Raw genomic sequence first — 55,025 nt, 5'->3', positions numbered from 1 at the left:
ACCCGGCCTTCACCCAGCTGTACGTGGCCGAGCTGTGGCGCACCAACCGCGCCTGGCAGTCCACCTTGATGGTGGTCCGGCAGGAGGCCGTGGCCGTGGTCGAGGGGGTGCTGCGCGAGGGCGTGGCGGCCGGGGAGTTCAGCGAGGAGATCGACGTCCAGCTGACCGCGGCCGCGCTGGTCGGCATGGTCCTGGTGGCCGCCCTGGACTGGAAGTCCTTCCAGCCGGAGCGCTCCCTGGACGACGTCCACGCGGCGCTGTCCCGGCTGCTCCAGGGCCGTGTGAGCGGCAGGGCCTGAGCACACGGGAAACACCCGCGGGAAGCACGGGAAAGGCGCCGGTCCCTGGTCGGACCGGCGCCTTCCTGTTCCCCCGTACTTCCCGTACTTCCCCGTACGGATCTTCCCCACTGGTCCCCCGTGGTGGTCTGCCCCGGGTCCCCCGTGCCTCGCTTCCGCCGCCTCGGCGGCGGAAGGAGCGGCCAGGACGCGGGCGCCGTTCCGCCGCCCCGTGCCGGCGGTGCCGGTCCGCGCCCCTTGCCGTGTCTCCACTCTCCCGTCCACGCGGGGTGCGGCCCATCCGTGCGCGTACTCATCTCTCCGTCTGAGTACGGATACTCAGGCGTGTGTGCGCGTGCCCGCGACGCGGGACCGCCGCCTGGTTACGATCGCATCCGTGTCGGTACTCCCCCTGGTCTTCACCAGCGGCTGGGCCAGCGGCATCAACGCCTACGCGGCGGTGCTGCTGCTCGGCCTCTTCGGCCTGACGGGGGTGAGCGACGAGGTCCCGCAGACGCTGCAGCGCCCCGAGGTGCTGATCGTGGCGGGCGTGCTGTTCCTGTGCGAGGCGGTCGCCGACAAGATCCCGTACGTCGACTCCGCGTGGGACTCGGTGCACACCGTCGTCCGGCCGCTCGCGGGCGCCTGGGTCGGGGCGCTGCTGGCCGGGCACAGCGGCTCCCTCTCGGACGTGGCCGCCGGGCTGGTCGGCGGTTCGACCGCGCTGGCCAGTCACACCGTGAAGGCCGGGACGCGGATGGCGGTCAACACCTCGCCGGAGCCGGTCAGCAACATCGTCCTGAGCTTCGCCGAGGATCTCGGGGTGGCCGGCATCGTCACGTTCGCGATGTTCCACCCCGAGGCGGCGGCGGTCGTCGCGGCAGTGCTGCTCGTCTCCGGTCTGGTGGTGCTGGTGTTCCTCCTCTCCCGCATCCGGCGGTTCCTGCGGCGCCGGGCCCAGCGCCGGGAGGAGCGGCGGCTCGCCTCGCACTTGTCCGGGCCGCCGGACTGACCGGGACGCCGGACTGACCGGGACGCGGGGCCGACCGGGACGCGGGGCCGACCGGAGGGCCGGGCCGGCCGGGACGCCCGCGGACCGCGATGTCGGTGGCGGTCGATAAAGTCGCAGGCATGGCACGGATTGCGGTGATCGGCGCCGGGATGGGCGCGATGGCGGCTGCTGCCCGGCTGGCCGTCGCGGGCCACCGGGTGACGGTGTACGAGCGTACTCAGACGTACGGCGGTGCGGTGCGCCGCTTCGAGCGGGACGGGTTCGGCTTCGACACCGGCCCCGGACTGCTGACGCTGCCCGCGGTCTACCGCGACCTGTTCATCAAGACCGGCAAGGAGCCGCTGGAGGACCGCGTCGAGCTGGTCCAGGTCGACCCCGCCGCGCGGCACGTCTTCGCGGACGGCACACGGGTCTCCCTGCCGAACGCCTCCCGCGCGGGTGTCGTCACGGCCCTGGACGAGGCCCTGGGCGCCGGGGCCGGGCAGCGCTGGGGCGACTTCCTGGTGCGGGCCCGCGAGGCCTGGGACCGCACGCGCCGGCCGCTGCTGGAGGAGCCCCTGTGGCCGAACTGGCAGGTGCTGGCCGACCGCGAGCCGTACCCGGCCGTCCCGCACAAGCGCCTGCTGCGCACGCGCCGGGCGGCCACACCGGCCGAGATCGGCGCCTGGGAGCTGCGCGACGAGCGCCTGGCGGCCCTCCTGGAGAGCCAGGTGCTCGCCTACGGCCTCGATCCCCGGACCGCTCCGGCGAGCGCCGCCGTGCTGCCCTACATGGAGCACGCCTTCGGCACCTGGTATGTGCGCGGCGGCATCCGGGAGTTGGCGCGGGCGGTGTACGAGCGGTGCGTGCAGCGCAGGGTCGAGTTCGTCTTCGGCGCCGAGGTCACGGGGATCGTGGAGAAGGACGGCCGGGCGGCCGGTGTGGAGCTGGCCGACCGGACGGTGGCCGGGGCGGACCATGTCGTGGCGGACCTGGACCCGGCGCTGCTGCGGGCCCTGACGGAGCACCGGCTGGACGAGGAAGGCGACGTGCGGGCCGACCCGGTCTCACCCGTGCCGGGACGGTTCACCCTTCTGCTCGCCCTGCGGGAGGGACGCGAGGAGCAGGCCGTCCACCGTACGGTCGTCCACGCTCCGGACGCCGGGGCCGAGCTGGACTTCCTGGTCTCTCCCGGCGGCGGCGAACCCGTGTGCCCGACGGTGACCGTGCTGCGCCCCGACGACCCCGCCCTGAGGCCGGACGACGCACACGAGTCCGTCGTGGTGTCCGCCGTCGTGCCGGGCGAGGCCGGCCGGCAGGACGCGGGCACGGTCCGGCGCTACACGGACTTCCTGCTGGAAGCAGCCGGATCCGCGGTGCCCGGGCTGCGGGAGCGCCTGCTGTGGCACGAGGTGCGCGCACCCGGGCACACGGAGCAGGAGACGGGCACCCGCTTCGGGGCCGTGCCCGCTCCCGCACTTGCCGCCGGCCGGGGTCGTTTCCTGCATCCGGCGAACAGCACGCGCCTGCCCGGTCTGTACCGCGTGGGCGGCTGGTCGCACCCCGGCGGCGGGCTCCCCCATGCCGGGATGTCGGGTGCGCTGGTGGCCGGGCTGATCGTGGAGGGCCCGGACTTCCGCGGCTCGCAGTGAGCGCGGCCGGGCTTCAGAAACGGTACTGCTCGTCGTAGCCGGTGCCCGGCTGCGGCTGCTGCCCGTGCCCCTCGTACGGGTAGGGCTGCTCCTGCGGGAGTTCGGCGCCGTAGGTCTCGTCGGTGCGCTGCTGCGGGACCCACACCCCGCCGGCCGGCGTCTGGCCGTAGCCGCCGGTGGCGTACGGGTCCTGGGCGTAGCCCTGCTGGCCGTACTGCTGCTCGTACCCGGTGTTGTACGAGGCTCCGCCGTAGGACTGGGAGCCGATGTACGGGTCGGAGTAGTTGGCGTACTGCTGCTGGCCGCCGGCCTCGTAGCCGTAACCCTGCTGGCCGTAGCCCGAGTAGTCGTAGGCGTAGTTCTGGTCGGCCCCCGGGGTGGCGGAGGCGTAGCCCGGGTTCTGGGCCTGGGCGGCGTCCGGCTGGGGGGCGCCGCCGTAGACGCCGTAGGAGCCGGTGTCGTCCGGGAGGGGCTGGGGCTCGTAGACGGCGGTGGTCTCGGCGGCGGGCTCGGGCGGACGGGGGGTGAAGACGTCGTCGCGGTCGTAGTCGTCGTCGCCGTAGGCGAGCTGCTCGTGGCCGTAGGCGCCGTCCCGGTCGTCCCCGTCCTCCAGGTCGGAGACCTCCAGGGTCGGGTCCTGGCGGTCGGCCCTGCCACGGCGGCGCTTGCTGCCGCCGCCCTCGGCCTCGGGGTCCGGCCGCTTGACCGCCCAGCCGGCGGCGAAGCCGCGGCGGAAGGACAGCGTGACGTAGGTCTGGCCGAGCGCGAAGGCGATCGCGCCCACGCCGATGACGATGACGGACGGCATCAACACGCCCACCACGACACCGAGGAAGCCCGCGAACGCGAGCAGGCGCCAGCGCAGTCGCGCCTTGTACTGCAGCAGTACCTCGCCGAGCAGCCACAGTGCGACGACGCCGAACGCGATGTAGAGGACCGTCCAGCCCATGTACGCCCCTCTCCCAGTAACCGCTACGCAGTGTGTCGTACGGCGGTGCGGCCGGTCTAGGCCTGCGGGTGGTGGTGCAGGCCCAGGTTCTCGTAGATCTCCAGGGTCGCCGTGGAGTTGTTGAGCGTGATGAAGTGCAGCCCTGGCACTCCCTCTGCCAGCAACCGCGCGCAGAACTCCGTGGCGAACTCGATGCCAATGGAGCGTACCGCCGCCGGATCGTCCTTCGCTGTGAGGATCCGCTCTTTCAGGACGTCCGGGAACTGTGCGGTGCTGAGCTTGGGCAGTCGTTCCAGCATCTTCACGCTGGTGACCGGCAGGACCTCGGGGATGACGGGGGTGTCGCAGCCCGCGGCCTCGACGCGGTCGCGCAGCCGCAGATACGACTCCGGCTGGAAGAACATCTGCGTGATGGCGTAGTCGGCGCCCGCACGGCACTTGTCGACGAAGTGTGCGACGTCGGTGTCCCAGTCGCTGGAGCGCGGGTGCATCTCCGGGAAGGCGGCCACGCCGACGCAGAAGTCGCCCGACTCCTTGATGAGCCGGACGAGCTCTGCCGCGTAGGTCAGGCCGCTCGGGTGCGCCACCCACTCGCCCATCGGGTCGCCGGGCGGGTCGCCGCGCACGGCGAGCATGTTGCGGATCCCCGCGTCCGCGTACTGGCCGATGATGTTGCGCAGTTCGGCGATGGAGTGGTCGACCGCGGTGAGGTGGGCGACCGGCGTGAGCGTCGTGTCCACGACGATCTGCTGGGTCTCCTTGACCGTCGTCGTGCGCGTGGAGCCGCCGGCGCCGTAGGTGACGGAGACGAAGTCGGGGGCCACCGCCTCGACCCTGCGCAGCGCGTTCCACAGGTTCCGCTCACCCTTGGGGGTCTTCGGCGCATAGAACTCGAACGAGTACGTCGACTTGCCGGTACCGAGGATGTCGCGCACGGTGCGTGCACGATCAGTCCTGGTGGATGCGGTTCCGAGGGCCATACCCGCAGGTTAGCCAGGGTCGAGCGGTCCCCCAACCGAATGCCGGAAATTTGCCTGATTTGCCGGGTTCCTGTCCACCCCTTGGACAGAAATCCGGACACCGGTCAGGACGGGACCCCCGGTGGCCCCGCGATCCCGTGGTCCCTACACCTGCCGCAGACGCTTCGCGAACTCCGCGGCGGCGGCTCCGGGGTCGTCCGCCTCGGTGATCGCACGGACCACGACCACGCGGCGGGCACCGGCGTCCAGCACCTCGTCCAGATTGCCGAGGTCGATGCCGCCGATCGCGAACCAGGGACGGTCGGTGCCCAGCGCGGCGGTGTGCCGGACCAGGTCGAGGCCGGGCGCGTGACGGCCGGGCTTGGTGGGGGTGGGCCAGCAGGGGCCGGTGCAGAAGTAGTCCACGCCCTCCTGGACGGCGGCCGCGGCCGCCTCGGACCCGGCGTGCGTGGACCGGCCGATCAGGACGTCGTCGCCGAGAATCGCCCGGGCCGCGGGGACCGGGAGGTCGCCCTGGCCCAGGTGGAGGACGTCGGCGCGGGCGGCGTGGGCGACGTCGGCCCGGTCGTTGACCGCGAGGAGCTTGCCGTGCCGGGCGCAGGCGTCGGCGAAGACCGACAGGTGCTCCAGCTCCTCGGCCGCCTCCATGCCCTTGTCGCGCAGCTGCACGATGTCGACACCGCCGGCCAGGGCCGCGTCCAGGAACTCGGCGAGGTCGCCCTGCCGTCTGCGGGCGTCCGTGCAGAGGTAGAGACGGGCGCCGGCGAACCTGCTGCGGGCGGTGTCGGACATGGGTGATCCCCCCGTGGTCGGTGTTCCATGGGTCGCGAGGGGGTGGCGTACGGGCCGTGGCCGGTACGCCACCCGGGGTAAGAGTCGGCTCAGACGGCGAGCGCCTGGGCGCGGCGCTTCACCTCCGTGCCGCGATTCTCGCTCAGGGCCTGCGCGGGGGTGCCGGGCAGGGTCGGGTCGGGGGTGAAGAGCCACTCGATCATCTCTTCGACCGTGAAGCCGTCGTCCCTCAGGAGCGTCAGGGTCCCGGACAGGCCCTTGACGACCTTGTCCCCGTCGATGAAGGCGGCGGGGACGTGCAGCGCCTTGTTCTCGCCTCGGCGTACGGCGACGAGCTGGCCCTCCTTGACCAGCTGCCGCACACGCGTCACCTCGACACCGAGCTGTTCGGCGATGTCGGGGAGGGTGAGCCAGGCGGGGACGAGAACATCAATCTTTGCGTCAATCTCGGTCACGGGACCTAGCCTGCCATCCACCACCGACAGTCGGAAGTCAGGCCCGGTCCACGTTGCGCTGCGCGGGGTGCGGTGCGGGGTGCCGTGCGCGCGGCGAACGTGCCGGAAGGAGGCCGTCGAGCGGCTGCGGCACCGCTGCGGCCGCTCGCGCCCACGCGGGGGGCAGGTCGGCACGGCCCCGCGCCCCTCCCGGGCGCTCAGCGGTCGGCGGTGGCGTCCTTCAAGGGCCGCGCCGGGTCGGTCAGCGCCTGCGGATCCATACGGCGGCCCGCCTCGATCAGCCGCCGCCCCTGGGCCAGATCGCGCGGCCTGCCCACGGCCAGCAGGGCCACCAGGCGGTCCTCGCGCAGCCAGCAGACGGTCCAGGCCGGGCCGGCCGGGTCGCCGCGCCACACCAGGCGGTCGGCCGCCGGATGGTGGCCGGCGTACTGGACGAACCGGCCGAACTGCTCGGACCAGAAGTACGGCACCGGGTCGTAGACCGCCGGGATCGCGCCCATGATGTTCGCGGCGACCGTGCGCGGCCCCTGCAGGGCGTTGTCCCAGTGGTGGACCAGCAGCCGGGCGCCGTACCGGGCGGAGGGGAAGGAGGCGCAGTCGCCGACCGCGTACACGTCCTCGGCCGAGGTGCGCAGGTGGGCGTCGGCCACGACCTCGCCGTGCGCGCCCAGCTCGACACCGGAGCCGGCCAGCCATGCGGTGGCCGGACGCGCACCGATGCCGACCACGACGGCGCCCGCGGGCAGCCGGGTGCCGTCGGCGAGCACCACCGTGCCGGGCTCGACGCGCTCCACGCGCGCGTGGGTGCGCAGCTCGGCGCCGCTGTCGGCGTACCAGGCGGTCATGGGGGCGGCGACCTCGGCGGGCAGCGCGCCCGCCAGCGGCCGGTCGGCGGCCTCGACGACGGTCACCGCGCAGCCCGCCTCCCGGGCCGCCGTGGCGAACTCGGCGCCGATCCAGCCGGCGCCGACCACCACGATGTCGTGCTGCCGGGCGAGCACCGGCTTGAGCCGTTCGGCGTCGTCCAGGGTGCGCAGCAGGTGCACGCCGGGCACGCCCTCGGTGCCGGGCAGCCGCATCGGTTCGGCGCCGGTGGCGAGGACCAGGACGTCGTAGGGCACGGGCCCCGCCTCGGTGTCCAGCTCGTGGTCGGCGGGACGCACGCCCAGCGCCTCACAGCCGAGCCGCAGTTCGATGCCGAGCGACTCGAAGTCGACGTCGAAGGCAGACCCCTCGGACGTGCCGAGGAGCACGGCCTTGGACAGCGGCGGCCGGTCGTAGGGCTGGTGCGGCTCGGCGCCGATCAGGGTCACGGTGCCCGTGCAGCCCTGTTCCCGCAGGGCCACCGCCGTCTGCACCCCGGCCATGCCGGCGCCGACGACGACCACGCGCCGCCCCTGTGCAGTGTCCTGCTGTGGTGTCTGCTCGCTCACCCGATCACCATAGACAACTGACGAATGGTCAGTCAGCGGGCGTGCTCAGTGACCTGTTCCACAGCACTCGTGCGCAGCCGGCCGCACCGCCGCAGGCCTGCGACCTGCGGCGTGGTCCGCCACGGGGCCCGGACCGGTCCGCCCGGCGCACGGGGCACGGGCCGGGGCTCTCTTACGGGCGGCGAGCGCCGCGGGCTAGGGTGGCCACCGTACAAGCACTCGCGGGAGCCCGGACGCACCGGGCTGAGAGGGAGGCTGGCGGCCTCCGACCGTACGAACCTGATCCGGGTCATGCCGGCGAAGGGAGGGGCTGGACGCCCATGTCGTCACGTACGTCCGACGTCCTCGTCATCGGGGGCGGGATCATCGGCCTGGTCACGGCCTGGCGTGCCGCGCAGCGCGGGCTCGCCACGGCCGTGGTGGACCCCGAGCCCGGCGGCGGGGCCGCGCGGGTCGCGGCGGGAATGCTGGCCGCGGTCACCGAACTGCACTACGGCGAGGAGACACTGCTCGCCCTCAATCTGGAGTCGGCCCGCCGCTATCCGGACTTCGCGGCCGAGCTGACCGAGCTGACCGGCCACGACCTCGGGTACCGCCGCTGCGGCACGCTCGCCGTGGCGCTGGACGCCGACGACCGCGCCCACCTGCGTGAGCTGCACGAACTGCAGCGGCGCTCGGGCCTGGAGTCGGAGTGGCTGTCCGGGCGGGAGTGCCGGCGCCTGGAGCCGATGCTGGCGCCCGGGGTCCGCGGCGGGCTGCGGGTCGACGGCGACCACCAGATCGATCCGCGGCGGCTGGCATCGGCCCTGGTGGCCGCGTGCGAGCGGGCCGGGGTGGTGTTCCACCGGTCGTGGGCCGAGCGGCTCGATGTGGCAGGGGGCCGCGCCACCGGCGTCACCACGTCTGAGGGCACCGGGCTCGGCGCGGGGCAGGTCGTGCTCGCGGGCGGGAGCCTGAGCGGGCGCCTGGCGGGCGTCCCCCGGGCCGTGCTGCCGCCGGTGCGGCCGGTGAAGGGGCAGGTGCTGCGGCTGACCGTGCCCGCGCGGTACGCGCCGTTCCTGAGCCGCACCGTGCGGGCCGTGGTGCGCGGCAGCCATGTCTACCTGGTGCCCCGGGAGAACGGCGAGCTGGTCGTCGGCGCCACCAGCGAGGAGCTGGGCTGGGACACGACGGTGACCGCGGGGGGCGTGTACGAGCTGCTGCGCGACGCCCATGAACTGGTGCCGGGCATCACCGAGCTGCCCCTGACGGAGACCCGCGCGGGACTGCGCCCGGGCTCCCCCGACAACGCGCCGCTGCTCGGCCCGTCCGGTCTGGACGGGCTGCTGCTGGCCACGGGGCACTATCGCAACGGTGTGCTGCTCACGCCGGTCACCGGGCACGTCATGGCCGAGCTGCTGGCCGGCGGTGAGCTGCCGGAGGAAGCCCGTCCGTTCACGCCGGGGCGCTTCGGCGCCGCACCCGAGGACCGGCCCGCGCCCGAGGACCGGCCCGCACTCATGGAGCAGCCCGTATGACCGTCTCCGTCACGATCTCCGTCAACGGGGAGCACCGGCAGGTCGCCCCGGGCACCGCGCTGGACGTCCTCGTCGGGACCCTCACCGCCGCGCCCTCAGGCGTCGCCGCCGCCGTCAACGAAACCGTCGTCCCGCGCGGTCGGTGGCCGCTCACCTCCCTGTGCGAGGGAGACCGCGTGGAGATCCTCACCGCAGTGCAAGGAGGCTGACCCATGGCCGACGATCCCTTCGTCCTCGGCGGTGTGCCCCTCGGCTCCCGGCTGATCATGGGCACGGGTGGTGCGCCGAGCCTGGACGTCCTGGAGCGGGCACTGGTCGCCTCGGGCACCGCGCTGACCACCGTGGCGATGCGGCGGGTCAATCCCGAGGTGCAGGGCTCGGTGCTGTCGGTGCTGGAGAAGCTGGGCATCGGGGTGCTGCCGAACACGGCGGGCTGTTTCACCGCCGGTGAGGCCGTGCTGACCGCCCGGCTGGCCCGGGAGGCGCTGGGTACGGACCTGATCAAGCTGGAGGTCATCGCCGACGAGCGGACGCTGCTGCCGGATCCGGTGGAGCTGCTGGATGCGGCGGAGACGCTGGTCGACGACGGGTTCACGGTGCTGCCGTACACCAACGACGATCCCGTGGTCGCCCGGAAGCTGGAGGACGTGGGCTGCGCGGCGGTGATGCCGCTGGGCTCGCCGATCGGCTCCGGGCTGGGCATCCGCAATCCGCACAACTTCCAGCTGATCGTGGAGCACGCGCGCGTACCGGTGATCCTGGACGCGGGCGCCGGTACGGCCTCGGACGTGGCCCTCGCGATGGAGCTGGGGTGCGCGGGGGTCATGCTCGCCTCCGCCGTCACGCGCGCGCAGGAGCCCGAGACGATGGCCGCCGCGATGAAGCACGCGGTGGAGGCGGGACGGCTGGCCCGGCTCGCCGGGCGGATCCCGCGCCGTCACTTCGCCCAGGCGTCCTCCCCGGCGGAGGGACGCGCGCACCTGGATCCGGAACGCCCTGCCTTCTAGGGTCCTTCCTTCGGACCGGGCCGGCTTCGGATCACGGCACCTCACGGCGGAAACCGGCACGCTCCGAAGGAGAGGCCCTGGGGGCGTACCACGAGGGTCACAGCTCTGCTGCATTCCGTCCCCGGAACGGCCCAACGGACGGGAGTGTCGGTCGCCCCTCGTACACTCGCCTGCGTGGATACGACCCTTCAGGACCCCCTCGTCGGGCAGGTGCTCGACGGCCGGTACCGCGTCGATGCGCGGATCGCGGTCGGTGGGATGGCCACGGTCTACCGGGCCCTGGACACCCGCCTGGACCGGGTTCTCGCGCTCAAGGTGATGCACCCGACGCTCGCGGCCGACGGGTCTTTCGTGGAGCGGTTCATCCGGGAGGCCAAGTCGGTCGCCCGGCTGGCCCACCCCAACGTGGTGCAGGTCTTCGACCAGGGCACCGACGGGTCGTACGTGTACCTGGCGATGGAGTACATCGCCGGGTGCACCCTGCGGGACGTGCTGCGAGAGCGGGGCGCGCTGCAGGTGCGGGCCGCGCTGGACATCCTGGAGCCCGTGCTGGCCGCGCTCGGCGCCGCGCACCGGGCCGGGTTCGTGCACCGGGACATGAAGCCCGAGAACGTGCTGATAGGGGACGACGGACGGGTCAAGGTCGCCGACTTCGGGCTGGTGCGGTCCGTGGACACCGTGACCAGCACGACCGGCTCCGTGCTCGGGACCGTGTCGTATCTCGCGCCCGAGCAGATCGAGCAGGGCACCGCCGACCCGCGCGTCGACGTGTACGCCTGCGGTGTCGTGCTCTACGAGATGCTGACCGGCGGCAAGCCGCACTCCGGGGACTCCCCCGCCCAGGTGCTCTACAAGCACATCCACGAGGACGTGCCGCCGCCCTCCGCACTCGTGCCGGGGCTGCCGTACGAGCTGGACGAACTGGTCGCCTCGGCCACCGCGCGCACCCCCGACCTGCGGCCGCACGACGCGGCGGCACTGCTCGGCCAGGTGCTGCGCGCGCGTGCCGAGCTGACCGCCGAGCAGTTGGACGCCCTGCCGCCGCAGGCGCTGTCCGCCGAGCACGACAACGCCGGGGACCGCACGAGCGTGATTCCGCGCTCGCTGACCGTGCCCCGGCCGCTGCCCGTCAACGAGGACGACGAGGCTCCCGCGGCGGACGTCCAGCACACCAGCCGGCTGGACAGCCCTCCGGTGCCCCGGCGCCGCCCGGCGCGGCCCCGGCGCGGGCTCGTCACGGTCATCGCCGCGATCCTGGTGGTCCTCGGCGTGGGTGCCGGGGTCTGGTACATCAGCTCGGGGCAGTTCACCAAGGTCCCGCAGGTGCTGGCCAAGACCGAGGACCAGGCGAGGACGCGGCTGAAGGCGGCCGGGCTCGACGTCGGGCGGGTCAGACTGGAGTACAACGACACGGTCGCGCGCGGCACGGTCATCAGCACCGACCCGGCGGTCGGGGCCCGGATCCGGAGCAACGACTCCGTGACCCTGGTCGTCTCCCGGGGACCCGAGATCGTGAAGGTGCCGGACCTGGCGGGCGTCCCGCTGGGGAAGGCGCAGGCGAAACTGAAGGCGGCCGGCCTGGAGCCGGGCATGGTCAACCGGGCGTTCAGCGACAGCGTCGCCAAGGGCTCGGTGATCGGCACCGACCCGCAGGCGGGTATCAAGCGGCACGCGGGCTCGGCGATCGCGCTCCTGGTCAGCAAGGGCAACCCGATCGACGTGCCGGACGTCACCGGCGACGACCTCGACGAGGCCAAGCAGGAGCTGGAGGACGCCGGCCTGAAGGTGACCATCTCCGCGCAGCAGGTCAACTCCGAGTACGACAAGGGGCAGGTGGCCCAGCAGTCCCCGGCCGGCGACAGCCAGGCCGCCGAGGGCGACACGGTGACGCTGAAGCTGTCCAAGGGCCCGGAGATGATCGAGGTTCCGGACGTGGTCGGGGACAGCGTGGACGACGCGAAGAAGGCACTGGGGGACGCCGGCTTCGAGGTGAAGGAGGACCGGGGGCTGCTCGGGATCTTCGGTGACACCGTGAAGAAGCAGTCGGTTCAGGGCGGCGAGACGGCCCCCAAGGGGTCGGCGATAACGATCACCATCCGGTGAACGGGGACGGCACGCCGCGTGACACCCTGAACGGGTGAGCATCGAGCAGTCCCCCGCCCCTGCCGGCAGCCCCGGAACCGGTCCTTCGCGCAACGCCGTCGGCGGCCCCGGAACCGGTCCTTCCCGCAACCCCGTCGGCGGTCACGTCCCCGTGGCCGGCGGTCTGAACTCCGTCGGCCTGTCCTACGCCCGTGACCTGAAGGCCGAGACCGTGCAGGTCTTCGTGGCCAATCCGCGGGGCTGGGCGACGCCGGCCGGCAATCCGCGCCAGGACGAGGCGTTCCGGGCGGCCTGCGCTCAGGAGTCGATCCCGGCGTATGTGCACGCCCCCTATCTGATCAACTTCGGTTCCCACACCGGGGCGACCGTGGAGAGGTCGGTCGAGTCGCTGCGGCACTCGCTGCGGCGCGGGCGGGAGATCGGTGCGCTGGGTGTCGTCGTCCACACCGGCAGCGCGACGGGCGGACGGGAGCGGGCCGTGGCGCTGCAGCAGGTGCGGGAGCAGCTGCTGCCGCTGCTGGACGAGCTGACCCACGACGACGACCCGTTCCTGCTGCTGGAGTCGACCGCCGGGCAGGGCTCCTCGCTGTGCTCGCGCACCTGGGACTTCGGGCCGTACTTCGAGGCGCTGGACGCCCATCCGAAGCTGGGCGTGTGCCTGGACACCTGCCACATCTTCGCCGCCGGTCACGACCTGACCGGGCCGGACGGCATGCACCGGACCCTCGATCTGCTGGTGGACACCGTCGGCGAGGGGCGGCTGAAGCTGATCCACGCCAACGACTCCAAGGACGTGGTCGGCGCGCACAAGGACCGGCACGAGAACATCGGCGCCGGCCACATCGGCGAGGACCCGTTCCGGGCGCTGATGACCCACCCCGCGACCGAGGGCGTCCCGCTGATCATCGAGACGCCCGGCGGCAAGGAAGGACACGCGGCGGACGTGGAGCGGCTGAAGAAACTGCGCGACGGATAACCCGTCCAGGAATACCCCAGGGGGTATACGGTTCCCCGCTGGATGCAGGAACCGTCACCTGGCATCGGGAGCACTCCTGCAGCACGAGGCACACGCAGCGCACGAGAAACATCGGGCTCATGCGCCACACACAGCGCACGAGGAACATCGGGCTCACACGCGGTGGTGCACCGGTACCACCACCGAGCGGCGCGCCGGGAGACGTCAGAGCTCGGGGCCGTCCCCGAGCTCCTCCTGGTAGGAGTAGCGCTGTTCCTTCCAGGGGTCGCCGATGTTGTGGTAGCCGCGTTCCTCCCAGAAGCCGCGGCGGTCGGCGGTCATGTACTCCACGCCCCGCACCCACTTGGGGCCCTTCCAGGCGTACAGATGGGGGACGATCAGGCGCACCGGGAAGCCGTGCTCGGCGGTGAGCAGCTCGCCGTCCTTGTGGGTGGCGAAGACGGTGCGGTCGGAGTCGAAGTCCCCGAGGCGCAGGTTCGAGCTGAAGCCGTACTCCGCCCACACCATCACATGGGTGACGTCGGGTGCCGGCGGGACCAGGTCGAGGATCGTCCGGGCCGGGACGCCGCCCCACTCGGCGCCGACCATGCTGAACTTCGTCACGCAGTGCAGATCGGCCACCACGGTGGTGTACGGCAGGGCCGTGAACTCCTCGTGGTTCCAGGTGCGCTTGTCGCCGTCGGCGGTGGCACCGAAGACCCGGAACTCCCAGCGTTCGGACCGGAACTTCGGCACCGGCCCGTAGTGCGTGACCGGCCAGCCCCGCTGCAGTCGCTGTCCCGGCGGAAGCTCGGACCCTGCCGCTGCCCCAGACTCTCGCTCCACCGGATGACCCATGTATCCATCCTGACAGACCTGGGGCGATGCCCTTGACCACCCGTTCACAAAGCGGACAAACAACTTCAAGTCAGGGCTTACTCACTAAGTACGCACTTACTGGACGATCTTCGCCGCCGATGCAATCATGCCGCCGCACCCCTCACCCGTCCCCCGTATGGAAGGAGCCGCCGCGATGCAGGGCGACCCCGAGGTCATCGAGTTCCTCAACGAGCAGCTCACCGGCGAGCTGACCGCGATCAACCAGTACTTCCTGCACGCGAAGATGCAGGAGAACTTCGGCTGGCCGAAGCTCGCCAAGTACACGCGGCACGAGTCGTTCGACGAGATGAAGCACGCCGAGGTGCTCACCGACCGGATCCTGTTCCTGGAAGGGCTGCCCAACTACCAGCGGCTGTTCCATGTACGGGTGGGGCAGACCGTCAAGGAGATGTTCGAGGCCGACCGGCAGATCGAGGTGGAGGCGATCGACCGGCTCAAGCGGGGCATCAAGGTGATGCGCGAGAAGGGCGACATCACGTCCGCGAACATCTTCGAGGACATCCTCGCCGACGAGGAGCACCACATCGACTACCTCGACACCCAGCTGGAGCTGCTGGAGAAGCTCGGCGAGGCGCTGTACATCTCCCAGCTGGTCGAACAGCCGGAGAGCTAGGCGGCCTCGTCCAGGCCCACGGAACCGGACAGCTCGGCCAGGACCGGCCTGCCCTGCTCGGCCAGCTCACGGCGCGGGCAGGCGCCACGGCCGAGAATCGCCTGGATCCGGCGGACGCACGAACCGCAGTCCGTGCCCGCCTTGGAGGCGGAGGCGATCTGGCGGGGGGTGCAGGCGCCGTCCTCCGCATGCTTCTTGACCTGGGCCTCGGTGATGCCGAAGCAGCTACAGACGTACATGCGGTTCACCTCCCGACGGGATCGTTCGCTCGACTGCCATCCCCTTGATCGGTGAGGCAAACCTAACCTTACCCATCGCTCGCGTGGCGCAAAAGTGCTGTGGGGCGCGGATCGTATGTGATCCGCGCCCCACTTCATGTTCCGGTAACGGGCGAAACCGTCACTGGTCCCTGTACATCTCCGCGACCAGGAACGCCAGGTCCAGCGACTGGCTGCGGTTCAGCCGCGGGTCGCAGGCCGTCTCGTAGCGCTGGTGCAGGTCGTCGACGAAGATCTCGTCGCCGCCGCCCACGCATTCGGTGACGTCGTCGCCGGTCAGTTCCACGTGGATGCCGCCCGGGTGGGTGCCGAGCCCCTTGTGGACCTCGAAGAAGCCCTTGACCTCGTCCAGCACGTCATCGAAGCGGCGGGTCTTGTGCCCGGAGGCCGCCTCGAAGGTGTTGCCGTGCATCGGGTCGGTCACCCAGGCCACCGTCGCGCCGGACGCCGTGACCTTCTCCACCAGCTCGGGGAGCTTGTCGCGGATCTTGTCGGCGCCCATGCGGACGATGAAGGTCAGCCGGCCCGGCTCGCGCTCGGGGTCGAGGCGGTCGATGTACTGCAGCGCCTCCTCGACCGTGGTCGTCGGGCCGAGCTTGATGCCGATCGGGTTGCGGATCTGGGACGCGAACTCGATGTGCGCCCCGTCCAGCTGCCGGGTGCGCTCACCGATCCACACCATGTGCCCGGAGACGTCGTACAGCTTGCCGGTGCGCGAGTCGACCCGGGTCAGGGCGGACTCGTAGTCGAGCAGCAGCGCCTCGTGCGAGGAGAAGAACTCGACGGTCTTGAACTCCTCCGGGTCGGTGCCGCAGGCCCGCATGAAGTTCAGCGCGCTGTCGATCTCCCGCGCGAGCTGCTCGTAGCGCTGCCCGGAGGGGGAGGACTTCACGAAGTCCTGGTTCCAGGCGTGCACCTGGCGCAGGTCGGCGTAGCCGCCGGTGGTGAAGGCACGTACCAGGTTCAGCGTGGACGCCGAGGCGTGGTACATCCGCTTGAGCCGCTCCGGGTCCGGGATGCGGGTCGCCTCGGTGAAGTCGAAGCCGTTGACGGAGTCGCCCCGGTAGACCGGGAGCGTGACCCCGTCACGGGTCTCGGTCGGCTTGGAACGCGGCTTGGAGTACTGCCCCGCGATGCGGCCCACCTTCACCACGGGCACGGAGGCCGCGTAGGTCAGGACGGCACCCATCTGGAGCAGCGTCTTGAGCTTGTTGCGGATGTGATCGGCGGACACGGCGTCGAAGGCTTCGGCGCAGTCGCCGCCCTGGAGGAGGAACGCCTCTCCCTTGGCGACGGCCGCCATCCGGGCGCGCAGCTGGTCGCACTCGCCCGCGAAGACGAGCGGCGGATACGACTCGAGGTCCGCGATCACTGCGCGCAGAGCCTCGGCGTCGGGGTACTCGGGCTGCTGCGCCGCGGGCAGGTTTCGCCAGGTGTTGCCAGCGCTCGGGCTGGTCTTAGCGTTCACGGTCACCTCGTAAACATTACGGGGTCGTGTGCCGTGTTCCGCGTCTGGCCCGAAACGTGAGACGAAGTGTTTTCTCCATGGACAGCAAGCCGGTGCGATAGGGTTCGTCGCATGTTCGCGCTTTCGATCCAGAACTGGTGGTGGACCGCTCATCCGGCGGCCCACTGACTGCGCGTACCACTTCGCGAAGGCCGCCCGAGGGGCGGCCTTCGGCGTTTCCGGGGTCGTTCCTCACCGCCGTCGATCACACCGTCGACGGACATCACGGACATCGAGGAAGAGAAGCCATGGACCTGGCACAGCTGCTGCACGACCCCCGCCCCTTCGCCCTGCTGCGCCGTCGCACCCCGGGCCGCGACGAGCACACGGTGGAGCTGCTGATCGGCCCCGTCACTCCCCGTGAGCGCCTCGCCGACCTGCCCGAGGAGGGCCTCGCGCTGGTCCCGTTCCGGCAGATCCGCGAGCGCGGCTTCGGTGTCCGCGACGACGGCACCCCGCTGCTGGTGCTGACCCCCGAGGAGTCGTACGAGATCCCGCTCGCCGACGCCCTGCGGACGCTGCCCGCCCACCGGGTGCGGGTCGAGGGCGGCGGCTTCGACGTCGGCGACGAGGAGTACGGCGAGATCGTCGGGCGCGTGCTGCGCGAGGAGATCGGCCGGGGCGAGGGCGCGAACTTCGTGATCCGGCGGACGTACGAGGGCCGGATCCCGGGTTTCTCCCGCGCCGACGCGCTGGCTCTGTTCCGGCGGCTGCTGGAGGGCGAGCGGGGCGCGTACTGGACGTTCGTGGTGCACACCGGGGACCGGACGCTGGTCGGCGCCAGTCCCGAGGTGCACGTCCGGATGTCCGGCGGCACGGTCGTCATGAACCCGATCAGCGGGACGTACCGCTATCCGGCCGGGGGGCCGTCCCCGGACCACCTGCTGGACTTCCTCGCCGACGGCAAGGAGATCGAGGAGCTGTCCATGGTCGTCGACGAGGAACTGAAGATGATGTGCACCGTCGGCGACCGGGGCGGAGTGGTCGTCGGCCCGCGCCTGAAGGAGATGGCGCACCTCGCGCACACCGAGTACGAGCTGCGCGGGAAGTCCTCCCTGGACGTGCGGGAGGTGCTGAGGGAGACCATGTTCGCGGCCACCGTCACCGGGTCGCCCGTGCAGAACGCCTGCCGGGTGATCGAGCGGCACGAAGTCGGCGGGCGCGGCTACTACGCCGGGGCACTGGCCCTGCTCGGGCGGTACACGGGCGGCGGGAGGGAAGGATCCGCGGGCGGGAAGGAAGGATCCGGGGGCGGGCAGACCCTCGACTCCCCCATCCTGATCCGCACCGCCGACATCTCGGCCGACGGCCGGCTGCGCGTCCCGGTCGGGGCGACGCTCGTGCGCGGCTCGGACCCGGCGGGCGAGGTCGCGGAGACCCACGCGAAGGCGGCCGGGGTCCTGGCGGCCCTCGGGGTACGCCCGTCCCGGCCGCGCGAGGAGGAGGCGCGGCCCCGGCTGGCCGACGACCCGCGGGTGCGGGCCGCGCTGGACGGACGCCGTGCGTCGCTCGCGCCGTTCTGGCTGCGGATGCAGGAGCGGTCCGCGGCCCTTGAGGGCCATGCCCTCGTCGTCGACGGCGAGGACACCTTCACGGCGATGCTGGCGCATGTGCTGCGCTCGGCCGGCCTGGAGGTGAGCGTCAGGCGGTACGACGAGCCGGGGCTGCGTGAGGCCGTGCTCGCGCACCAGGGGCCGGTGGTGCTCGGGCCGGGTCCGGGCGACCCCTCGGATCTCGCCGACCCGAAGATGCGGTTCCTGCGGTCGCTCGCCGCCGAGCTGGTCCGGGAGCACCGGTACGGCGTGCTGGGAGTCTGTCTCGGGCACGAGCTGATCGCGGCGGAGCTGGGCCTGGAGATCGTCCGCAAGCAGGTGCCGTACCAGGGAGCGCAGACCACGATCGACCTGTTCGGACGGCCGGAGACCGTCGGCTTCTACAACAGCTTCGTGGCCCGGTGCGACGAGGACGCGGAGCGGGAGCTGACCGCGCACGGCATCGAGGTGAGCCGGGCGGAGAACGGGGAGGTGCACGCACTGCGGGGCCCCGGGTTCAGCGGGGTGCAGTTCCACCCGGAGTCGGTGCTGAGCCTGAACGGGGCCGCGGTGGTGCAGGAGCTGGTCGGCCGGCTGGCCGGGGGCTGCCGCCCCCAGGCCCCCGCTTCGGCCTGAGCGGTCCCGTCCTGCGGCGCCGGTCGGCCGATGGCCGGGCCGGCGCCGGGAGCGGGTCTGTCGAGCCGGGCGTAGCCCGGCTCCGCTCAGCCGAAGAACACCCCGACCTCCTCGTACAGCTGCGGGTCCACCGTCTTCAGCCTGGCCGTGGCCTCCGCGATCGGGACGCGGACGATGTCCGTGCCGCGCAGGGCGACCATCTTGCCGAAGTCGCGGTCCCGGACGCAGTCGATGGCGTGCAGGCCGAAGCGGGTGGCGAGCCAGCGGTCGAAGGCGCTGGGGGTGCCGCCGCGCTGGATGTGCCCGAGGACGGTGGTGCGGGCCTCCTTGCCGGTGCGCCTCTCGATCTCCTTGGCCAGCCATTCGCCGACCCCGGACAGCCGGACGTGCCCGAACGAGTCGAGGGACTGGTCCTTGAGGACCACGTCGCCGTCCTTCGGCATGGCGCCCTCGGCGACGACGACGATGGGGGCGTACGACGCCTTGAAGCGGGAGGTGATCCAGGCGCACACCTGGTCGAGGTCGAAGCGCTGTTCGGGGATGAGGATGACGTTGGCGCCGCCGGCCAGGCCGGAGTGGAGGGCGATCCAGCCGGCGTGGCGGCCCATCACCTCGCAGACGAGGACCCGCATGTGGGACTCGGCGGTGGTGTGCAGCCGGTCGATGGCCTCGGTGGCGATGTTGACGGCCGTGTCGAAGCCGAAGGTGTAGTCGGTGGCGGACAGGTCGTTGTCGATGGTCTTGGGGACGCCGACGCAGGGCACGCCGTACTCGCCGGAGAGCCGCGCCGCGACGCCGAGGGTGTCCTCGCCGCCGATCGCGACGAGTGCCTCGACCTCCAGCTTGGCCAGGTTCTCCTTGATGCGGCGGATGCCGTTGTCCTGCTTGAGGGGGTTGGTGCGCGAGGAGCCGAGGATGGTGCCGCCGCGGGGCAGGATGCCGCGCACCGCGGGGATGTCGAGGCGGACGGTGTCGCCTTCGAGAGGTCCGCGCCAGCCGTCCCGGAAGCCGACGAACTCGTACCCGTACTCCTGCACGCCCTTGCGGACGATGCCCCGGATGACGGCGTTGAGCCCGGGGCAGTCGCCGCCTCCGGTCAGTACTCCGACCCGCATGGAAATGTCCCTTCGCCGCGGTTGCCTGACGCCCAGTCACGGTAATGGTGATGCGCGTCACACAGCGAGAGGCGGGAAGGGTGATTCCGGTGAATTGTCGGGAGGCTGCTTGACCAGGCGGTTTCAGGCGTCGTCGAGCCCGCGCTCGATCGCGTACCGCACCAGCTCGACCCTGTTGTGCAGCTGGAGCTTGCCGAGGGTGTTCTGGACGTGGTTCTGCACGGTGCGGTGGGAGATGACGAGCCGTTCGGCGATCTGCTTGTAGCTCAGGCCCTTGGCGACCAGCCGCAGCACCTCCGTCTCCCGCTCGGTCAGCCGGGGCGCCCCCGGCTCGTCGGCGTCGGCGACGGGCGCGGGCTCGGAGGCCAGGCGCCGGTACTCACCGAGGACCAGTCCGGCCAGGCCCGGCGTGAACACCGGGTCGCCGACGGCGGTGCGGCGGACCGCGTCCAGCAGTTCCTCGGTCGAGGCCGACTTCAGCAGATAGCCGGTCGCGCCGGACTTCACGGCCTCCAGGACGTCGGCGTGCTCGCCGCTCGCGGACAGGACGAGGACGCGCAGGGCCGGGTTGTGGCCGACGAGTTCCTTGCACACCTGGACACCGGGCTTGGCGGGCAGGTTGAGGTCCAGGACGAGGACGTCCGGGGCGGCGGCCCTGGCGCGCCGGACCGCCTGTTCGCCGTCGCCGGCGGTGGCGACCACCTCGAAGCCGGACTCGCCGAGGTCCCGGGCGACCGCGTCGCGCCACATCGGGTGGTCGTCGACCACCATGACCTTGATCGGGTCCTGCTGCTGTGTCATCGCTTCTCCGCCTTCGCCCGCGCACTGTCGGCGCCCTTGGGTACCTTCAACTCGACCTCCGTGCCCTGCCCGGGGACGGAGATCAGCTCGGCGCTGCCGCCGAGGTCGCGCAGCCGCCCCCGGATCGAGAGGGCCACGCCGAGCCGGCCCTCGCCCTCGGCCTGGGCGAGCCGGCCCGCGGGGATGCCGGGGCCATCGTCCCGGACGGTGACCACGATCTCGTCGGGTTCGTCCTCGACCAGGATCCAGGCCCGGGCCTCCTGGCCCGCATGCCGGCGCACATTGTCCAGGGCGGCCCCGACCGCGGCGGCCAGCTCGCGCGCCGCCGCCCGCGGCAGCGGCACCGGGGCGCCGGGCTCGGCCAGGCTGACCCGGGCACCGGCCCAGGGGGCGAGCAGGACGCGCAGGTCGACGGGACCGTCGTCGTCCGGCTCCTCGACCTCACGGACGACGGCCCCGGCGGCCGCGTCCTCCGAGACCCGGGAGACCGGCAGCAGACCGCCCGAGACCAGCGTGCGCAGCGCCACCTCCTGCTCCCCGGCCAGACGCCCCAGCTCGGCCGCCTCGCCGCCGATGACCGCGCCGCGCCGCTGCACCATCGCCAGCACCTGGAGCACACTGTCGTGGATGTCCCGGGCCAGCCGCTCCCGCTCCCGGGTCGCCGCCTCGATCTCCAGGGCGCGGGCGAGGGTGCGCTCGGAGGCGCGGGCGACCTCCACGACGTAGCCGATGGCCACGGAGGCGATCCAGACCAGCACGACGGCGTGGATCGTCGCCCGGGTCGGGGTGCCCCGCTGGACGACGTTGGCGATGGCGACCGGCGTCGAGGCCAGCACCGCCCAGCGCCAGCCGCCCTTGAGCGCGAAGGCGAGGACCACACCGGCCGTCCATATCGACGGCAGCGTCGGGGTGCCCGACACGATGCGCGCGTGGGAGGCGGCGACCGGCGTGAGAAGGATGCCGGTGAGCCCGATGGTCAGGTCGACGGCGAGGAAGCGCCGGGTGCAGTGCGCGGCGCTGGCGACCCTGGGCAGCGTGGCCAGGGTCCACACGAAGAGGACCGCGAAGTAGCCGACCGCGACCCCGGGGTGCACGTACTTGCCGTACCGGGAGACGAACAGGCCGATCGCGTACAGCATCGTCAGGACGCGGTAGCCGGCGAGCGCACGCCACATCGGCTGCTCGACGGACATCCTCATGACGCGCTCGCGCTTGGGCATGGCCCCCGCTCCCCCCGGTCCCTGCGCTCAGGCCTCGGCCTTCTTCTCCGCCTCCTTGGCGGACTTCTCCGCTTCCTTGGCCGCCTTCGCCGCGTCCGCGATCTGCCGCTTGGCGGCGGTCGCGTAGATGTCGACGTACTCCTGGCCGGAAAGCTTCATGATCTCGTACATGACCTCGTCGGTCACCGCGCGCAGCACGAACCGGTCGTGCTCCATGCCCTGGTAGCGGCTGAAGTCCAGGGGCTTGCCGATCCGGATGCCCGGGCGCATCAGCTTCGGCATCACCTTGCCGGGCGGCTGGATCTTCTCGGTGTCGATCATGGCGACCGGGATGACCGGCGCGCCGGTGGCGAGCGCCACGCGCGCGAGGCCGCCGGGCTTGCCCCGGTACAGGCGGCCGTCGGGAGAGCGGGTGCCTTCCGGGTAGATCCCGAACAGCTCGCCGCGCTCCAGCACCTCTATGCCGCTCTTGATCGCCGCCTCGCCGGCACCGCGCGCCCCGGAGCGGTCCACCGGGAGCTGTCCGACGCCCTTGAAGAAGGCCGCGGTGAGACGTCCCTTGACGCCGGGGGTGGTGAAGTACTCGGCCTTCGCGATGAACGTGACCTTGCGGTCGAGGACCGCGGGCAGGAAGAACGAGTCCGAGAAGGACAGGTGATTGCTCGCCAGAATGGCGGGGCCGCGGGCCGGAATGTTCTCCGCCCCCTCCACCCAAGGCCTGAAGGCGACCTTCAGCGGCCCCCCGATGGCAACCTTCATCGTGCCGTACATCACCCGCGTGCCTCCTGTTTCCGTCGCTCAGACCTTAACCCGGAGTGCCGTCAATGACCCCGACGACCCTGGTCGGTGTCAGTGCGGTCGCGTACGGTGAAGCACATCCGCCCGTTCTGCACGCATCTCAGGCACAAAGGAGTCCCGAAGGTGCCGGTTCTTCCCGGAGCCGAGCCGTACCGCCACGAGGGCGGGGAGGTGGGGGTCCTCCTCTGTCACGGCTTCACCGGCTCGCCCCAGTCGCTGCGCCCCTGGGCGGAGCACCATGCGGCGCACGGCCTGACCGTGTCGCTGCCCCTGCTGCCCGGGCACGGCACCCGCTGGGAGGACATGCAGCTCACGGGCTGGCAGGACTGGTACGCGGAGGTGGACCGCGAGCTGCGGCTGCTGGGCAGGCGCTGTTCCTGGGTGTTCGTCGGCGGTCTGTCGATGGGCGGTGCGCTGGCGCTGCGGCTGGCCGCCAGGGCGGGCGAGCGGGTCACCGGGGTGGTCCTCGTCAACCCGGCGAACCGGGTGCACGGCCTGTCGGCGTACGCCCTTCCGGTGGCCCGGCACCTCGTACGGACGACGAAGGGCATCGCCAGCGACATCGCCAAGGGCGGTCCGTCGGAGCTGGGTTACGACCGGGTGCCGCTGCACGCGGCGCACTCCCTGCGGGTGTTCCTGCGCCGGCTGGACGGCGAGCTGCCCCAGGTCACCCAGCCGTTGCTGCTGCTGCGCAGCGCCCAGGACCACGTGGTCCCGGCGGCCGACCCGGCCCGTGTGCTGAGCCGGGTGTCGTCGACGGACGTAACGGAGATCGTGCTGGAACAGAGTTACCACGTGGCGACGTTGGACCACGATGCGGACCGGATCTTCGAGGAGAGCCTCGCCTTCATCGGCCGGCTCGCACCCAGTGTCGGCACAGAAGGGACGGCCGCAGTTGGCTGAGCACGACTCCGACCGCGAGGACCGCGAGCCGGACGAGAAGGGAGTGCCCTTCGACGAGGATGCCGCCTGGCAGGCCATCGTCGCGGGGTACGGCGACGAGCCGGCGGACCCGCCGGGCGCCAAGCCCTTCAAGCCGGTGGAGGACCTCGCGCTGCCAGAGATGGACGCACCGGGCCTGAGCACCGACGATTCCGGGCAACCGCGGCCCGGTCGGCCGCTCGGCAGCTCGGTCTCGTTCGCGCCGGGCGTCGGCCCGCGCGACTACACCACGCCGGAGCCGTCCGAGGGCGACTTCGACGAGGACGACGAGGGCCACTTCGTGCCGCCCGAGCCGCCACCGCTGCCGACGTCCGACACGACCGCCAGGTTCGCCTGGCTCGGGGTCGTCGGCGGACCGATCCTGCTGATGCTCGCCGTGCTGCTGGGCTGGGAGATGACCTGGTGGCTGACGACCCTGTGCATCGGCGGGTTCCTCGGCGGGTTCGCGACGCTGGTGGCCCGGATGCGGACGGGCGACGACGATGACGTGGACCCGGGAACCGGTGCCGTGGTCTGACGTGCGTGCGGGCCGGTCCGGTGGACCGGCCCGCACAGGCCCTACGGCGCAGGGATCCTGAGGGCGGCCAGGACCGGAAGGTGGTCCGTGGCCGCCCTCAGGTCCCTCTCCGTGACTCCCGGCTGGTCCAGGGGCACGCCGCAGCCGAGGACCTCGATGCCCTTCGTGGCGAAGACGGCGTCGATGCGCTGGTGGGGGTCGGCGGGCGTCGAGGTGAACTCGCCGCCCCAGGGGACGGCGGCCCTGCAGTCCCGGAGGGCCGCGGCCAGGCGCCGGAAGGCGGGGCCGTCGGGCCGCTCGTTGAGATCGCCGCCCGCCACGGCGTGCTCGGCGCCCAGGCCGGCGAGCCGGTCGAGGAGCAGGCCGGCCTGCGTGTGACGCTCGTCCTTCTGCAGGCTGAGGTGGCAGCTGACGACGCCCAGGCGGGCGCCGCCGAACCGTACGACCGCGGTGGCGAGGCCACGCCTGTGCAGTCCCGGGGTGAGGGGCAGGAGGACGTCCTGCGTGCGTTCGACGGTCGCCCTGAGCGAGCAGAGGATCGCGGGACCGGCGGCGGTGGCCCCGCCGGTGAGGACGACCTGTCCCGAGGCCGCTGCCAGGCGCGCCAGCTTCTTGCGCCAGCGGAAGAAGCGGGGGGCTTCCTGGACGAGGACGAGGTCGGGGGCGCAGGCGGCGATCACCCGGGCAAGGGCGGCCGTGTCGTCACGCATCGAGCGGATGTTGTAGCTGAGGACCCGGATGACGGCGGAACCGTTCGGCTCTGTACGGGAGTTGGGGAGCAGCGGGGTTGCCATGTCGTCAATTTACGACGCGCGGGAACGGGGGGCGCCTCATGACTCGGGGCGCGAGGCCCGTACGCGACGGCCGGTCGTTCGTGGCCTGTCGCGCAGTTCCCCGCGCCCCTTGTGCAGTGAACGCTTCTTACATGATCGGGTCGGGCTCGCGGGCCAGGTCGGCCGCGCCCACCAGGCCCGCCTTGTTGCCCAGCTGGGCTGCGATGACGTCGGCGACCGGGCGCCAGTTGCCGCCCACCAGCCAGCGCTTGTAGGACTTGCGGATCGGGTCGAGGACCAGTTCGCCTTCCTCGGAGAGGCCGCCGCCGACGATGAAGGCGGAGGGGTCGAAGAGGGAGGCGAGGTCGGCGAGGCCGGCGCCGGCCCAGCGGGCCAGCTCGCGGTAGGAGTCGACGGCGACCGGGTCGCCCTGGCGGGCGGCCATCGAGATGTGCTTGCCCTCGATGCCCTGCGGGGTGCCGTCGCCCAGGCCGAGCAGGACCTCGGCGTGCTCGGGGGTGGCGTTGGCGCGCTGCTTGGCGTAGCGGACCAGGGCGCGGCCGGAGGCGTACTGCTCCCAGCAGCCCTGCGAGCCGCAGCCGCACAGCAGGCCGTCCGGGACCATGCGGATGTGGCCGAACTCGGCGGCCACGCCGAAGTGGCCGCGGCGCAGCTTGTTGCCGATGATGATGCCGCCGCCGAGGCCGGTGCCGAGGGTGATGCAGATGACGTTGCGGTGGCCCTTGCCCGCGCCGAACTTGTACTCGCCCCAGGCGGCGGCGTTGGCGTCGTTCTCGACCACGACCGGGAGGCCGACGCGGGCCTCGACCTTCTCCTTCAGCGGCTCCTGGCGCCAGTCGATGTTGGGCGCGAAGTACACCGTGGAGCGCTGCCGGTTCACGTAACCGGCCGCTCCGATGCCCACGCCGACGATCTCGTGCCCGGCGTGCGCGCCCTCCACGGCGGAGGCGATGGCGTCCACGATCGCCTCGGGCGTGCCCGGGGTCGGCACCTTGTGGGTCGAGAGGATGTTGCCTTCCTCATCGACCACGCCGGCCGCGATCTTCGTGCCGCCGATGTCGACGCCGATGGTGAGTCCCATGAATCCCTCAGTTTCGGTCGAGCCCCGCTACGGCCAACCGTACCCGAGGCCCTGCCGCAAAAGGGCTTCAGTCCAGGTCGATGCGTTCGCCCGGGCCGGTGCCCTCGTCCCGGCCGAAACGGCCGGTCCGGTCGTCCTTCGGGCCGGCCGCGCCGCTGGTCCACCGATGCTCCTGGGCCTGGACGGCGGAGCGGTAGGCGGCCAGCAGTTCGGTGCCGGCCGCGGCGAGATGGTCGAACACCTCCGGGTTTCGCTCTATGACGGGTTCGACGGCGGCCTTCGCCTGCTCGACGACCTGCCGCACCACCTGCTGGGCGGCGGGTCCGGCGACGGCCCCGAGGAGCGGGGACTGGAGGCCGGACAGCTTGTCGGCCACCGTGTCCACGAATTTGCGCAGTTCCTCGGCGGCGGAGCCCGGGGTCGGGCCCTGCTCGGCGCGGCGGCGGGCCTTCTCGGCGGCGAGGTCCTCGGCACAGGCCGTGGCCCAGGCGTCGGCGTCGGTCGCCCGCTGCTCGGTCTCCTCGACGGGCTCGGGTGCGGGGCGCTCTTCGCTCATGGCGGACTCCTGACTACGGTTCGCCCCTACGACGTTACCCGAATAGGCGTACGGCGTTCATCGCCCGGCGGCGGGCCACAGATCGGGGTCGGGGGCGAACCGTATGCGCAGTTCGCCCTCCCGCAGGCCCGCGCCGGCGACGGTGCAGCGGCGCAGGGCCGACGGCAGCGGAACGATCCGGTGGAAAGGGCCCGCGGTGATCACGAGTTCGTCGCCGCGCCGGACCAGGTCCAGGTCCTCCCGTATCGCTCCGGGCAGCGGGATGTGCCACACGAGAACGCCGTCGTCGGCGAGCCGGTCGGCCACGGGCCACGCGACCGGGGCGGGCGCGGGCCACTCGACCGGGGCGGGCGCGGGGTTGACGGCGGGGACCGCGAGGGCGGCGAGGTCGTCGGTGCCGTGCGGATCGCGGCCGAGGTGGGGGACGGTGTGGACGTCGTGCTCCTCCGACCAGTCGGCCAGGGCCTTGCGCTGCTGGGCGAGGAGTCCGGCGAACCAGGTGCCGGAGGCCGCCTCGGGCAGGACGCGGTTGGCGATCAGGGCCTCGGTGCGCAGGGAGCGCAGGGCGAGCCCGAGGGCCGCGGTGCGGACGGCGTCGGCGCCGGCCGGTCCGGGCTCGGCGACCAGGCGTACGGCGGTGTTCCGGTCGGTGAGCACCGCCTCCACGGCGCCCAGCTCGACGTCCCAGCGGGCCGCCGTCTCGTACAGCCACTCCGAGGGCATGGGGACTCCGGCCAGGCGGCCGAGGACGGGGCGCAGGGCGCGGGCCGCCTGCCGCTCGGGCGGGAGCAGGCGGCGCAGGTAGCGGCGCAGTTCCTCGGGCAGGGCGAGGAGGGCGAGGGCCTGCGGGAGGGGCGGGAGGTCGACGACGAGGAGGTCGTAGCGCTCCGAGAGGGCGGCGTCGCGCAGGGCGCGCAGGAAGGACAGCTCCTCGGCGCCGGGCAGCGGGGTGACCTCCTCGCCGTCCAGGCGGGAGGCACCGAGGAGGTCCAGGACGCCTGCGGCGCGGTCCTGGAAGGCGGTCAGGTCCTGCCGGAAGCGGTCGGCCGCGTCGGGCCTCCACACGGTGAGCAGGGGGGCGGCTTCCGTCGGGGTCGGTCCTGTTCCGGTGCCCAGTGCCGCCCCGAGGGTGTCGGTGCGGTCGGCGCTGAGGAGGAGGGTGCGGGTGCCGTCGCCTGCGGCGCGCTGTGCGGTGGCGGCGGCGATGGTCGTACGACCGCTGCCGCCCGGGCCCGTGATCAGGATGGTGCGCATGAGGGTGAACGGTAGTGGAGACGCCGCGCCGGGTGCTGAGGCCGGGCGGCACCGGAACGGCACCCTGCGCCGCGGGCCGTGCCCGGCCTCCCCGCGGCACGGGCAGGGCACGCGCCCGGGCGGCAGCGGCACGTGCCCGAAGCCGCGGCGGCACGGCTGTACGCCCGCAGCGGGAACGGTTCGGCGCCGCTCAGCGCCCGGGGGTCGGCCTCGCGGACCGGCGGGAGGGGTGGGTGGACGGGATGGGAATCAGCTTCCCGACTCCACCCTCTTCTTCAGGCCCGCCAGCGCCCGGTCGGTGATGACCTTCTCCGCCTTGCGCTTGATCATGCCGAGCATGGGGATCTTGACGTCGACCGTGAGCTGGTAGGTGACCTCGGTGCCGCCCGCGCCGGCCGGCTTCAGGAGATAGGAGCCGTCCAGCGAACGCAGCATCTGGGACTTCACCAGGGTCCAGGAGACCTCGTTCTCGCCGGCCCAGGTGTACGCCAGCGTCTGGTCGTCCTTGATGGCACCGGCGTCCATGACGAGCCGGACCTGCTCGGCGCGGCCGCGCTCGTCGGTCGCCAGCACCTCCGCCTCCTTGACCTCGCCGGTCCAGTCCGGGTAGCGGGCGAAGTCGGCGATCACCGCCATGACGTCGGCCGGAGCCGCCTCGATCGTGATGCTCGAACTGGTGTGTTCCGCCATCGCCGTGGCTCCTCCAGATGCGGACCGCAGAGAGTCTTCGTGCGCCGGGTGCGCACGTCTGTGCAGCGTGAAGGCTACCGCGCCGCCGAGCCGCCGCCTTCACCGCGCCCGCCCCGGCCCTTCCCCCGCCCGCTCCGGCCTTCCCGCCCACCCGCCGGTCCCGGGGTTCTCACCATTCGAGCGCCCAGGGCCTGCCCGTACCGGCGAAGTGCCCCACGTTCACGCACTCGGTCGCCCCGATCCGCATCCGGCCCGCCAGCGGCTGGTGGACATGGCCGAAGAGGGAGTAGCGGGGCCGGGTGCGGCGGATCGCTTCGAGCAGGGCCCGGCTGCCCCGCTCGAAGCGGCGCGCGACCGTGTCGTAGACCAGCTCCGGGACCTCCGGCGGGATGTGCGTGCACAGCACGTCGACCTCGCCGACCGCCTCGATCTTCGCCGCGTACGCCTCGTCGTCGATCTCGTAGGGCGTCCGCATCGGAGTGCGCAGGCCGCCGCCCACGAAGCCGAAGGTCCAGCCGCCGATCTCCACCCGCTCGCCGTCCAGCACCGTGGTGCCGGGTCCCGCGTACTCGCTCCACAGGGGCGGCAGGTCGACATTGCCGTACGTGGCGTACGTCGGTGTCGGGAAGGCGGCGAACATCTCGGCGTACTGCTTGCGCACCGCCTTCTCGATGGCGGTGGCCCGGTCGGAGCCGATGCCGGCCCACAGCCGGGCACCGAAGGCGCGCGCCTCCTCGAAGCGGCGGGCGGTGCGCAGTTCCACGATGCGGTCGGCGTTCTCCCTGCCGAACAGGTCGGGGAAGATGCCGCGCGAGTGGTCGGCGTAGTCGAGGAAGAGGACAAGGTCCCCCAGACAGATCAGGGCGTCCGCACCATCGCCGGCCCGGGCCAGGTCACGGGCGTTGCCGTGCACGTCACTGACCACGTGGACGCGCGTCCTCCGCTTACCGGAGCGTGTGGGTGCCATGGTGATCAAGGGTAGGCGTGTGGGGTGTGCGTGAACAGTGGCAGTCCAGGCTCCGGTTACTCGCCGGTCGCTTAGGCCGTGGACTACTGTGCGCGAAGGAACGCCATCCCGTGTGACGCAGCGAACATCTCGTCGGCACCCCCTGTCGTAGAAGCCATACCGGCGGGTAACGTCCGGGCAGTCCAGTCGTGCTCTGGATTTCAACCAAGGGTGGACCTCCAGAGCACTTGCCCGAGCCTTGGACCGCACCGTCGCATCACACAGTGTCGTGGCGCCGGCGCCCTATGAGGAGCAGCAGTCTTGCGCGAGTTCAGCCTTCCGGCTTTGTACGAGGTCCCCGCGGACGGCAATCTGACCGACATCGTCCGCAGAAACGCCGCGCAGCATCCCGACGTCGCCGTCATCGCCCGCAAAACGAGCGAAGCGAAGGGGGGGTCCCCCCAGACGAAGTCCGGGGGAGGCGCCTGGCAGGACGTGACGGCCAGGGAGTTCCTTGCCGAGGTGCACACCGCCGCCAAGGGACTCATCGCCTCCGGTGTCCAGCCCGGCGACCGGGTCGGCCTGATGTCCCGCACGCGCTACGAGTGGACCCTCCTCGACTTCGCGATCTGGAGCGCCGGCGCGGTCACCGTGCCGGTGTACGAGACCAGCTCGCCGGAGCAGGTGCAGTGGATCCTCTCCGACTCGGGCGCGACCGCCTGCATCGTGGAGCTGGACGGCCACGCGGCCGCTGTGGACTCGGTGCGCGAGACGCTGCCCGCCCTCAAGCACGTCTGGCAGATCGAGGCCGGCGGCCTGGAGGAGCTGGGGCGGCTCGGGCAGGACGTCGCGGACGCGACCGTGGAGGAGCGCTCCTCGCTCGCCCGCGCCGACGACCCGGCGACCATCGTCTACACGAGCGGCACGACCGGCCGTCCCAAGGGCTGCGTGCTCACCCACCGCAGCTTCTTCGCCGAGTGCGGCAACATCGTCGAACGGCTGCGGCCGCTGTTCCGCACCGGTGAGTGCTCGGTGCTCCTCTTCCTCCCGCTGGCGCACGTCTTCGGACGGCTGGTGCAGGTCGCGCCGATGATGGCGCCGATCAAGCTGGGCTGCGTCCCGGACATCAAGCACCTCACGGACGAGCTGGCCGCGTTCCGGCCGACGCTGATCCTCGGCGTCCCGCGCGTCTTCGAGAAGGTCTACAACTCCGCACGCGCCAAGGCGCAGGCGGACGGCAAGGGCGCCATCTTCGACAAGGCCGCGGACACGGCGATCGCCTACAGCAAGGCGCTGGACACCCCGTCGGGCCCGCCGCTGGGTCTGAAGATCAAGCACAAGGTGTTCGACAAGCTGGTCTACAGCAAGCTGCGCGCGGTCCTCGGCGGCCGGGGCGAGTTCGCGATCTCCGGCGGCGCCCCGCTGGGCGAGCGGCTCGGGCACTTCTTCCGCGGCATCGGTTTCACGGTGCTGGAGGGCTACGGCCTGACCGAGTCCTGTGCGGCGACCGCGTTCAACCCGTGGGACCGGCAGAAGATCGGCACGGTCGGCCAGCCGCTGCCGGGTTCGGTGATCCGGATAGCGGACGACGGCGAGGTGCTGCTGCACGGCGAGCACCTGTTCAAGGAGTACTGGAACAACCCGGGCGCGACCGCGGAGGCGCTGGCGGACGGCTGGTTCCACACCGGGGACATCGGCACCCTCGACGAGGACGGCTACCTCAGGATCACCGGGCGCAAGAAGGAGATCATCGTCACCGCGGGCGGCAAGAACGTGGCCCCTGCCGTGATCGAGGACCGCATCCGGGCGCACGCGCTGGTCGCGGAGTGCATGGTGGTGGGTGACGGGCGGCCGTTCGTGGGCGCGCTGGTCACCATCGACGAGGAGTTCCTGGGTCGTTGGGCCGAGGAGCACGGCAAGCCGGCGGGCTCCACCGCGGCGTCGCTGCATGAGGACCCGGATCTGTACGCGGCGATCCAGGCGGCGGTCGACGACGGCAACGCCGCGGTGTCGAAGGCGGAATCGGTGCGGAAGTTCCGCATTCTGTCCTCCCAGTTCTCGGAGGAGTCGGGCCACCTCACCCCGTCGCTGAAGCTCAAGCGGAACGTGGTGGCGAAGGACTACGCGGACGAGATCGAGGCGATCTACGCGAAGTAGTCGCCCCTGCAGTCACCCTGGTGCCGGAGGTTTCGGCAGAGCGTCATGGCGCGGTGTCCTCGGCGAGGACCCGCGCCATCGTGCGTTCGGCGAGCGCGGTGATGGTGACGAACGGGTTCACTCCGAGCGAGCCGGGCACGAGCGAGCCGTCGGTGATGTAGAGCTTCGAGTACCCCTTCACCCGGCCGTAGTCGTCGGTGGCCTTGCCCAGGACGCAGCCGCCGAGGGGGTGGTAGGTGAAGTCGTCCGCGAAGACCTTGCCGGCCGAGCCGAAGAGGTCGTACCGGTAGATGGTCAGGTTGGCCGCGTTGATCCGGTCGAAGAGCTTCTTGGCCATGGCGACCGACACGGCGCTCTGGGCGGGGTTCCAGTCGAGCTTCACGGCGCCGGACGAGGAGTCGTACGAGAACGACGCCCGCTCGGGGTTCTTGGTGATCGCCAGGTACAGGCTGATCCAGTGCTCGAATCCCATGGGCAGCGGGGCGATCTCGGCGAAGACCGGGTTGTCGGCGTTGCCCCAGTCGTCGATGCCCATGACGGGCATGGTGGCCTGGTTGGCGCCGACGGTGTCCCAGACGTGGTTGGCGCGGCCGAGCATGGTGTTGCCGTTGGTGCCCCAGCCGGCTCCCACCCCGGAGCCGAGGTCGGGCAGGGTGCCGGTGTCCCGGGCGCGGACGAGGAGTTCGGTGGTGCCGACGCTGCCGCCGCCGAGGAAGAGGTACGTGCAGCTGTACTGCTTGGTCTCCACCACCTTGCCGGTGATGTCGATGCGGTCGGCGGTCAGGACGTACGATCCGTCGCCCGCCCTGGTGACGGCCCTGACCTTCTCCAGGGTGTGGATGGTGACGTTGCCGGTGCCGAGGGCCGCGGCCAGGTAGGTCCTGTCGAGGCTGCGCTTGCCCTGGTTGTTGCCGTAGATGACCTCGCCGGCGAGTGCGGACTTCGTGGCGGTGCCGGCGGCCTCCTGCTGCATGTAGCCGAAGTCGTAGACGTTCGGCACGAAGGTGGTCTTCAGCCCCGCGTTGGCGGCGGCCTTGCGGGAGGTGCGGGTGAACCTGTACCACTCCGTGGACTCGAACCAGGCCGGGTCGACGGTGTTGACGCCGAGCATGGAGCGGGCGCGCGGGAAGTGGGTGCCGTACATCTCGTCGGCGTCCACGGTCGGGAACTGCTCGGCGAAGTAGGACTTCAGCGGGGTGACCGCCATCCCGCCGTTGACCAGCGAGCCGCCGCCGACACCACGGCCGACGTACACGGACATGTGGTCGTAGTGGACCCGGTCGAGGACTCCGGGGTAGGGGCTGATGTTCTTGTTGACGATGTCGAGCCACAGGAAGGTGGCCAGCGGGGCCTCCGTGCGGTTGCGGAACCACATGGAGCGCTGGTCGGGGGCGCTGGTGGAGCAGAACACCTTGCCGTCGCTTCCCGCGGTGTTCCACAGGCGGCCCATCTCCAGGACGAGGGTGCGGATGCCGGCCTGGCCGAGGCGGAGGGCGGCGACGGCGCCGCCGTAGCCGGAACCGACCACGATGGCGGGCGAGTTGTCGACGGCGGCCGGCTCGGCCGCCTGTGCGGACTGAAGACCGATGCGGGTGAGACCGGCCGCGGCGGCGGTCTGGAGGGCGATCATGCCCAGGATGTGACGCCTACTCAGCTGACGCTGCATCAGTTTTGCTGTCATGCGCGCAGCATGTGCGGATTTTCCGGTTCCGCCAAGGGGTCGGGCAGGGCGGAGGGCAACAACCGCGGGAACCCGTGCGGACGGTCGGCGACCGCAGTCGGTGCGTGGCCGGTCGCGCCCGCGCGGCGGAGCCGCATGTCGGTACAGCCCCGCGCCCCTTCCGGGGCGCCTGCCTAGAGCAAGTCCTTGAGCTTCTCCGCGAGCAGGTCCCAGCGCCACTTCTCCTCGACCCACTGCCGGCCGCGCTCCCCCATGCGGCGGCGCAGCTCGGCGTCGCCCAGCAGGGCCACGATCCGCTCGGCCGCCTCCGCCGGCTCGCCGCCCCGCACGACCCAGCCGGTCTCGCCGTCGAGCACGGCGTCGGGCGCGCCGCCCGAGTCGCCCGCGACGACCGGCAGCCCGGTCGCGGAGGCCTCCAGGTAGACGATCCCGAGACCCTCGACGTCCAGGCCGCCGCGGCGGGTGCGGCACGGCATGGCGAAGACGTCCCCGGCGCCGTAGTGCGCGGGCAGCTCGGACCAGGGCACCGAGCCGGTGAAGCGGACCGACGGCCCGACGCCCGTCTCCCGGGCCAGCCGGCGCAGATCCTGCTCGTAGGGGCCGCCGCCGACGACGAGCAGCACGGCGTCCGGCTCGGCGGCCAGGATGCGGGGCATGGCCCGGATGAGCGTGTCCTGGCCCTTGCGCGGCACCAGCCGGGAGACACAGACGACGACCGGCCGGTCGGTGAGCCCGAGCCGCGCCCGCACCTCCTCGCCGCCGGAACCGGGGTGGAAGGTCTTCTCGTCGACCCCCGGCGGCAGCTGCACCATGCGCCCGGCCGCGTCCGGCGTGAGCGCGGTCGCGATCCGGGAGCGGGTGTACTCGCCGAGGTAGGTGATCGTGTCCGTGGACTCGCCGATCCGGTGCAGCAGCTGCCGGGCGGCGGGCAGCTGGGCCCAGCCGGCCTCGTGCCCGTGCGTGGTGGCCACCAGCCGCGTCGCGCCCGCCCGGCGCAGCGCGGGCGCCATCAGACCGAGCGGCGCGGCCGCCCCGAACCAGACCGAGGTGCAGCCGTGCTCGCGCAGCAGCCCGACGGCCCGCCGGGTCGCACCCGGCGTGGGCAGCAGCATGGTCGTGCGGTCGCGCACGACGGTGAAGGGCTGCTCGGCGTCGAAGGCGGCCGTGGCCTCGAGGCCCTCCCGGCTGCGCTTCCAGGTGGATGCGTACACGACGAGCCGTCCGGGATCCAGCCGCAGGGCCATGTTGTGCAGGAAGGCCTGGATGCCGCCGGGCCGGGGCGGGAAGTCGTTGGTCACGATCAGCGTCTTGTGCATCGCCGCCGACCCTACCGGGCCGGGCCCTCGTCCACCCTCCCACCCGGCTCGGCCGCCAGGGCGGCCCGACGGTAGCCTCGGCGGTGCCGCCCGGACCGGCGAGCGCGGTGAGCGGGCGGGCCGCCGAGGCCGTATTCCACGGCACCGGGACGGACCACGGGGGATCATGGGCCCCGGAGCCAGGGCAGCCGGACGGACAGGGGCGCGGGTGTACAGGACGAACGGGAAGCCGGCGCTGCTCCTTGCGTCCTGGTGTGTCACCCGGCTGGTGCTGCTGCTCCTCGTCTTCAGGGTGCTCGCCTTCCCCGGCGTGGACGTCACCGGCGACGTGTCGGTGATCTACCAGGGCTGGTCCGACGTCCTGCGCCACGGAACGTTTCCGCTGAGCGACGTCACCTGGCAGTACCCGCCCGCCGCCGCCGTCGCGATCCTCTCCCCGGCCGCCCTGCCCTTCCTGGGCTATCTGCACGCCTTCTTCGTGCTGACGTGCCTCGCCGACCTGGCCGTGGTGGCCCTGCTGCTGTACACGGGCGGGCGGCCCGGCCGGTCCCTGCGCGGGGCCTGGACCTGGGTCGCGGGCGTACCGCTGCTCGGCCCGACGGTGTACGCCCGCTACGACCTGATGGTGACCGCGGTGGCCGTGGCCGCCCTGCTCGCAGGGGTCCGGCGGCCCCGCGTCCTGGGGGCGCTGGCGGCCTTCGGGGCGCTGCTGAAGGTGTGGCCGGCGCTGCTCCTGGTGGGCGCCACGCAGCGGCGCGCATGGGCCTCGGCCGCGGTGACCGCGAGCGCGATCGCCGCGCTGTTCGCGGCGACCATGCCCGGCGCGTTCGCCTTCCTCACCTTCCAGCGGGAGCGGGGCACCGAGGTGGAGTCGGTGGGCGCCCTGGTCTTCCATGTGGCCCGCCACTTCGGCTGGCACGGCGCGGTGCTGCTGAACTACGGGTCGATCGAGTTCCTCGGCCCGAACGTCGGGCTGGTCAGCAACGCCGCGCTGGCGCTGACCGGGGCGGTGTTCGGCTGGCTGCTGCTGTGGCGGGTGCGGGCGGCACGCTTCGCGCCGCACACGCTCGCGGACGCGGCCTTCACGGCGGTGCTGCTGTTCACGGTCACCAGCCGGGTGATCAGCCCCCAGTACCTGGTGTGGCTGATCGGCCTGGCCGCCGTCTGCGTGTGCTTCCGGGCGAGCCGGATGGGCACACCCGCCGTGCTGCTCCTCGTCGCGACCCTGCTGACGGTCATGGAGTTCCCGATCGGCTTCGCGCACGTGGTGGCGAGCGACACGTACGGCGTCACGCTGCTGCTGCTCCGCAACGGCCTGCTGGTCGCCGCCGCGCTCATCGCGGCCCGGAGGCTGTGGCGGTCCACGGTCGCCGTGGCCACCGTGCACCCGCTGCCCCCTCAGACGGCCCGCACGAAGGAGACCTCCGCCCCCTGACGCCCCGCCCGCCGCAGCAGTAACGTCACGGCCCCGCACTGCACGGCCATGGCGAGAGCCAGCGCCAGACAGATGCCGGGCAGGCCGAGCCCGGACAGAGCGCGGGCCAGGGCGAGCTGGACGGCGGTGCCGGCCAGGGTGACCCGGAGCAGTGCCGGCGCTCCGCCGCTGCCCTCGAAGACCCCGCCGAGTGCGATGCAGCAGGACATCAGCAGCAGATACGGGCCGATGCAGCGCAGGAAGAGCACACCCTGGCGGGCGACTTCGGGCCCGGCGCCGAAGGCGGCCATGATCCACGGGGCGGTGGCGGCGAACAGGAGCGCGGCGCTCAGCCCGGCGGCCAGGGAGACGAGCACCGCCTGCGTGCCGATGGCGCGGCGCGCGTCCTCGCCCGCGCCCCGGGTGTGCGCGGTGTGGATCGCCGCGGCCTGCCGCAGCGCGTAGAAGGCCATCGTGGCGAGGTACATGACCTTGTACGCGATCGTGTAGGCGGCCACCGCCGGAAGCCCGAGCCGTGCCACGACCGCCACCAGCACCAGCGCCCCGCCCTGACGCACGGTGAAGTCCGCGGACATGGGCAGTCCGGTGCCGAGGGTACGGCGCAGGGCGGCGGGCATCGGCTCGGCGGGGCGGGCCCGCGCGGCCGAGCGCAGCAGGGCGTTGCGGCCGAGGGCACGCAGGCCCGCCCCCAGGGTCACGCCGCGGCACAGCACGGTGGAGACGGCGGCGCCCCGCACGCCGTAGAGGTGGATCAGGACCGGGTCGCAGACCAGGATCAGCCCGTTGGCCAGCAGGGCGAGCCGCATCGGGGTGCGGGTGTCGCCGGTGCCCTTGAGGATGCCGTCGACGAGCTGCTGGGCGAAGAAGACGGTCATGCCCGGCAGGGAGATCGCGAAGTAGGCCGTGGCGAGGTGCAGGGCCGTGGGGCCACCGCCGAGGACCAGGCGGGCCAGCGGCTCGCGCAGCAGCAGCCCGCCCGCCACGACGCCCGGCGTGAGCAGTCCGCACAGCACCCGGCCGGCACGCACCGCGGCCCGTACGGCGCCGGGGTCGCGTGCTCCCCGGGCGTGCGCGATCAGCACGGTCGTACCGGAGGCGAAGACCAGCGCGACGCCGAGCAGCACGTTCTCGGTGCTGGTGGCGACGGCCACGGCGGCCACGGCGGCGCCGCCGAGCCGGGAGACCCAGACGGTGTTGATGATGCCGGAGGCGACCGAGGCGAGGAGCGAGACGTAGACGGGGTGGGCGAGCGAGACCAGCCGGGTGCGGTGAGCGTTCATCGGATCCCCTCTTTTCGAGCCCACCTCGAAAAGAGGTAGCTCGAAAAGAGGTAACATGAGGGCCGGTCCGGCTGCAAGGAGGAATGCGCGTGCTGGAGTTGTCGATCCTGGGGTTCCTCGCCGAGGAGCCCCTGCACGGCTACGAACTGAAGGAGCGCATCACCGCACTGAGCGGCCATGTCCGCCCGGTCAGCGACGGCGCGCTCTACCCGGCCATCAACCGGCTCGTCGCCGCGGGCAAGCTCGACCAGCGCACCGAGGAGGGCGCGGGCGCCGCCCAGCGCCGGGTGCTGTCCCTCACCGCGCAGGGCCGAGCGGATCTGCTGGAGCGGCTGCGCAGCCCCAAGCAGGCCGAGATCACCGACCACGTCCGCTTCAACACGGTCCTGGCCTTCCTGCACCACCTGCCCGACCCGGCCGGACAGGCAGCGGTGCTGCGCCGTCGCCTGGACTTCCTGCAAGCCCCGGCAAGCTTCTTCTACCGGGACGGCGAACCGGTGCGCGCGGAGGAGGCCGGGGACCTCTTCCGGCAGGGCATGCTGCGGGTCGCCCGGGCCACCGGCGCGGCGGAGCGGGAGTGGCTGCAGGAGGCCATCGAGGTGCTCGGCCGGACGGGCTGAGCGCGGGGATGCCCGGCCGGACGGGCCGAGTGCGGGGGGCGGGCCGGCCGGGCCGGGTGTGTGGGCGCTCGGTCAGGCGAGCTGGGTGTGTGGGCGCTCGGTCAGGCGAGCTGGGTGTGTGGGCGCTCGGTCAGGCGAGCTGGGTGTGTGGGGGCTCGGTCAGGCGAGCTGGGTGCGCAGGTATGCGCGCCAGCGGGCGGTGAACTCCCCGGGTGTCGTCCCGAGCACCTTCTTCAGCGCGTCCTCGACGGCGCCCGCCCGCTTCGCATGGTCGCCGACGGCCCGGTAGAAGGCATCGAGCCGGGCCGTCCCCCACTGGTCGGCGATCATCCGGCAGGCCAGCCAGCCCCCCTCGTAGGCCTGTGCGAGCCCGGCCGGGGCGCTGCTGAAGCGGAAGTCGCCGTCGGCGGGCAGGGCCGTCGGCCCCCGGCCGTCCCGGACGGACCGGGCGAGTTCCGGAGCGGCCTCGGGGGCGGTGCGGCCGGTACCGAGGTAGCCGATCCAGTCGGCGTAGCCCTCGGAGAGCCACAGGGGGGTGGCGACGGTGGTGTGCGCCCGGGTGGCCACGTGGGTGGTCTCGTGGGTGAGCACGACCTGCTTGCCGACACCGCCGAGCAGGGCGTAGGCGTCCGGGTTGACGACCACCCGGTCCGCCGGCGCCGCACCGGCCCCGCCCGCCTCGCCGGTGGTGACGGCGGCGATGCCCCGGTAGTCGGCGGCGGGCGAGCCGAGCAGGCCCGCCATGCCCTCCAGCGTGCGCGGGACGAGAACGACGACCCGGCGTGTCCAGTCCGCACCCCAGGCGCGGGACACGGCCGGGACGGCGCGGTCGGCGAGCCGGGCGTAGCCGCGCAGGTCGCCCGCGCTCCGGCCGGTCCCCAGGACCAGGCTGTGCGCGCCCTCCACCGCCGTCACCGTGCCCTGGTCCCACAGCTGCTGCCCGGCCTTGCGCGCGGGCCTGTCGGAGGTGACGTACCACTGCCCGTCGGTGGTGCGGCTGAGGGCCAGGGTGCGGCGGGCGCTGACCGGGGCCCGGTCGTAGCCGGCGACCCGGTAGCGCAGTTCGGCATCGGCGGTGGCGTCCGCGCCGCTGCCGTGCAGGCCGGTCACCCGGTAGGTCCAGGACGTGAGCGGGAGCGCGCGCAGCCGGGCGTATTCGGTGCGGGTGCCCGTCGTGCCGTAGGCCGACTCGTCGTGGCCGAGCAGGGCCGCCGACCGCCGGTCGAGCACCCGCTGCAGCTGGGTCCGCGCGGTGTCGGCCGCCGTCGGCCCGCCGCATCCGGACAGGGGCGGTACGAGCAGCAGGCACAGCCCCGCCGCCGCGCTGCGCCACACCCCCCGTCTCCGTCTGCGATCAGCCATTTTCCGATCGTACGGTGCCGAGCGGGCCGTCAGGGGCGGGTGACCGAGGCGATCGGCATCATCCCGACCGGGTCGTAGCGCACCGGCGCCCCCGGGTAGGGCGCGTGGACGACCTGGCCGTTGCCGACGTACATCCCCACATGGCTGGCGTCGGAGCGGTAGACGACCAGGTCGCCGGGGCGCGCCTGGGAGAGCGGGATCTGCCGGCCGGCGTAGCGCTGCTCCTGCGAGGTGCGCGGCAGCTGGACCCCGGCGCGCGCGTACGACCACTGCATCAGGCCCGAGCAGTCGAAGCCGGAGGGTCCGCTCGCACCCCACACGTAGGGGCGGCCGAGGGCGGAGAGCGCGGCGGCGACGGCGGCCGAGGCGCGCGAGTCGGTGGCGACGGCGCCGCCGGTGAGACCGGGCACGTCGGGCAGGTCGGCGCGGGCGGAGCGGGAGGCCCGGTCGTAGGCGGCGCGCTCGGTGGCGGGCAGGGAGTTGAGCACCCGCCGGGCCTTGGCGAGCTTCTGCTCGACGGTCCGCTTGTGCGCGGCGACCGCTGCGCGGCTCTGCTCCAGGGCGGCGAGCTTCCCGGCGGCCGCGGCACGCTCCTGGGAGAGTTCGCGCATCACGGACCGCAGTTCACGCAGCCGCTCCGTCTGCTGGGCGCCGATGCGGTCGAGGGTGGCGGCCTTGTCGAGGTAGTCGTCGGGGTCGTCGGAGAAGAGCAGGGCGACGGCCGGGTCGATGCCGCCGGAGCGGTACTGGGCGCCGGCCAGCGAACCGAGCCGCTCGCGCAGGGCGTTGATGCGCTGCTGCTGCCGGGCGATGTGGTCCTGGGCGTCCCTGACCTCCCGGCGCAGCGTGCCGGCCCGCTCCTCGGCCTTGTCGTAGGCCTGGGTCGCCTTCTCGGCCTCCTGGTACAGGCGGTCCACCTCGGCACGGGTGCCCCCGTGCGGTGCTGCTTGTGCGGGTACGGCACCGAGCGCGGCGGCCGCGGCGGCGAGCGCGCACAGGGCGGCACCGGCGCCCCGGTCGAACCCGGACGGTGCAAGGCGGCGATGGGACCCCACGGCAGTCCTTCTGTTGGCGGACAAGAGAAGGCTTCCCCGGCGTGGGGGACGGGGAGGCCCCTGCGCCGGGGAAACGCGCCAGACAGTAGCCGTGCGGCAGGGCGGCGGCGAAACACCTCGGTGGCCGCACAAAACGGGACGCCCCGCCGCTGACGCAGGTCAGGGCGGGGCGTGGGGTCAGGTCCGGTTCACGGGATTCGCTCGTTCGGGCGTCACCGTGTCCTGACGCGGGGACGGGTCAGACCCGGACACCGAACTCGAACGTCATGTTGCTCATCGCCTCGTAGCGCACCACGGCGCCGGTGTGCGGGGCGTGCAGCACCTGGCCGTTGCCCGCGTACAGGCCGACGTGGTGGTAGTCGCCGAAGAAGATGACGAGGTCGCCGACCTGCAGCTGGCTCTGGTCGTAGATGCGCGTGCCGGCGTTGGCCTGGGCCTCGGAGGTGCGCGGTATGGAGACGCCGGCCTGGGCGTAGGCCCAGGAGGTCAGGCCCGAGCAGTCGAAGGAGGAGGGGCCGGTGGCGCCGTAGACGTAGGGCTTGCCTATCTGGCTCTGGGCGGCGGAGAAGGCCGCGCCGGCCCGGCCGGAGGCGGGGGCGTTGTGGCCCATGTCGACGCGCTCGGTGGAGGAGCGGTCGGCGCGCTGCTGCTGGGCAGCCAGGTCCGCCTTCTCCTTGGCGGTCAGGGAGTTGAGCAGCTTCTGCGCGTCGGCGAGCTTGCCCTGGACTTCCTTCTTCTTGTTGCCCAGCTCGGTGCGGGTGGAGGCGAGGTCCTTGAGCTTCTCGGCGGCCTCGGAGCGCTCCTGGGCGAGTTCGCGCTGTTTGTCCTGGATCTTCTTCAGGGCCTCGACCTGCTGGCTGCTCAACTGGTCGAGCGTGGAGGCCTTGTCGAGGAAGTCGTCCGGGTTGGAGGACAGGAAGAGCTGGACCGAGGAATCGATGCCACCGGAGCGGTACTGGGCGGTCGCCAGCGAACCGAGGCCGTCGCGCAGCTTGTTCAGCTCCTGCTGACCGCGGGCCACATTGTCCTGGATGGTGGATATTTCCTTTTGCAGCTTCTGCTGCTTCTCCTTGGCCCCGTTGTACTTCTCGGTGGCCTGCTCGGCCTGCTCGTAGAGCTTGTCGACCTTCGCCTTGACCTGGTCCTTGGAGAGCTTCTCGCTCGGAGCGGCGTTGGCGGCGTTCGCGCTGAGCACGACGGCGGCGGCGGCTGCGGTGGTCAGCACGGTGACACGCGTGCGGCTCTGCTGCTTGGGTCGACGGTGGGACGCCACTGAGGACGAACTCCTTCTTGTGAGTGTTCACCCGTTCGGAGGTTCGAGCCCAGACCCTAGTGACCCACTTGTGATCAGTTCAAATCCTCACGACAAAAAACACCGTGACGCAATGCATTCTTTGCACATAACTCACGTGCAGTGATGCTCGATCGACTTTACGTTGCGTGACGGTTCGGTCAATTCGGGCATTGCCTATGCGTGTTGCACCTTCAGGACAGTCGCTTCAGAAGTACCGCAGAGGCGACCGGTCGGGCACCCGCCTTGGCGACCCCGTCGGCCACCTCCCGGTCCGTCGAGGCGACGATCACCGGACGGCCCGGCGGCTCCGCGCGCACGAGCTGGCGGATCAGTTCGTCCGCGGTGACTCCCGGCTTGGAGAAGAGCACCCGCACCCCGCGCGGCGGCGCGAGCAGCACCGGCGCGGCGAGTTCGGCGCCGTCGAAGACACAGGTCACCTCGGCGCCGGTCTGCGCCGCGAGCGTCGAGAGCTGGCCGAGGAGCCTCAGCCGCTGCTTCTCCAGCGGCATCTGCGGATAGCCGGTCTTGGTGACGTTGTAGCCGTCGACCACCAGATGCGCCTGCGGCAGCGCGAGCAACTGGTCGAGGATCGCGGGGTCGTTCTCGGACAGCGCCCGGGCCGCGATGTCCTTCGGGGTCATGCGTCCCGGTTCGACCGCGTCCACGGTCTCGGCCGGGCGCACGGAGACCGGCGGCAGGGCGAGCTCCCGGCGCAGTCCCTGCGTCGCGTCCAGCAGGGTGTCGAGCAGCAGGCGTACCCGCATGTCCTCGACGCTGCGGCCCTCGCGGGCCGCCCTGCGGGTGGCCTCCAGCGCGGCCTCGGCCTCGCCCAGGCGGGCCTTGAGCCGCCGCGACTCGCTCTCGGCCGCCGACACCTGCGTCTGCCCCTCGGAGCGCACGGCCTCGATCTCGGCCTGGATCTTGCGCAGCGCCGCCTCTTTGCGCTTGACGTCGCTGAGCGCGGCACGCAGCTTCCGGTGAAGCGATTCCGCTTCGCGCTTCGCCGACTCCAGCGCGCTCTGCAGCCGTTCGGTCTCCGTCCGGGTCTGCTCCCGGGCCTGGGCGAGTTCCGTGCGCAGCCGCTCCAGTTCGACCCGGCTCTCCTCGTCGGCCCGCTCGGCGTCCGCGCGCTGGGCCTCCTCGCCGGCCGCGGTGACCAGCTTCACCCAGCCCGCGGGGCGCAGTACGTAGGCCGCGGCCGCTACATCGAGCGGATCCGCGGCCGGGGGCGGCGAGCCGGAGTCGAGGGCGCCGGAGAGTTCCGGCTGCGCCTCTCTGAGCTTCTCCCCGATCCGCTGCCGGAACAGCGGATCGGTCTCCAGCGCGGCCGCCATCGCGTTGCCCGCGAACTTGGCCCGCCGAGTCGGGGTGAACCGGGCGTACTGCCTGAGCTGGGCGGGCAGTTCCGCCACGGTCAGGCCGCCGAAGCCGTCCGAGACGATCTGCACGACCCGTCGGCGCACGCCGTCGGGCAGCGGACGGTCAAGCACCTCAGCGGTGCCGTCGCCCGGCCCCCCGCCTGCGGTCTCCACCATCCGTCACACCCCAATACCTGTACGGGGCCCGCTCCGCTCAGGAGCCGGCGCCCGGCCTGTCCACGAGTTCCACCTGGTCCACCGCGTTGCACCAGCGGCAGCGGACCGACTCGATGGTCTCACTGACCACCTCGCGCTCCTCGACGTTCGGCTCGCCGCCGAGGTCCAGGTGGACGTACTCGACGACCTTCGACGAGCGGGTCACGTCGAAGCGGGTGAGGTTGCCGCAGAGGGTGCAGCGCCATCGCGTCGTGGCGGTCGGCAGGGGAACCGTCATCGTGGCTGTTCGCTTCCTTGCTCGGGTCGGTCCGCGCCGCTCCTCGACGCGTATGGCTCGTAACCCTACGGCCTGGCGGGTACTCACCGCCCGCCCCTCTGCTGCGGCGAGGCGGTCTGTCGGCTTGCGTCCCGTTACGTCATGCTCTGTAGTCATGATCGACACCTGGAGCACGGCCGCCGGCAGAACCCGCAGGGCGCTCAGGGCGGTCCGGGACTCCTCCGCACCGATGACACATGGCCTCATCGTCCTGTGCTGTCTGATCTTCGCCCTGGGTCCGGCCTCGGGGCTGACCCCGGCGTACGGCTCCGGGGATGCGCTGGCGGCCGCGCAGCGCGCGTACTTCCGGCACTGGGGGGTGGTCCCGGCGCAGCTGTTCCACGGACCCGTCCGGGAGGCCCTGACCCCGGCCACCGCGCTGTTCGTGCACGGCAGCTGGGTGCATCTGCTCGGCAACATGCTCTTCCTCTTCGTCTTCGGGGTGATGACCGAGGAACGGATGGGCCGGGTGGAGTTCACCCTCTTCTACATCGGCTGCGGCTATCTCGCCCTGCTGGGCTACGCGGCCGCCAACGCCGCCTCCGAGCAGTCGCTGGTGGGCGCCTCCGGGGCGATCTCGGCGGTCCTCGGAGCGTTCCTGTACCTGTTCCCCCGCGCCCGTGTCACCAGTCTCCTCCCTTTCCTGTTCTTCCTGCCGATGCGCTTCCCCGCCTGGGTCGTGCTGCCGTTCTGGGCGTCCCTGCAGTGGCTCGCGGCGGGCCACGCGGGCGGCCAGGGGCCGGGGGTCGCGTACCTCGCGCACCTGGTGGGCTTCTGCGTCGGCTTCGGTTACGCGTGGGTGCGCTACGGAAAAGGCAGGGGCGCGAAGCGCGGCACCGGAAGGGCGGTGGTGGGAGACGGACGGGCGACTAAAGTGAGGTCCGCACCGGCTCCGGCACCCGAGGGAGAGAACCCGTCGTGATCACCGCGATCGTCCTGATCAAGACCAGCGTGGACCGGATCCCCGAGATCGCGGAGCAGATCGCTTCGCTGGATTCCGTCAGCGAGGTCTTCTCCGTCACCGGCACGTACGACCTGATCGCCATGGTCCGGGTGGGGCGCCACGACGACCTGGCCGACGTGATCCCGGGCCACATCAGCAAGATCCCCGGCGTGGAGGCCACGGACACCCACGTCGCGTTCCGGACCTACTCGCAGCACGACCTCGAGGCGGCCTTCTCGATCGGGCTGGACAACTGATCGCCTGAAGGCCGCCCGCGCATCTGCGGGGCGCGGATCGTGCGCGACTGCGGGCCGTCTGCGGCCTGTCGCGCAGTTCCCCGCGCCCGTTGAGGTCGATCAGCCGACCGCCGGTACACAGCGGCCGTCCTCGGTCCTGTACGTCCACTTCGCACCGTCGGCGACCAGTTCCCGGACAGCCGTCACGAAACGCTCGACGTGCTCGTCGGGCGTTCCCGCTCCGAAGCTCACCCGGATCGCGTTCAGGGACTTCTCACCCGGCGCCGCCTCCGGCGCCCCGCACTCGCCCTGGGCCTGGGGGTCGGAGCCCAGCAGGGTGCGCACCAGCGGGTGGGCGCAGAAGAGGCCGTCGCGGACGCCGATGCCGTACTCGGCGGAGAGGGCGGCGGCGAAGTGGGAGCTGTTCCAGCCCTTCACGACGAACGAGATGACGCCGACGCGGGGCGCCTCGTCGCCGAAGAGGGAGAGGATCCTGACCTCGGGGACCTCGGCGAGGCCCTCGCGGACCCTGGAGATCAGGTGCTGCTCACGGGCGACGAGGGTGTCGAAGCCGGCCTCCGTGAGTGCCCTGCAGGCGGAGGCGATGGAGTAGGCGCCGATGACGTTCGGGGAGCCGGCCTCGTGACGGGCGGCGCTCTCGTGCCACTCCACGGCCACCTGCCCGTCCTCGCGCCGGGCGACCTTGCGGCTCGCGCCACCGCCCGCGAGATACGGCTGGGCCGCGACCAGCCAGTCGGCGCGGCCGGCCAGGACGCCCGAGCCGAAGGGGGCGTACAGCTTGTGGCCGGAGAAGGCGACCCAGTCGACGTCCAGGTCCTGGACGGACACCGGGTGGTGCGGGGCCAGCTGGGCGGCGTCCAGGACGATCCGCGCGCCGTGCGCATGGGCGGCGGCGGCCAGTTCACGCACCGGCCACAACTCGCCGGTGACGTTGGAGGCACCGGTGACACAGACCAGCGCCGGGCCGTGGCCCCCCTCGGTGGACACAGTGCGGTCGGCCAGGGCGCGCTCCAGGGTCCGGACGGCCTGCTGCGGGGTGCGCGGGGCGTCGAGACAGGTGACACGGGCGTTCTGCCAGGGCAGCAGGGAGGCGTGGTGCTCGGTCTCGAAGACGAAGACCTGGCAGTCGGCGGGGAGGGCGCGGGCCAGGAGGTTGAGGGAGTCGGTGGTCGAGCGGGTGAAGATCACCTGGTCGTTCTCGCGGCAGTCCAGGAACTCGCCGACCGTCCTGCGGGCGTTCTCGAACAGGTCGGTGGAGAGCTGGGAGAGGTAGCCGGCGCCGCGGTGGACGCTGCCGTAGTACGGGGCGTAGGCCGCCACGTCGTCCCAGACGCGCTGGAGTGCGGGGGCGCTGGCCGCGTAGTCGAGCGCCGCGTAGGTGACTTCGCCGCCGGTCACGAGCGGGACGGTGACATCCGCGCCCAGGACGGGCAGATGGGCACAAACGGACTGGTCGGCGGCAACGGTGGAGACGGACATGGCGAACTCCCGTGAGAGGCAAGGCGGAACCACCGTGCGAGCGGATACGGCTCCAGCACGGAGGAAGGTGAAAGGGGGATGCGGAGGCGGGGCTCTACGCCCTATCGCATTCGCTTGCTCACGGAAGGCTCCCTCGACGACCAGGACCCCTGGTGTTTCTCGAGGGGTCCGCGCTTGCCGTAGACCTCGCTGCCTACGACCTGGTCCTCACCCGGGGCACCCCGCCACGGACGGAGGGTTGCCGGACAGCCGGCCGGGGCCTGTTGGCTGTCACTCATGACCTGATCAGGAAACTAGCCGAGCCGATCGCCGCCGCGCAACTTGTGTCCGGATCCCGGGACACGGGTCCCCGGAACCGCCGCGGCGGCGATGGGCCTCACCGATGCCGCTACCGGTTGCTGGCGGCGACCCAGCGCTCCAGCGTCCGCTTCGCCGAACCCGAGTCGATGGACTCGGCCGCCTCGGCCATGCCGGAGCGCAACTGCTCGGCCAGCGGCGCGTCCGTCGGCCGCAGGGCGACGAGCGCGGCCGCCGAGTTCAGCAGCACCGTGTCCCGGACGGGGCCCCGCTCCCCGTCCAGCACACGCCGCGCCACCTCCGCGTTGTACGACGCGTCGGCGCCGCGCAGGGCCTCCACGGGGACGAGGTCGATGCCGACGTCCCGCGGGTCGAAGCTCTGCTCGGTGACCTTGCCGTCCCGGACCACCCACACCCGGGAGGTGGAGGTGGTCGTCAGCTCGTCCAGGCCGTCGTCCCCGCGGAAGACCAGGGAGGAGTTGCCCCGCTCGGCGAGGACCCCGGCGACGATCGGCGCCATGCGCGGGTCGGCGACCCCGACGGCCTGGGCCCGCACCTTGGCCGGATTGGTCAGCGGCCCCAGCACGTTGAAGGTCGTGCGGATCCCGAGCTGGCCCCGCGCGGGGGCGACGTACCGCAGCGACGGGTGGAACCGCACCGCGAAGCAGATCGTGATGCCGGCCTCGTCGGCGACCTCGGCGACGCGCTGCGGGGTCAGGTCCAGATTGATCCCGAGCTTCTCCAGGACGTCGGAGGACCCGGAGGCGGAGGACGCGGCACGGTTGCCGTGCTTGACGACCTTCGCGCCGGTGCCGGCGACGACGATCGACGACATCGTGGAGATGTTCACCGTCTTGGCGCCGTCGCCGCCGGTGCCGACGATGTCCACGGCCGGCCCCGGCACCTCGATCACCCTGGCGTGCTCGTACATGGTCCGCACGAGGCCGGTGATCTCCTGCACCGTCTCGCCCTTGGACCGCAGCGCCACCATGAACCCGGCGATCTGTGCGTCGGTCGCCTCCCCGCGCATGATCAGGTCCATCGCCCAGGCCGTGTCGTCGGCGGACAGGTCCCGGCCGTCCAGCAGTCCGTTCAGCAGGGCGGGCCAGGAACGGCCCGCCGCGGTGTCGCCTCCAGCGGGGGTCACAGCGCTCATCAGCCGCTCCTGTGTGTCGTGTCAGAACCGTGTGATCCCACCCTATCCAGCGCAGGACACGACGAAGGGCCCCGTCCGGAAGCCGGACGGGGCCCTTCTGCGTGGCGTGGCGACGCGGGATCAGTGGTGGCCGTGGCCGCTCGTGATCTCCTTGTACTCCTCGACGGTGGGCTTCGGGATCTGGTTGTCCTCGCCGTAGTAGGCGCTGCTGAGCTTGGCGCGCAGCCGCTCGGACGACTTCACCTTGCGCTCCACACCGTTCTCGTCCACCGCCGGGCCGATCTCGGCCGGCTCGTACTGGTGGTGAGCCGTGAGGGTGTGCAGCTGCTCCTGGCTGAGCGACTCGTGGACCTCGATGAACTCACCGTGCGGCAGGCGCTTGATGATGCCGGTCTCACGACCGTGCAGCACCTTGTCGCGGTCGCGGCGCTGCAGGCCGAGGCAGATCCGCTTGGTGACGAGGAACGCGATGACCGGTCCGGCGAAGAAGAAGATCCGGACGAACCAGGTCACGTCGTTGATCGACAGGTGGAAGTGGGTGGCGATGAGGTCGTTGCCACCACCGACCAGGCCGATCATGTACACCGTGACCCAGGCCGCACCGAACGCGGTACGCGTCGGGGCGTTGCGCGGGCGGTCCAGGATGTGGTGCTCGCTCTTGTCGCCGGTGACCCAGGACTCGATGAACGGGTAGACCGCGATCACGCCCAGGACCAGGCCGAAGAGGACCAGCGGGATGAACACGCCCAGGACGAGCGTGTGACCCCAGAAGTTGATCTCCCAGCCCGGCATGTAGCGGACCAGACCCTCGGCGAAGCCCATGTACCAGTCGGGCTGGGCGCCGGTGGACACCTGGTCGGGACGGTAGGGACCCATGGCCCAGATCGGGTTGATCTGGGTCACCGCGGCGATGGCCGCGATCACACCGAAGACCAGGAAGAAGAAGCCGCCGGCCTTGGCCATGTACACCGGCAGCAGCGGCATGCCGACGACGTTCTTCTCGCTCTTTCCGGGACCCGCGAACTGCGTGTGCTTGTGGTAGAAGACCAGGATCAGGTGGCCCACCATCAGGCCGAGCATGATGCCCGGCAGCAGCAGGATGTGGATCGAGTAGAACCGGGCGACGAAGTCGTGACCGGGGAACTGGCCGCCGAAGAGGAAGTACGAGATGTACGTCCCGACGATCGGCATGGACAGGATCGCGCCCTCGGTGAAGCGGACACCGGTGCCGGAGAGCAGGTCGTCCGGGAGCGAGTAACCGGTGAAGCCGGTGAACATGCCGAGGACGAACAGCAGGAAGCCGAACAGCCAGTTGATCTCACGCGGCTTGCGGAACGCTCCGGTGAAGAACACGCGCATCATGTGCACGAACATGCCGGCGAGGAAGATCAGCGCGGCCCAGTGGTGGATCTGCCGGATGAGCAGACCACCGCGCACGTCGAAGGAGATGTGCAGGGTCGAGTTGAACGCCTCGGACATCAGCTGTCCCTGGAGCGGGACGTAGCTGCCGTGGTATTCCACCTCGTTCATCGACGGGTGGAAGAACAGCGTCAGGTAGACACCGGTCAGGATGATGATGAGGAAGCTGTACATGCAGACTTCGCCCAACATGAACGACCAGTGGTCGGGGAAGATCTTGCGCATGTTGGACTTGGCCAGGGAGTAGATCCCGAGCCGTCCGTCTGCCCAGTCGGCGATGCGCTCGCCGGCCGGTGCCTTCCCTCGGGAGCGGCCCGCCGCGTCGGCGGCGGATCCGTTCGTCTGGTTCTCTGCAGTACTCATCCGCGCTCCCAGAATGCAGGACCGACGGGCTCCTCGAAGTCGCCGAGCGCCTGGAGGTAACCCTCGTCGTTCACGCCGATGCGGAGCTGAGGCAGGGCGTGACCGGCGGGGCCGAAGATCACTCGGGCACCGTCGGAGAGGTCGAAGGTGGACTGGTGGCACGGGCACAGCACGTGGTGCGTCTGCTGCTCGTACAGGGAGATCGGGCAGCCCACGTGGGTGCAGATCTTCGAGAAGGCGACGATGCCCTCGTGCGACCACTCGAGCTCGCGCTTGTCCTTGATGTTGTCCGGCTGCATCCGGATGATCATCAGGGCTGCCTTGGCGATCTCGTTCTGGAAGTCCTCGTCGGTCTCCTCCAAGCCCTCGGGCTTGGCGAAGGTCAGCGAACCGACGGCGACGTCCTCGGGACGCAGCGGCTGGTTCGTGTTCACGTTGACGAGCAGCTTGCCCTTGGCCCACAGCGTGTGGCGCAGCGAGGTGCCCGGCAGCGGACCGAGGTCACGCAGCAGCATGACGCCGGAGAGCGGCACCAGGGCCAGCGCGCCGAACATCGTGGTGCGGATCAGGCCGCGGCGGCCGATCGCCGACTCCTTGGCGCCCTGCTTGAAGTCCGCGTGGACCTGCGCGCGGACCTCGGGCGAGGCCGCGATCGCGTGCCGCTCGTCGGCGACCTCCACGTCGGACATCAGGGTGCGGGCCCAGTGGACCGCGCCCGCGCCGATGCAGAACAGCGCCGTACCGAGGGTCAGACCGAGCGCGAAGTTCAGCGCGCTGATGTGACCGAGCGGGAAGACGAAGATCGACTTGTCGTGCGGGATCGACACGTACGAGACGATGAAGCCGACGGTGGCCAGCATCGAGACCGTGAACAGCAGGGCGACGACGCGCTCGGACCGCTTGGCGGCCCGCTCGTCGATGTCCTGGATCCGGTGCTCGTGGGGCGGCAGCCCCGGGTCCGCGAACGGGTTCTTCTCGTCCGCGACGCTCACGGCGCCGTGCGCTCGCTCGTTGTGTCCTGCGGACTGCTCAGCAGGCAGGTTCTCTTCTGGAATGTCTTGGCTACTCATGACTTCTTGGCCTTTGCGGTCCGAGCGGCGACCCAGACGGCTACCGCGATCAGGGCACCGAGGCCGAAGATCCACGCGAACAGGCCCTCACTGACCGGCCCGAGGCCGCCCAGCTGCATGCCGCCCGGCTGCTCCGTCTCATCGCCGTTGATCGCGTGCAGGTACGCGATGATGTCCTTCTTGTTCTTCTCCGACAGGGTGGTGTCGGGGAAGGACGGCATGTTCTGCGGGCCCGTCTGCATGGCCTCGTAGATGTGCTTCGGGTCGACACCCGTCAGGTCGGGCGCGAACTTGCCCTTGGTCAGGGCACCACCCTTGCCGGTGAAGTTGTGGCACTGCGCGCAGTTGGTGCGGAACAGCTCGCCACCCTTGCCGATGTCCGCCCCGTCCGGGCCGTACTGCTGCTTCGTCGGCACCTCAGGACCGGCACCCAGCGACGCGACGTACGCGGCGAGCTGGTCGATCTGCTCCTGGGTGTAGATGTTCTTCTTCTTTACGACCTGCGGGCCCTGCGAGGTGGCCGCCGGCATACGGCCGGTGCCGACCTGGAAGTCGACCGCCGCGGCGCCCACACCGGTCAGGGGCGGGCCGTCGGAGGAGCCCTGGCCACCGGTGCCGTGGCAGCTGGCGCAGCCGACCTCGTAGAGCTTCTTGCCCTCCTTGATGGTCAGGGACTGGGAGGATTCATCGGCCTGTGCCTTGCTCGCGGGTGCGAACGCGGCGTACAGCCCCCCAGTGGCCGCCAGCGCGAAGAGTAGGACGACGACCGCCGCCAGCGGATGGCGTCGTCGTGCGGAGAGCTTTTTCACGGATTACCCCGGTGTCAGGATCTTCTGCGTCGATGCTTCTGGAATTGCGGGAGCGGTCCCGGCTACTTGATCAAGTAGATCGTGGCGAAGAGGCCGATCCAGACGACATCGACGAAGTGCCAGTAGTAGGACACGACGATGGCCGCGGTCGCCTGCTCGTGGGTGAACCTCTTGGCCGCGTAGGTCCGGCCGAGGACGAACAGGAAGGCGATGAGACCGCCCGTCACGTGCAGGCCGTGGAAGCCGGTGGTCAGGTAGAACACCGAGCCGTACGGGTCGGAGGACAGGGAGATCCCGTCCTTCTTCACCAGCTCCGTGTACTCGTAGATCTGACCGCCGATGAAGATCGCACCCATGATGAAGGTGAGGATGAACCAGCCACGGAGCTTCTTCACGTCCCCGCGCTCGGCTGCGAACACGCCGAGCTGGCAGGTGAGCGAGGAGAGCACCAGGATCGTGGTGTTCGTCGCCGAGAAGGGCACATTGAGTGCCTCGGCCATGTGCTTCCAGTGCGCCGGACCCGTCACCGATCGCAGGGTGAAGTACATCGCGAAGAGGGCCGCGAAGAACATCAGCTCGGAACTCAGCCAGATGATGGTTCCGACGCTGGTGAGGTTCGGCCGGTTGACCGACGGGTGCGCGTGCCCGGTTTCTACTGTCGTTGCTGTCGCCACGACCGACATTATGTCGGTCGCTTATCCCGCCCTCACTCCGGGGGGTGCCGTTCGGAGTGTTGCTGCCCGCCGAACCGGTGTTGACGTGGTGTTCATGGGAGTAACATCCGGCCCCGACGGGCCTTTCCGTACGACGCTGACGTCTCGGAGGAAGCATGCAGCCGACCGCTACGGTGCTGGTGTACAGCGACGACTCCAACACGCGGGAACAGGTGCGGTTGGCCACCGGCCGCAGGCCGGCCCCAGATGTGTCCCTGGTCGAGTTCGTGGAGTGTGCGACTCCCGAGGCCGTCGTCAGGGAGCTGGACAGGGGCGGCATCGACGTGTGCGTGCTCGACGGCGAGGCCGTGCCCATGGGAGGCATGGGGGTGTGCCGGCAGATCAAGGACGAAATCTTCAACTGCCCGCCCGTGCTGCTGCTCATGGGGCGTCCCCAGGACGCCTGGCTGGCCACCTGGAGCCGTGCCGACGCTGCGGTGACGCTTCCGGTGGATCCGGTGGAGTTCGCCTCTGCACTGGCTTCCCTGCTCCGTCGGAAGCGGTTGCTGAGCGCCTAGCGGCGCGGGACGCGAGGCGGCTGCGCGGCCGGCCCGGCGGGGGCTGGTCGCGCCGGCGCGGCAGGGCCGCACATCAGCGGCCGAGCGCCTGACGGGGCGCTCACAGCGCCGTCGGCTGTACGCGCAGAGCATCCTGCGGTGAGGGGCCGTCCGTGGTGCCGCTGCCGAGGGCGCTGCCGGTGCGCCACTTCTTCCAGTCGACGTTCCAGTCGCCGAAGCCGTTGCCGAAGGGTTCCATCGGCTCGCCGTTGGAGTTGATGACCTTGACGATGTCGCCCTCGTGGACGTTCTCGAAGAACCACTCGGCGTTGGACGTACTCATGCCGGTGCAGCCGTGGCTGACGTTCGCATAGCCCTGGGAGCCGACGGACCACGGGGCCGCGTGGACGTACTCGCCCGACCATGTGACCCGGGTGGCGTAGTAGACGGGTAGGTCGTACGAGTCCGAGCTGCCCTCGGCGATGCCGACGGTGGCGCCGCGCATCCGTACGAAGTACTGCTTCTCCAGGACCACCTTGACGCCGTTGCGGGTCTCGAAGCCCGGCTTGCCGGTGGTGACCGGGACCTGGTTGACCTGCTGACCGTTCTTGTAGAACGTCAGCTGGTGGGCGGACGCGTCCGTCACGGCCTCGATCCGGTCCCCGATGGTGATCTTCAGCGCCTTGGACTTGCCGCCCCAGAGCCGGTCGCTGATCCTGATGCCGTCCAGGTTGCTGTGCACCTGGATCGTGGCGTGCGCGGGCCAGTAGTCCTTGGGGCGGTAGTGGAGTTCCTTGTCGCTCACCCAGTACCAGGAGCCCTGCACGGCCGGGGTGGAGTCCACCCTGAGGGCCCGCTCCACGACGGCCCGCTGCGCCTTGACCTTGACCGGCTGGTCGAGTTGGGCGGTGATGGGCTGCCCCACGCCGTACTGGCCCGCCTCCGGCCCGAAGGTGACGTTCAGGCGCTTCTGGGTGGTCGGCTTGCTGGTGTCGAAGGTGAGGACCTTGCGGCCCGGCGCGCCGTCGTCGTCCTCCGTGCTCACCGTGACCGTGTAATGGGCGTTGGCGGCCAGCGGAGAGGTGCTGTGCCAGCGGCTCCCGTCGGCGGCGAGTTCGCCCGCCACATAGCGCCCTGTGGAGTCCTGGGCGGTGACGTCGGTGATCCGGTCGTCATCGCTGTTGGACGTGACCTCCAGCGGCTTGTCGGGGTCGGCCGGCTTCCCGTCGCCGGTGGGGCCGCTGAAGGAGATCTGGTCCGCTGCGTCGTACGGCTTGGCCGACAGGGGGTTGCCGTCCGCACTGCAGCCGATGACGCCCGCGCCGAGGGCGGTCACCAGCAAGGCGCAGCTGACGACGGTGCGGGTCCGCGGAATGTGTTTCATACGATCACGCTATGAGGTGGAGAGCGTACTGGCGCGGCACGTAACTCGTACGAGGGACGGACACTCCGGCAAAAGGAGGAGCCCGGACCTCCTGACGGAGTGTCCGGGCTCCCGATGCGCTCGGCGCGTGCTACTGGGTGCGGTTCTCACCGTGGTAGTACTCGAACACCCAGCCGAAGAGGCCGATCAGGATGATCGGTGCCGAGAAGTACAGCAGCCACCAGCCGACCGCCACACCGAGGAAGGCCAGCGCGCCGCCGACGCCCAGGGCGAGCGGCTGCCAGCTGTGCGGGCTGAAGAAGCCCAGCTCGCCCGCGTCGTCCGCGACGTCGGCCTCCTTGTCGTCCTGCGCACCCGCGTCGACCCGCCGGGCGGTGTAGCCCAGGTAGAAGCCGATCATGATGCTCAGGCCGAAGGCCAGGAAGAGCGCCGTGGTACCGGCCGGCTCCTTCGACCACACGCCATACACGATGGCCATGATCAGGATGAAGACGCTCAGCCAGATGAACATCCGACCCTGGATCTTCACTTGCCGGCCTCCTTGCTGCCTTCGATGGCGCTGCCGTGACCGGCGTACTCGAGCTGTTCGAGCGCGGCGATCTCGGGGTGGTGCAGGTCGAACGCCGGGGATTCGCTGCGGATCCGCGGCAGGGTGAGGAAGTTGTGCCGCGGCGGCGGGCAGGAGGTCGCCCATTCGAGCGAACGGCCGTAGCCCCACGGGTCGTCCACGCCGACCGGCTTGCCGTACTTGGCCGTCTTCCACACGTTGTAGAGGAACGGCAGGATCGACAGACCGAGCAGGAACGAGCTGATGGACGAGATCGTGTTCAGGGTCGTGAAGCCGTCGGCCGCCAGGTAGTCGGCGTAACGACGCGGCATGCCCTCGGCACCCAGCCAGTGCTGGACCAGGAAGGTGCCGTGGAAGCCGACGAACAGCGTCCAGAAGGTGATCTTGCCGAGGCGCTCGTCCAGCATCTTGCCCGTCATCTTCGGCCACCAGAAGTGGAAGCCGGAGAACATGGCGAAGACGACCGTACCGAAGACCACGTAGTGGAAGTGGGCCACCACGAAGTACGAGTCGGAGACGTGGAAGTCCATCGGGGGCGAGGCCAGGATGACACCGGTCAGACCACCGAACGTGAAGGTGATCAGGAAGCCGGTGGCCCAGAGCATCGGTGTCTCGAAGGACAGCGAGCCCTTCCACATCGTGCCGATCCAGTTGAAGAACTTCACACCGGTCGGTACGGCGATCAGGAAGGTCATGAAGGAGAAGAACGGCAGCAGCACACCGCCGG

The 55,025-nt window shown here is 71.4% G+C and carries 54 protein-coding genes and 2 riboswitches (1 of these 56 running past the window's edge); of the genes, 19 read left to right on the top strand and 35 right to left on the bottom strand.

All coding sequences use genetic code 11. From position 1 onward, the window contains the following. From ACFZCP_RS11595 to ACFZCP_RS11585, 3 genes are all read left to right on the top strand, one after another. On the top strand, positions 1–299 hold the 3' end of the coding sequence (locus ACFZCP_RS11595; RefSeq protein WP_362679848.1) for a TetR/AcrR family transcriptional regulator. 331 nt of this gene lie to the left of the window's left edge; the window shows 299 of its 630 coding nt (coding positions 332–630); the start codon falls outside the window, past its left edge; its stop codon occupies positions 297–299. A 376-nt stretch (positions 300–675) separates the two neighbouring features. Then, positions 676–1,290: a DUF4126 family protein gene (locus ACFZCP_RS11590; protein ID WP_391426305.1), complete on the top strand. Its 615-nt coding sequence runs from the start codon at positions 676–678 to the stop codon at positions 1,288–1,290. Between the two features lie 119 nt (positions 1,291–1,409). Next, positions 1,410–2,921: an FAD-dependent oxidoreductase gene (locus ACFZCP_RS11585; RefSeq protein WP_391426303.1), complete on the top strand. Its 1,512-nt coding sequence runs from the start codon at positions 1,410–1,412 to the stop codon at positions 2,919–2,921. Positions 2,922–2,934: 13 nt separating this feature from the next. Here ACFZCP_RS11585 and ACFZCP_RS11580 read toward each other — a convergent pair whose 3' ends face one another. The 5 genes from ACFZCP_RS11580 to ACFZCP_RS11560 all read right to left on the bottom strand — a co-directional run bounded on the left by ACFZCP_RS11580 (position 2,935) and on the right by ACFZCP_RS11560 (position 7,530). Next, positions 2,935–3,870 (bottom strand): hypothetical protein, encoded by a 936-nt coding sequence (locus ACFZCP_RS11580; protein ID WP_391426301.1) that lies wholly within the window; start codon positions 3,868–3,870, stop codon positions 2,935–2,937. A gap of 56 nt (positions 3,871–3,926) precedes the next feature. Next, positions 3,927–4,850 carry a methylenetetrahydrofolate reductase [NAD(P)H] gene (metF, locus tag ACFZCP_RS11575; RefSeq protein ID WP_362679836.1) on the bottom strand — a complete coding sequence of 308 codons (924 nt, stop codon included), beginning with the start codon at positions 4,848–4,850 and terminating at the stop codon, positions 3,927–3,929. A 144-nt stretch (positions 4,851–4,994) separates the two neighbouring features. Then, entirely contained in the window at positions 4,995–5,642 is a 648-nt protein-coding gene (gene thiE / locus ACFZCP_RS11570; protein WP_391426298.1) for a thiamine phosphate synthase, read from the bottom strand. An 89-nt stretch (positions 5,643–5,731) separates the two neighbouring features. Continuing rightward, positions 5,732–6,097, bottom strand: coding sequence for an Rv2175c family DNA-binding protein (locus ACFZCP_RS11565; protein WP_391426296.1), 366 nt, complete (start codon positions 6,095–6,097; stop codon positions 5,732–5,734). 197 nt (positions 6,098–6,294) lie between these two features. Beyond that, a complete protein-coding gene (locus tag ACFZCP_RS11560; RefSeq protein ID WP_391426294.1) occupies positions 6,295–7,530 on the bottom strand; it encodes an FAD-dependent oxidoreductase in 1,236 nt (411 codons plus the stop codon). A gap of 211 nt (positions 7,531–7,741) precedes the next feature. After that, positions 7,742–7,853: riboswitch (TPP riboswitch) on the top strand. Here ACFZCP_RS11560 and thiO point away from each other — a divergent pair. From thiO to ACFZCP_RS11535, 5 genes are all read left to right on the top strand, one after another. Then, positions 7,851–9,047 (top strand): glycine oxidase ThiO, encoded by a 1,197-nt coding sequence (gene thiO / locus ACFZCP_RS11555; protein ID WP_391426292.1) that lies wholly within the window; start codon positions 7,851–7,853, stop codon positions 9,045–9,047. (Overlaps the previous riboswitch by 3 nt.) After that, positions 9,044–9,256 (top strand): sulfur carrier protein ThiS, encoded by a 213-nt coding sequence (thiS, locus tag ACFZCP_RS11550; protein WP_362679820.1) that lies wholly within the window; start codon positions 9,044–9,046, stop codon positions 9,254–9,256. Before thiO ends, thiS begins: the two co-directional genes overlap by 4 nt. 3 nt (positions 9,257–9,259) lie before the next feature. Then, positions 9,260–10,054 carry a thiazole synthase gene (locus tag ACFZCP_RS11545; RefSeq protein ID WP_391426289.1) on the top strand — a complete coding sequence of 265 codons (795 nt, stop codon included), beginning with the start codon at positions 9,260–9,262 and terminating at the stop codon, positions 10,052–10,054. A gap of 174 nt (positions 10,055–10,228) precedes the next feature. Continuing rightward, a complete protein-coding gene (gene pknB / locus ACFZCP_RS11540) occupies positions 10,229–12,157 on the top strand; it encodes a Stk1 family PASTA domain-containing Ser/Thr kinase (protein WP_391426287.1) in 1,929 nt (642 codons plus the stop codon). Between the two features lie 34 nt (positions 12,158–12,191). After that, positions 12,192–13,133, top strand: coding sequence for a deoxyribonuclease IV (locus tag ACFZCP_RS11535; RefSeq protein ID WP_362679811.1), 942 nt, complete (start codon positions 12,192–12,194; stop codon positions 13,131–13,133). 204 nt (positions 13,134–13,337) lie between these two features. Here the strand turns inward: ACFZCP_RS11535 and ACFZCP_RS11530 are convergent, their stop codons facing one another. Further along, positions 13,338–13,970: a molybdopterin-dependent oxidoreductase gene (locus ACFZCP_RS11530; protein WP_391426285.1), complete on the bottom strand. Its 633-nt coding sequence runs from the start codon at positions 13,968–13,970 to the stop codon at positions 13,338–13,340. 175 nt (positions 13,971–14,145) lie between these two features. On the opposite strand from ACFZCP_RS11530, the gene bfr reads away from it, so the two are divergent. After that, complete coding sequence (bfr, locus tag ACFZCP_RS11525; RefSeq protein WP_391426283.1) at positions 14,146–14,625, top strand: bacterioferritin; 480 nt, start codon at positions 14,146–14,148, stop codon at positions 14,623–14,625. On the opposite strand, the gene ACFZCP_RS11520 is transcribed toward bfr, so the two are convergent. Together ACFZCP_RS11520 and ACFZCP_RS11515 are read right to left on the bottom strand one after the other, a co-directional pair. Further along, positions 14,622–14,864 carry a (2Fe-2S)-binding protein gene (locus tag ACFZCP_RS11520; RefSeq protein ID WP_362679802.1) on the bottom strand — a complete coding sequence of 81 codons (243 nt, stop codon included), beginning with the start codon at positions 14,862–14,864 and terminating at the stop codon, positions 14,622–14,624. The two genes, bfr and ACFZCP_RS11520, sit on opposite strands and share 4 nt — an antisense overlap. Before the next feature lie 160 nt (positions 14,865–15,024). After that, on the bottom strand, positions 15,025–16,377 hold the full coding sequence (locus tag ACFZCP_RS11515; protein WP_362679799.1) for a class II 3-deoxy-7-phosphoheptulonate synthase: 1,353 nt from the start codon (positions 16,375–16,377) through the stop codon (positions 15,025–15,027). Positions 16,378–16,482: 105 nt separating this feature from the next. Here ACFZCP_RS11515 and ACFZCP_RS11510 point away from each other — a divergent pair, with 105 nt between their 5' ends. After that, a complete protein-coding gene (locus tag ACFZCP_RS11510; RefSeq protein ID WP_115913573.1) occupies positions 16,483–16,539 on the top strand; it encodes a trp operon leader peptide in 57 nt (18 codons plus the stop codon). Positions 16,540–16,658: 119 nt separating this feature from the next. Next, positions 16,659–18,578 carry a chorismate-binding protein gene (locus ACFZCP_RS11505; RefSeq protein WP_391426281.1) on the top strand — a complete coding sequence of 640 codons (1,920 nt, stop codon included), beginning with the start codon at positions 16,659–16,661 and terminating at the stop codon, positions 18,576–18,578. A gap of 86 nt (positions 18,579–18,664) precedes the next feature. Here ACFZCP_RS11505 and ACFZCP_RS11500 read toward each other — a convergent pair whose 3' ends face one another. The 4 genes from ACFZCP_RS11500 to ACFZCP_RS11485 all read right to left on the bottom strand — a co-directional run bounded on the left by ACFZCP_RS11500 (position 18,665) and on the right by ACFZCP_RS11485 (position 22,485). Then, positions 18,665–19,693: a 6-phosphofructokinase gene (locus ACFZCP_RS11500; RefSeq protein WP_362679793.1), complete on the bottom strand. Its 1,029-nt coding sequence runs from the start codon at positions 19,691–19,693 to the stop codon at positions 18,665–18,667. 123 nt (positions 19,694–19,816) lie between these two features. Beyond that, a complete protein-coding gene (locus ACFZCP_RS11495; protein ID WP_362679790.1) occupies positions 19,817–20,494 on the bottom strand; it encodes a response regulator transcription factor in 678 nt (225 codons plus the stop codon). Continuing rightward, positions 20,491–21,714: a MacS family sensor histidine kinase gene (gene macS / locus ACFZCP_RS11490; RefSeq protein ID WP_391426279.1), complete on the bottom strand. Its 1,224-nt coding sequence runs from the start codon at positions 21,712–21,714 to the stop codon at positions 20,491–20,493. Before macS ends, ACFZCP_RS11495 begins: the two co-directional genes overlap by 4 nt. 27 nt (positions 21,715–21,741) lie before the next feature. Beyond that, a complete protein-coding gene (locus ACFZCP_RS11485; protein ID WP_391426277.1) occupies positions 21,742–22,485 on the bottom strand; it encodes a 1-acyl-sn-glycerol-3-phosphate acyltransferase in 744 nt (247 codons plus the stop codon). A gap of 150 nt (positions 22,486–22,635) precedes the next feature. On the opposite strand from ACFZCP_RS11485, the gene ACFZCP_RS11480 reads away from it, so the two are divergent. Both ACFZCP_RS11480 and ACFZCP_RS11475 read left to right on the top strand, forming a co-directional pair. Next, entirely contained in the window at positions 22,636–23,415 is a 780-nt protein-coding gene (locus ACFZCP_RS11480) for an alpha/beta fold hydrolase (protein ID WP_391426275.1), read from the top strand. Next, positions 23,408–23,971, top strand: coding sequence for a hypothetical protein (locus tag ACFZCP_RS11475; protein WP_391426274.1), 564 nt, complete (start codon positions 23,408–23,410; stop codon positions 23,969–23,971). The genes ACFZCP_RS11480 and ACFZCP_RS11475 overlap by 8 nt, the downstream gene beginning before the upstream one ends. 41 nt (positions 23,972–24,012) lie before the next feature. Here the strand turns inward: ACFZCP_RS11475 and ACFZCP_RS11470 are convergent, their stop codons facing one another. From ACFZCP_RS11470 to ACFZCP_RS11445, 6 genes are all read right to left on the bottom strand, one after another. Then, a complete protein-coding gene (locus tag ACFZCP_RS11470) occupies positions 24,013–24,765 on the bottom strand; it encodes an endonuclease/exonuclease/phosphatase family protein (RefSeq protein ID WP_391426272.1) in 753 nt (250 codons plus the stop codon). A gap of 127 nt (positions 24,766–24,892) precedes the next feature. Next, positions 24,893–25,846 carry an ROK family glucokinase gene (locus ACFZCP_RS11465; protein ID WP_391426271.1) on the bottom strand — a complete coding sequence of 318 codons (954 nt, stop codon included), beginning with the start codon at positions 25,844–25,846 and terminating at the stop codon, positions 24,893–24,895. A gap of 67 nt (positions 25,847–25,913) precedes the next feature. After that, positions 25,914–26,402, bottom strand: a complete 489-nt coding sequence (locus tag ACFZCP_RS11460; RefSeq protein WP_391426268.1) for a DUF5304 family protein — start codon at positions 26,400–26,402, stop codon at positions 25,914–25,916. 57 nt (positions 26,403–26,459) lie between these two features. After that, positions 26,460–27,656 (bottom strand): ArsA-related P-loop ATPase, encoded by a 1,197-nt coding sequence (locus tag ACFZCP_RS11455; protein WP_391426266.1) that lies wholly within the window; start codon positions 27,654–27,656, stop codon positions 26,460–26,462. A gap of 249 nt (positions 27,657–27,905) precedes the next feature. Continuing rightward, positions 27,906–28,346 (bottom strand): SRPBCC family protein, encoded by a 441-nt coding sequence (locus ACFZCP_RS11450; RefSeq protein ID WP_362679763.1) that lies wholly within the window; start codon positions 28,344–28,346, stop codon positions 27,906–27,908. A gap of 169 nt (positions 28,347–28,515) precedes the next feature. After that, a complete protein-coding gene (locus ACFZCP_RS11445; protein WP_391426263.1) occupies positions 28,516–29,313 on the bottom strand; it encodes a metallophosphoesterase in 798 nt (265 codons plus the stop codon). Between the two features lie 300 nt (positions 29,314–29,613). Here ACFZCP_RS11445 and ACFZCP_RS11440 point away from each other — a divergent pair, with 300 nt between their 5' ends. Then, entirely contained in the window at positions 29,614–31,449 is a 1,836-nt protein-coding gene (locus ACFZCP_RS11440; RefSeq protein WP_391426262.1) for an AMP-binding protein, read from the top strand. A gap of 43 nt (positions 31,450–31,492) precedes the next feature. On the opposite strand, the gene ACFZCP_RS11435 is transcribed toward ACFZCP_RS11440, so the two are convergent. Continuing rightward, a complete protein-coding gene (locus ACFZCP_RS11435) occupies positions 31,493–33,079 on the bottom strand; it encodes a GMC oxidoreductase (RefSeq protein WP_391426879.1) in 1,587 nt (528 codons plus the stop codon). 224 nt (positions 33,080–33,303) lie between these two features. Then, on the bottom strand, positions 33,304–34,446 hold the full coding sequence (locus ACFZCP_RS11430; protein WP_391426260.1) for a glycosyltransferase: 1,143 nt from the start codon (positions 34,444–34,446) through the stop codon (positions 33,304–33,306). Between the two features lie 166 nt (positions 34,447–34,612). Between ACFZCP_RS11430 and ACFZCP_RS11425 the strand changes: the two genes are divergently transcribed. Further along, positions 34,613–35,881: a glycosyltransferase 87 family protein gene (locus tag ACFZCP_RS11425; RefSeq protein WP_391426258.1), complete on the top strand. Its 1,269-nt coding sequence runs from the start codon at positions 34,613–34,615 to the stop codon at positions 35,879–35,881. Here ACFZCP_RS11425 and ACFZCP_RS11420 read toward each other — a convergent pair. Then, positions 35,845–37,161 carry an MATE family efflux transporter gene (locus tag ACFZCP_RS11420; RefSeq protein WP_391426256.1) on the bottom strand — a complete coding sequence of 439 codons (1,317 nt, stop codon included), beginning with the start codon at positions 37,159–37,161 and terminating at the stop codon, positions 35,845–35,847. The two genes, ACFZCP_RS11425 and ACFZCP_RS11420, sit on opposite strands and share 37 nt — an antisense overlap. Before the next feature lie 89 nt (positions 37,162–37,250). On the opposite strand from ACFZCP_RS11420, the gene ACFZCP_RS11415 reads away from it, so the two are divergent. Continuing rightward, on the top strand, positions 37,251–37,781 hold the full coding sequence (locus ACFZCP_RS11415; protein WP_391426254.1) for a helix-turn-helix transcriptional regulator: 531 nt from the start codon (positions 37,251–37,253) through the stop codon (positions 37,779–37,781). Between the two features lie 159 nt (positions 37,782–37,940). Here ACFZCP_RS11415 and ACFZCP_RS11410 read toward each other — a convergent pair whose 3' ends face one another. The 5 genes from ACFZCP_RS11410 to ACFZCP_RS11390 all read right to left on the bottom strand — a co-directional run bounded on the left by ACFZCP_RS11410 (position 37,941) and on the right by ACFZCP_RS11390 (position 43,304). Continuing rightward, entirely contained in the window at positions 37,941–39,143 is a 1,203-nt protein-coding gene (locus ACFZCP_RS11410; RefSeq protein ID WP_391426252.1) for a hypothetical protein, read from the bottom strand. Between the two features lie 29 nt (positions 39,144–39,172). Then, positions 39,173–40,198: an NlpC/P60 family protein gene (locus tag ACFZCP_RS11405; protein ID WP_391426250.1), complete on the bottom strand. Its 1,026-nt coding sequence runs from the start codon at positions 40,196–40,198 to the stop codon at positions 39,173–39,175. Positions 40,199–40,436: 238 nt separating this feature from the next. Continuing rightward, positions 40,437–41,471, bottom strand: a complete 1,035-nt coding sequence (locus ACFZCP_RS11400; protein WP_391426247.1) for an NlpC/P60 family protein — start codon at positions 41,469–41,471, stop codon at positions 40,437–40,439. Between the two features lie 212 nt (positions 41,472–41,683). Next, complete coding sequence (locus ACFZCP_RS11395) at positions 41,684–43,027, bottom strand: NYN domain-containing protein (RefSeq protein WP_362679738.1); 1,344 nt, start codon at positions 43,025–43,027, stop codon at positions 41,684–41,686. Between the two features lie 37 nt (positions 43,028–43,064). Continuing rightward, entirely contained in the window at positions 43,065–43,304 is a 240-nt protein-coding gene (locus tag ACFZCP_RS11390) for a hypothetical protein (protein ID WP_361132480.1), read from the bottom strand. A 154-nt stretch (positions 43,305–43,458) separates the two neighbouring features. On the opposite strand from ACFZCP_RS11390, the gene ACFZCP_RS11385 reads away from it, so the two are divergent. Beyond that, a complete protein-coding gene (locus ACFZCP_RS11385) occupies positions 43,459–44,265 on the top strand; it encodes a rhomboid family intramembrane serine protease (RefSeq protein ID WP_391426245.1) in 807 nt (268 codons plus the stop codon). Further along, positions 44,262–44,543: an Lrp/AsnC ligand binding domain-containing protein gene (locus ACFZCP_RS11380; protein ID WP_362679731.1), complete on the top strand. Its 282-nt coding sequence runs from the start codon at positions 44,262–44,264 to the stop codon at positions 44,541–44,543. The genes ACFZCP_RS11385 and ACFZCP_RS11380 overlap by 4 nt, the downstream gene beginning before the upstream one ends. Positions 44,544–44,642: 99 nt before the next feature. Here ACFZCP_RS11380 and ACFZCP_RS11375 read toward each other — a convergent pair whose 3' ends face one another. The 6 genes from ACFZCP_RS11375 to ACFZCP_RS11350 all read right to left on the bottom strand — a co-directional run bounded on the left by ACFZCP_RS11375 (position 44,643) and on the right by ACFZCP_RS11350 (position 51,819). Beyond that, the gene (locus ACFZCP_RS11375) at positions 44,643–46,022 is read right to left on the bottom strand and encodes an aminotransferase class V-fold PLP-dependent enzyme (protein WP_391426242.1); all 1,380 of its coding nucleotides are present in this window, start codon (positions 46,020–46,022) and stop codon (positions 44,643–44,645) included. Between the two features lie 165 nt (positions 46,023–46,187). Then, a riboswitch (SAM riboswitch) is annotated at positions 46,188–46,304 on the bottom strand. A gap of 106 nt (positions 46,305–46,410) precedes the next feature. Then, the gene (gene trpD / locus ACFZCP_RS11370; RefSeq protein ID WP_362679725.1) at positions 46,411–47,475 is read right to left on the bottom strand and encodes an anthranilate phosphoribosyltransferase; all 1,065 of its coding nucleotides are present in this window, start codon (positions 47,473–47,475) and stop codon (positions 46,411–46,413) included. 120 nt (positions 47,476–47,595) lie between these two features. Continuing rightward, complete coding sequence (locus ACFZCP_RS11365; RefSeq protein WP_391426240.1) at positions 47,596–49,257, bottom strand: cytochrome b N-terminal domain-containing protein; 1,662 nt, start codon at positions 49,255–49,257, stop codon at positions 47,596–47,598. Next, complete coding sequence (locus ACFZCP_RS11360; protein WP_391426237.1) at positions 49,254–50,327, bottom strand: Rieske 2Fe-2S domain-containing protein; 1,074 nt, start codon at positions 50,325–50,327, stop codon at positions 49,254–49,256. The genes ACFZCP_RS11365 and ACFZCP_RS11360 overlap by 4 nt, the downstream gene beginning before the upstream one ends. Next, complete coding sequence (locus ACFZCP_RS11355) at positions 50,324–51,136, bottom strand: c-type cytochrome (RefSeq protein ID WP_391426235.1); 813 nt, start codon at positions 51,134–51,136, stop codon at positions 50,324–50,326. The genes ACFZCP_RS11360 and ACFZCP_RS11355 overlap by 4 nt, the downstream gene beginning before the upstream one ends. Positions 51,137–51,198: 62 nt before the next feature. Further along, positions 51,199–51,819 (bottom strand): heme-copper oxidase subunit III, encoded by a 621-nt coding sequence (locus ACFZCP_RS11350; protein ID WP_362679712.1) that lies wholly within the window; start codon positions 51,817–51,819, stop codon positions 51,199–51,201. Between the two features lie 146 nt (positions 51,820–51,965). On the opposite strand from ACFZCP_RS11350, the gene ACFZCP_RS11345 reads away from it, so the two are divergent. Then, complete coding sequence (locus tag ACFZCP_RS11345; protein WP_362679709.1) at positions 51,966–52,367, top strand: hypothetical protein; 402 nt, start codon at positions 51,966–51,968, stop codon at positions 52,365–52,367. A gap of 100 nt (positions 52,368–52,467) precedes the next feature. Here the strand turns inward: ACFZCP_RS11345 and ACFZCP_RS11340 are convergent, their stop codons facing one another. From ACFZCP_RS11340 to ACFZCP_RS11330, 3 genes are all read right to left on the bottom strand, one after another. After that, on the bottom strand, positions 52,468–53,730 hold the full coding sequence (locus ACFZCP_RS11340) for an Ig-like domain-containing protein (protein ID WP_391426232.1): 1,263 nt from the start codon (positions 53,728–53,730) through the stop codon (positions 52,468–52,470). A 130-nt stretch (positions 53,731–53,860) separates the two neighbouring features. Then, positions 53,861–54,259, bottom strand: a complete 399-nt coding sequence (locus ACFZCP_RS11335; protein ID WP_391426230.1) for a cytochrome c oxidase subunit 4 — start codon at positions 54,257–54,259, stop codon at positions 53,861–53,863. Then, a partial coding sequence (locus ACFZCP_RS11330; RefSeq protein WP_361132447.1) for a cbb3-type cytochrome c oxidase subunit I occupies positions 54,256–55,025 on the bottom strand: 770 nt, incomplete at its 5' end. The genes ACFZCP_RS11335 and ACFZCP_RS11330, both read right to left, overlap by 4 nt.

The organism is Streptomyces sp. NPDC007971 (assembly GCF_042958635.1).
GTDB lineage: Bacteria > Actinomycetota > Actinomycetes > Streptomycetales > Streptomycetaceae > Streptomyces.
This window is presented reverse-complemented; position numbering and strand designations above follow the sequence as displayed.

Excerpts from the sequence above, each read along its gene's own strand:
- bfr (WP_391426283.1), top strand. The coding sequence starts at position 14,146 with ATGCAGGGCGACCCCGAGGTCATCGAGTTCCTCAACGAGCAGCTCACC.
- ACFZCP_RS11385 (WP_391426245.1), top strand. The coding sequence starts at position 43,459 with ATGATCGACACCTGGAGCACGGCCGCCGGCAGAACCCGCAGGGCGCTC.
- ACFZCP_RS11430 (WP_391426260.1), bottom strand. The coding sequence starts at position 34,446 with ATGCACAAGACGCTGATCGTGACCAACGACTTCCCGCCCCGGCCCGGC.
- ACFZCP_RS11505 (WP_391426281.1), top strand. The coding sequence starts at position 16,659 with ATGGACCTGGCACAGCTGCTGCACGACCCCCGCCCCTTCGCCCTGCTG.
- ACFZCP_RS11340 (WP_391426232.1), bottom strand. The coding sequence starts at position 53,730 with ATGAAACACATTCCGCGGACCCGCACCGTCGTCAGCTGCGCCTTGCTG.
- ACFZCP_RS11420 (WP_391426256.1), bottom strand. The coding sequence starts at position 37,161 with ATGAACGCTCACCGCACCCGGCTGGTCTCGCTCGCCCACCCCGTCTAC.
- ACFZCP_RS11460 (WP_391426268.1), bottom strand. The coding sequence starts at position 26,402 with ATGAGCGAAGAGCGCCCCGCACCCGAGCCCGTCGAGGAGACCGAGCAG.
- ACFZCP_RS11465 (WP_391426271.1), bottom strand. The coding sequence starts at position 25,846 with ATGGGACTCACCATCGGCGTCGACATCGGCGGCACGAAGATCGCGGCC.
- thiO (WP_391426292.1), top strand. The coding sequence starts at position 7,851 with ATGTCGTCACGTACGTCCGACGTCCTCGTCATCGGGGGCGGGATCATC.
- ACFZCP_RS11485 (WP_391426277.1), bottom strand. The coding sequence starts at position 22,485 with ATGTACGGCACGATGAAGGTTGCCATCGGGGGGCCGCTGAAGGTCGCC.
- ACFZCP_RS11410 (WP_391426252.1), bottom strand. The coding sequence starts at position 39,143 with ATGGCTGATCGCAGACGGAGACGGGGGGTGTGGCGCAGCGCGGCGGCG.
- ACFZCP_RS11585 (WP_391426303.1), top strand. The coding sequence starts at position 1,410 with ATGGCACGGATTGCGGTGATCGGCGCCGGGATGGGCGCGATGGCGGCT.
- trpD (WP_362679725.1), bottom strand. The coding sequence starts at position 47,475 with ATGAGCGCTGTGACCCCCGCTGGAGGCGACACCGCGGCGGGCCGTTCC.
- ACFZCP_RS11360 (WP_391426237.1), bottom strand. The coding sequence starts at position 50,327 with ATGAGTAGCCAAGACATTCCAGAAGAGAACCTGCCTGCTGAGCAGTCC.
- ACFZCP_RS11350 (WP_362679712.1), bottom strand. The coding sequence starts at position 51,819 with ATGTCGGTCGTGGCGACAGCAACGACAGTAGAAACCGGGCACGCGCAC.
- ACFZCP_RS11455 (WP_391426266.1), bottom strand. The coding sequence starts at position 27,656 with ATGCGCACCATCCTGATCACGGGCCCGGGCGGCAGCGGTCGTACGACC.
- ACFZCP_RS11470 (WP_391426272.1), bottom strand. The coding sequence starts at position 24,765 with ATGGCAACCCCGCTGCTCCCCAACTCCCGTACAGAGCCGAACGGTTCC.
- ACFZCP_RS11435 (WP_391426879.1), bottom strand. The coding sequence starts at position 33,079 with ATGATCGCCCTCCAGACCGCCGCCGCGGCCGGTCTCACCCGCATCGGT.
- ACFZCP_RS11425 (WP_391426258.1), top strand. The coding sequence starts at position 34,613 with ATGGGCCCCGGAGCCAGGGCAGCCGGACGGACAGGGGCGCGGGTGTAC.
- ACFZCP_RS11345 (WP_362679709.1), top strand. The coding sequence starts at position 51,966 with ATGCAGCCGACCGCTACGGTGCTGGTGTACAGCGACGACTCCAACACG.
- ACFZCP_RS11390 (WP_361132480.1), bottom strand. The coding sequence starts at position 43,304 with ATGACGGTTCCCCTGCCGACCGCCACGACGCGATGGCGCTGCACCCTC.
- ACFZCP_RS11520 (WP_362679802.1), bottom strand. The coding sequence starts at position 14,864 with ATGTACGTCTGTAGCTGCTTCGGCATCACCGAGGCCCAGGTCAAGAAG.
- ACFZCP_RS11365 (WP_391426240.1), bottom strand. The coding sequence starts at position 49,257 with ATGAGTACTGCAGAGAACCAGACGAACGGATCCGCCGCCGACGCGGCG.
- ACFZCP_RS11375 (WP_391426242.1), bottom strand. The coding sequence starts at position 46,022 with ATGTCCGTCTCCACCGTTGCCGCCGACCAGTCCGTTTGTGCCCATCTG.
- metF (WP_362679836.1), bottom strand. The coding sequence starts at position 4,850 with ATGGCCCTCGGAACCGCATCCACCAGGACTGATCGTGCACGCACCGTG.
- ACFZCP_RS11545 (WP_391426289.1), top strand. The coding sequence starts at position 9,260 with ATGGCCGACGATCCCTTCGTCCTCGGCGGTGTGCCCCTCGGCTCCCGG.
- ACFZCP_RS11395 (WP_362679738.1), bottom strand. The coding sequence starts at position 43,027 with ATGGTGGAGACCGCAGGCGGGGGGCCGGGCGACGGCACCGCTGAGGTG.
- ACFZCP_RS11530 (WP_391426285.1), bottom strand. The coding sequence starts at position 13,970 with ATGGGTCATCCGGTGGAGCGAGAGTCTGGGGCAGCGGCAGGGTCCGAG.
- ACFZCP_RS11445 (WP_391426263.1), bottom strand. The coding sequence starts at position 29,313 with ATGGCACCCACACGCTCCGGTAAGCGGAGGACGCGCGTCCACGTGGTC.
- ACFZCP_RS11500 (WP_362679793.1), bottom strand. The coding sequence starts at position 19,693 with ATGCGGGTCGGAGTACTGACCGGAGGCGGCGACTGCCCCGGGCTCAAC.
- ACFZCP_RS11450 (WP_362679763.1), bottom strand. The coding sequence starts at position 28,346 with ATGGCGGAACACACCAGTTCGAGCATCACGATCGAGGCGGCTCCGGCC.
- ACFZCP_RS11495 (WP_362679790.1), bottom strand. The coding sequence starts at position 20,494 with ATGACACAGCAGCAGGACCCGATCAAGGTCATGGTGGTCGACGACCAC.
- thiE (WP_391426298.1), bottom strand. The coding sequence starts at position 5,642 with ATGTCCGACACCGCCCGCAGCAGGTTCGCCGGCGCCCGTCTCTACCTC.
- macS (WP_391426279.1), bottom strand. The coding sequence starts at position 21,714 with ATGCCCAAGCGCGAGCGCGTCATGAGGATGTCCGTCGAGCAGCCGATG.
- ACFZCP_RS11580 (WP_391426301.1), bottom strand. The coding sequence starts at position 3,870 with ATGGGCTGGACGGTCCTCTACATCGCGTTCGGCGTCGTCGCACTGTGG.
- thiS (WP_362679820.1), top strand. The coding sequence starts at position 9,044 with ATGACCGTCTCCGTCACGATCTCCGTCAACGGGGAGCACCGGCAGGTC.